This is a genomic window from Streptomyces sp. Qhu_M48, assembly GCF_051305195.1.
Lineage (GTDB): Bacteria > Actinomycetota > Actinomycetes > Streptomycetales > Streptomycetaceae > Streptomyces.
The window spans coordinates 7991852-8046984 of record NZ_CP195432.1 but is presented as its reverse complement, the minus strand read 5'-3'; the positions used below and the strand labels follow the sequence as shown (position 1 = coordinate 8046984).

Here is a 55133-nt window from a genome sequence, read left to right as displayed (position 1 = left end):
GAGTGGGCCGGCAACCGCGTCGAGGACGCGGGCAACTGGACCGCCGACCGGCTGGACGACGTCGGCTGGGAGTCCGGCGCCGACTGGGTGCGCGAGCAGTCGCGCTCACTGGCCAACCGGATGGGCGCCGAGGTCGACGAGATGGACCTCGGACAGACCGAGGACAAGACCAAGCTCATCTACGGCAGTCCCTCCAAGCTGCGCTCGACCGCCTCCCATCTCCGCGACCTCCAGAACTCCTTCGACAAGGTGGGCAAGGGGCTCAAGGGCCTCGACTCCTCCACCGTCAAGGGCGAGGCGGCCGACGCGTTCCGGGAGAAGGTGGCGGTCGAGCCGCCCAAGTGGTTCAAGGGCGCGGACGCCTTCGGCAAGGCCGCCGACGCCCTGACCGGCTTCGCCTCGACCGTCGAGTGGGCCCAGGGGCAGGCCCAGACGGCCATCGACAAGTGGAAGGCGGGCACCCAGGCGTCCAAGGACGCGGCCGACGCGCACAACAAGCGGGTCGACGACTACAACAAGGCCGTCGACGGCTACAACGCCCAGCCGGCCGACAAGCGGAACCCGGCCTCCCTGCCGCCCAGGCCGGGCGCCTTCACCGACCCCGGCAAGGCGCAGATGGAGGAGGCGCAGGAGCTCCTCGCCGAGGCCCGCACGCAGCGCAACACGGCCGCCGAGACCGCCCGCACCGCGATCCGGGCGGCCCGGGACGCGGCCCCGCCCAAGCCCTCGTACGCCGAGCAGGCCATGGACGGCATCGAGGAGATGCAGGTGATGCAGACGCACTTCGGCGGCGGCATCGTCAAGGGCACGGCAGGACTGCTCAGCTTCGTCCGGAGCGTCAACCCCACCGACCCGTACAACATCACCCACCCCGCCGAGTACCTCACCCAGCTCAACAGCCTCGCCGCCGGACTCGTACAGGTCGCCAACGACCCCATGGGCGCGGGCAAGCAGATGCTCGACAACTTCATGAAGGACCCGGCGGAGGGGTTCGGGCGGCTCGTCCCCGACCTGCTGCTCACCGCGGCCACCGGCGGCGGTGGCGCGGCCGTCAAGGGCGTGCGGGTCGCGGCGGAGGCGGCGGACCTCGCCAACGACGCCAACCGGGCCCGCAGGCTGATCGACGACGCCCCCGACGGCACCCACAACCGGCCCGACGCGGAGCGCCCGGTCGGCGAGACCGACCCGGTGGACCTGGCCTCGGGCCGGATGTTCCTGCCGCAGACCGACCTGCTGCTGCCCGGCGCGCTGCCGCTGGCCTTCACCCGGCGCACCGAGTCGGGTTACACGCTGGGCCGGTTCTTCGGCCCGTCCTGGTCCTCGACCGTGGACGAGCGACTGACGGTCGACGCGCGCGGCGTCGTCCACGTCACCGACGACGGCCGCCTGCTGCCGTATCCGCACCCGGTGCCCGGCATCCCCACCCTTCCCGAGTCGGGCACCGCGCGGCGGCTCCTGGTCCGCGAGGACGACGGCGACTACACGCTCACCGATCCGGCGACCGGCCTGGTCCGCAGGTTCACCGCACCGGCCGGCGCCGAACCGGGCGGGGACGGGGTGGCCTGGCTCATCCGCGTCCACGACCGCAACGGCCACGCCGTGACGGTGGACCGCGCCGAGGACGGCACGCCGCTCGCCCTCGTCGACTCGGCGGGGCGACACGTGGTCGTCGACACCGAGGACGGCCGGGTGACCCGCCTCGCCCTGCGCCTCCCCGAGGGCGCCACCGGGAGCACGACCTCCCGCCCCGGCGCCACCCAGGACATCGTCCGTTACGGCTACACCGACGGCGACCTGACCGCCGTCACCAAGCCGTCCGGGGCCACCCTCGCCTTCGCGTACGACGACCGGCACCGGGTGATCACCTGGACCGACTCCAACGGCCGCCGCTACGACTACGTCTACGACGAGCGGGACCGGGTCGTCGGCGAGGGCGGCGGGGCCGGTCATCTCCAGCTCACCCTCGCGTACGGCCTCCCCGACCCGGCCACGGGCCACCGCACCACCACCCTGACCACCTCCGACGGTCGTGTGACCCGCCACCTCGTCGACGGCGCCTCCCGCCTCCTGGCCGCGACCGATCCGCTCGGCCACACCACCCGCTTCACCCACGACCGGCACGGCAACCTGCTCACCCGCACCGACCCGCTCGGCCGGACCACCACCTTCACCTACGACGCCGAAGGCCGGCTGCTCACCGTCGTCCGCCCCGACGGCGGCCGCGTCGCCGTCCGGCGCGACGCCCGCGGGTTCCCGGTCGAGTTCACGGACGCGGACGGCACGCGCGTCCGTCAGGAGTACGACGAGCGAGGCAACCTGACGGCGGTCACCGACGGCGCGGGGCACACCACCCGCTACGTCTACGACGCACAGGGCCACCCGTTGTCCCGTACGACCGGGACCGGCGCCGTCACCACGTACCGCAGCGACGCGGCCGGGCTGCCGCTGGCGGTCACCGACCCGCTCGGGGCCACCACCCGCTACGCACGCGACGCCTTCGGCCGCCTGGTCCGCGTCACGAACGCGCTCGGTGACGTCACCACCCTGGAGTGGGACGCCGACGGCGAACTGGCCCGCCGCACCCACCCGGACGGCTCCGCCGAGACGTGGACGTACGACGGCGAGGGCAACTGCACGTCCCACACCGACCGGGCGGGTCTCACCAGCCGCTTCGAGTACACCGACTTCGACCTCCTGGCCGCCCGCACCGGACCGGACGGGGCCCGCCACACCTTCGGGCACGACGCCTCGCTGCGACTCACCGAGGTCACCGATCCGCGCGGCCTGACCTGGTCGTACACCTACGACGGGGCGGGCCGGACCGTCGCCGAGACCGACTTCGACGGCCGGACCGTCACCTACGCCCGCGACGCGGCCGGGCAGGTGGTCGCCCGGACCGACGCGGCCGGCGGAACGATCGAGTACGAGCGCGACGCGCTCGGCCGGGTCGTCCGGAAGGAGACGTCCGGCGGCGCCGTCACCACCTACTCCTACGACCGGGCCGGGCGGATCGTCCACGCGGCCGGGCCGGACGGCGAGCTCGTCCGGCAGTACGACCGTCGCGGCGACCTGAAGGCGGAGATCGTCGACGGCCGGCTGCTCTCCTTCGCCTACGACCCGGCCGGCCGCCGCGCCCGCCGCACCACGCCCACGGGGCACGTGACCACCTACGACCACGACGCGACCGGCCGCCTCACCGCGCTGAACAGCGGAACCCGCCGGATCGGCTTCGCCCACGACCCGGTCGGACGCGAGGTGCGCCGGTCCTTCGACGGCCCGGAAGGTCCGGACGGCCCCGGCGGCGCCCTGACGCTCGACTCCGTCTGGGACGAGGCCGGCCGGCTGACGGCCCAGCTCCTGACCGCCGGCGCCCGCACCGTCAACCGGCGCGCCTACACCTACCGCGCCGACGGATGCCTCACCGCGCTCGACGACGCCCTGCGCGGCTCCTTCCGCTACGGCCTCGACACCGCGGGGCGGGTCACCACGGTGACGGCCGCCGGCTGGACCGAGGCGTACGCCTACGACGCGGTCGGCGCCCAGACCTCCGCCTCGTGGCCCGCGGAGCACGCCGGCCACGAGGCGACCGGCCCGCGCGCCTACGAGGGCACCGCCGTCACCCGCGCCGGATCCGTGCGGTACGAGTACGACGCCGCCGGCCGGATCACGCTGCGCCGCAGGACGAGGCTGTCCCGGAAGCCCGACACCTGGCGCTACGACTGGGACGCCGAGGACCGGCTCACCGCCGTCACCACCCCCGACGGGACGCGCTGGCGCTACCGGTACGACCCGCTGGGCCGCCGCACCGCGAAACAGCGCCTGGCGGAGGACGGCACCACGGTCGTCGAGGAGGTGCGGTTCACCTGGGACGGCTGGACCCTGTGCGAGCAGACCGCCATCGCCCCCGGAATCCCCAGGCCGGTCGCCCTCACCTGGGACCACCGCGGCGTACGACCGCTGGCGCAGACGGAACGGGTGCTCGCGGCGGACGCCTCCCAGGAGGTGTACGACGAGCGCTTCTTCGCCATCGCCACCGACCTCGTCGGCACCCCCACCGAGCTCGTCTCCGAGTCCGGCGGCGTCGCGTGGCTCACCCGCGCCACGGTGTGGGGCACCACCACCTGGGCCAGGAACGGCACCGCGTACACCCCGCTGCGCTTTCCCGGGCAGTACTACGACTCCGAGTCCGGCCTGCACTACAACCTGCACCGTCACTACGACCCCGAGACCGCCCGCTACCTGACGCAGGACCCGCTCGGACTCGCACCCGGCCCCGACCCCTCGGCCTATGTGCACAACCCGCACACCTGGGCCGACCCGCTGGGCCTGGCCCCCTACGACCCGTTGCGCGAGGGGTACACGTCGTCGCCGGGGTTCGAGAGGGACCCCTACCACCCGGACGTCGTCGAACAGCGCATCAAGGACGACCGCGAGCGCTACGGCATCAAAGATCCCGACGCCAAGGGCATGATCGGGGAGAACGGAACCCAGATCACCAGCAAGACGCTGTGGAACCAGGGGCCGTACCGGATCGACGTGGAGAACCCGAACCCGGGCCAACGGCCGGGGCAGCTGCACTTCCAGGACCAGAGCAACAAGGGCGCGAAGTACCAGTTCGACTTCGAGTCCGGCAAGTTCGAGGGCCTCCCGGCGAGCATCGAGAGGGCCGTGGGCGACAACCCCCGCTTCATCGCGGGCATCAGGAAGGGTCTCGCCGCACTCGGCGAAGGGTAGACGTGCGCACCAACCAGTGGATGAGGAAGCTCCTGACGGAGGTGGATCTGACGGGTCTGTCCTCGTCGGACGTCCCCCCCGTGTTCCAGGAGGTGGCCGAGCGCGGCTGGTCGGTGACGGGGAGCGGTGCGCGGGTGCTGACCGACCTCCGCCCCGACCCGGACGGCTCCCACTTCGACCGCCTGGCGGAGGAGACCACGGTCAACGGCCGCGGGATGACGGACTACGACCTCCCCACCGACCCGGCCGCCGCCGACACCCGCGCGAAGGTGCTGCTGCGCCGCTGCCTGGCGTACGCCGGCGACTGCCTGCGGGCGGCGGGGGAGCAGTTCGGCGACGACGCGGTGCGGGCCTACGTGTCGCTGTCGCTGGGCGGCCTGGACGACGACCTCCTCACCGCCCAGGTCACGTTCTGCACCCCGCTGCCGGACACCCCGCCCTACATCGCCGACCTCGAAGAGGTCCAGGGCGCCGCCGTGGCGGAACTCTCCCTGGGGGACTGCCCGGTCGGGGGGTGACGCGGGACCCGGTCGGGGGGTGACGCGGAACCTGGCCGCGGTGACCGGGCGGGCGCGGGGAGGGGGTCCCGCGGGCTGGAACCGCCTGGTCGGGACCCGTCGTCCGGGCTCGGTGCGGAGTAGGCTGAAGGTACCGGGAGTCACTCGAACACCCGCTCCCACGCGGACGTCGTTTCCGGCGATCAAGACACCGGGCCGCCCCGGGCGGCCCGGGGACAGGTCCGCGATCATGACCTCCGCCCTCGCTCCTCCGCTCTCGGCGCGTCTGTCGCTGACACCGAGGACCACGCTCTCCGGCCTGCTGGACGGCGCGTGGTGGCCCCGTTCACGCGAACTCGAAGCCGAACTTCCCGCTCTGTGCGAGGCGTTGGAAGGGCGCTACGGGCGCATCACGCGCGTCACCGTGAATCCCACGCGCTGGCCCGTCGTCCCGCACAAGGTGCCCGTCACCGGGCACACCCTGCACGTCGGCTGGTTCACGGAACAGGATCCCGACAAGATGATCCTGCTCTCCTACGCGGTCGGCCGCTGCGACCTGCTCGTGATACCGCCCGAGACCCAACCCGCCTCCGCGGCACGGCTGATGGCCGCCGCCACCCTCCCCGGCGGTGTTCTGGCCGCCGGTGCCCTGCTGTCCGACGAGGCCGTGGCCGGCCGCCGCACGCGGGACGCCCGCGGCGGTGAGGACGCCTGGGAGACCGATGGCGGGTCCGCCCGGCCGCCCCTCCGGCACCCGGTCGTCGGCGCGCGGATGATCCCGATGCCCGGGAGGCGGCGGAGGTGAGTCCACCCCGCCGTCCCTCCGCTCCGCCGCCCCTCCGACCGGAGGGGCGGCGGAGCGTTCCCGTCTGATTCGTCAGGAATCGAGAAGCGGCGGTGCTCCGGCCCAACTAGCTTGTGGGCATGGACATCACCATTCACACCACCGTCCTCCCGCACGACGACCCCGACGCCTCCCTCGCCTTCTACCGCGACACCCTCGGCTTCGAGGTCCGCAGCGACGTCGGGCAGGGCAGGACCCGGTGGATCACCGTCGGACCCGTCGGGCAGCCCGGTACGTCGATCCTGCTCGCGCCGCCCGGGGCCGACCCGGGGATCACCGAGGCCGAGCGGCGCACCATCGCCGAGATGATGGCCAAGGGCACGTACGGCTGGATCCTGCTCGCCACCCCCGACCTCGACGGCACCTTCGAGAAGGTGCAGGCCGGGGACGCCGAGGTCGTCCAGGAGCCGACGCGGCAGCCGTACGGCGTGCGCGACTGCGCCTTCCGCGACCCCGCGGGGAACCTCGTCCGCTTCCAGGAGCTCCGCTGAAGGGATCGCCCCCATGTGTCATCCTGCGTGGATGAGCGCACTGACCGAGGCGCACCGCCTGAGTGATCTCGCGCGGTTGCGCCGCGTCCGCGACCGGATCGACCGGGAGTACGCACAGCCGCTGGACGTCGAGGCGCTCGCCCGCGGCGTGAACATGTCGGCCGGGCACCTCAGTCGCCAGTTCCGGCAGGCCTACGGCGAGTCGCCGTACTCCTACCTCATGACGCGGCGCATCGAGCGGGCCATGGCCCTGCTCCAGCGGGGCGACCTCAGCGTCACGGACGTCTGCTTCACCGTCGGCTGCTCCTCGCTCGGCACCTTCAGCACCCGTTTCGCCGAGCTCGTCGGCGTGCCTCCCAGCGTCTACCGGCGCCAGGTCGCGGACGGCGAGGCCGGCCTGCCGTCGTGCGTGGCGAAGCAGGTCACCCGACCGGTCAGGAATCGAGAAGCACCGGTACCCGCCCCGCGCCTAGCGTGAATCCCATGAACGCCATCGCAGCAGTCACCCTGGAGGTGGCCGACCTTCCGGCCGCCGACCGCTTCTACTCCGCCTCCGGCCTCGGCGCCCATGTCCGCCTCCGCGCGACGGACGCCCCGGCCACCGGCTTCCGCGGGTTCTCGCTCTCGCTCACGGTGTCCCAGCCGGCCGACGTGCGGCACCTGCTCGACGCCGCCCTCGACGCCGGCGCCACCTCACTCAAGCCGGCGTCGAAGTCCTTCTGGGGCTACGGCGGCGTCGTGCGGGCCCCGGACGGCACCATCTGGAAGGTCGCCACCTCCCAGAAGAAGGACACCGGCCCGGTCACCGGCCGCGTCGACGCGTTCGTCCTCCTCCTCGGGGCGTCGGACGTCGCCGAGACCAGGAAGTTCTACGTCGAGCGGGGCCTCACCGTCGCGAAGAGCTTCGGCCGCAAGTACGTCGAGTTCGCCGCGGCCCCGGAGAGCCCCGTCAGGCTCGCCCTGTACGGGCGCCGCGCCCTCGCCAAGGACGTGGGCGTCCCCGTCGACGGCGAGGGGTCCCACCGGCTCGTGCTCGGCGGCGAGGGCGGCGGTTCCTTCACCGACCCGGACGGGTTCGCCTGGGAAGCCGCTTCCGTCGCCGTCACCCCCTGATCCGGCCGCTCCTCCTGCCGGACCCAGCCCTGATCCGGCCGCCCTTCCCGGATCCAGCCCCAGCCCCGCCCCAGCCCCGCTCCATCCCCAGCCCCGCCTCCAGCCCGTCCGAGAGGAACTCCGCCATGTCGAGCACCCGGTCGTCCGCCAAGAGCAGCGCCACCAGCGGCGAGAAGTACGACGGTTTCACCGAGGAGGAGCGGGACGCGATGAAGGAGCGCGCCCAGGAGCTCAAGAAGACCACGCGTCGCGGGTCGCGGTCGGCCAAGGCCGACGGGGAGACCGAGGTGCGCGCGAAGATCGCCGAGATGCCGGACGCCGACCGCGTCCTCGCCGAGCGGATCCACGAGCTCGTGAAGGAGCACGCCCCGGGCCTGGCCCCCAAGACCTGGTACGGGATGCCCGCGTACGCCAAGGAGGGCAAGGTCGTCTGCTTCTTCCAGAGCGCGCAGAAGTTCAAGACGCGGTACGCCACCCTCGGCTTCAGCGACCTGGCGCGACTCGACGAGGGCTCCATGTGGGCGACCAGCTACGGCCTGACGGAGCTCACCTCCGACGACGAGGCCCGGATCGCCGCGCTCATCGTGAAGGCGGCCGGCTGACGGTCGGTACGGAGTGACCCAAGGGGCGGCGTGGGCAGGGGTGTTGGGCGTGGCGGTCCGGACGGGCCCGGCGCGTCGCCCCGGCCCGCCGCGCCCCTGTCCGCAGGGACGTCGCCGCCGGGGCCCCGCGAAGCTTCGCCCCGCGCAGGCGAATATCCGAGATCGCCGAGGGAGAATTCGAAGCGACGCGAGGTGAAAATTTGTCATGTAAACACATGGGATGGCTGCGCGCGAAATCTTTCACCCGGCGCTCCTCCCCCCATCGTGCTAGTGTCGATATCAGTTGCAGTTGTGGGTCCCGAACGTACGAGTGCCCTACCGGTTTATCCGGCTGTGGGCACCCTTTTTCATTTCCGGGCTTTTTCCGGGCGGGGCGATCATCGCAGCGAGACGGAGCACGCAAGGTGTGGGCTCCGGGCATTGCCCCGAAGGAGAATTTGGCATGGCGACTGGCACCGTGAAGTGGTTCAACTCGGAAAAGGGCTTCGGCTTCATCGAGCAGGACGGTGGCGGCCCCGACGTCTTCGCCCACTACTCGAACATCGCCGCCCAGGGCTTCCGTGAGCTGCAGGAAGGCCAGAAGGTGAGCTTCGACATCGCGCAGGGCCAGAAGGGCCCGACCGCCGAGAACATCGTCCCCGCCTGAAACCAGGCGCTGACGCTTAGCACGAGCTGACGAGCTGAGGCCCGCACCTTTGGGGTGGGGGCCTCAGTTTTTTGTACCTCTTGGTACCGAGCACCTCTTAGCACCAAGCACCTCTCATCGGCTGCGGAAAATCTGCCCGGCCTCCTTCTGGACCCTCTCCCCTGGACCACTCTCCGCAGGAGTCACCATGCGCTGTGTCATCGCCCGCTTCCCGTTCGAGCTGACCAAGGCCGGTGTCCTCGAATCGATGAAGGGCGTCAAGCCCGAGCCGGCCGTCGGTGACGTCGTCACCATCGGCCGTCGTCAGTACCCGGTGAAGCAGGTGGGCGAGGTCGTCACCCGCCAGGACCGCCGTGACTTCAGCGCCGGTGAGGTCGTCCGCGCCATGACCCGCCTCGGCTTCACCTGCACCACCGTCTCCGCCGACGAGCCCTCCGGGACGACCTTCTGACGGACCCGGGGCGGGCCCGGCCCGCCCCGAACGTGGCTCACCGCCCCGCACGTGGCTCACCGCCCCGCGCGGGCGGACGCGCCGCGACGCGCCCGGGCTCAGTGGTCGGAGTAGCTGAAGTCGCCCACCGTCCAAGCGCTCACGTCCTCGAGGGCGACCCGGTACATCCCGCCGGTCTCCGGGATGCCCACCGTGCCCTGGAGGATCCGGGCGAGATGGAAGTGCAGGTGGGTGGGTGGCCCCTCCTTCCGTGCGGAGGGGCTGAAGACGCCGGAGAACTCGCCCAGCCGGGGGGAGTCCGTCAGGACCTCCGACACGCGCTGTCTCCACAGGGCTTCCGGGGCCAGTCGGCCGGTGAGGACCACACCCGCCGCGACCACCGTGAGGGACATCTGATTGCTCTGCCCGGACTCCACCGTGGCGGCAATGTCAACGAGCAGCTCGTCAGGCTTCGACATGGAAGTCGATTCTAGGCGGCACCCCTCCCCGGGCGCCCCCTCCGGTGGCCGCCGTCCCCTGGTACCTCCCGCGGGCCGCCGCCCGTGGCCGCCGCCGGGCCCGGGCCGCGCCCGGCCCCGTACCCGCTACAGCGGTGCCGTGTCGTCCGCCGGGAACGCCGGGCCGTGGCCCGGGACGATCACGTCGGCCGTGGCGAGGACCCGCAGGCGCGAGTCCTTCAGGACGGTGTGGTCCGGGGCCACCGGGTCCTCCACCGGGCCGTTCGGCCGCCACCAGAGGTCACCCACGAAGGCGACGACGCCCGCGTCGGTTCCGGCCAGGAGGGTGATGTCCTCGGGGCTGTGGCCGGGGGTACGGATCAGCCGCAGCGACGGGGCCAGCTCGTGGCCCTCCGCGTCGCGGTCGGTCCACTGGTCGTTCTCGTAGATCGCCTTGTGGTCGTGGACGCGGGCCCGGCCGAAGAGGCCGACGTTCATGGTGTTGTCGGGGTGGTGGTGGCTGAGCACAACGTCGGTGATGTCGTCGGGACCGAGGCCGAGTCCGGCGAGCGGGCCGAGGATCCGGTCGCGGCTCGCCACCATGCCGGGGTCGACGATCACGTGCCGGTCGCCGTCCCGCACGTAGGAGACGGTGGCGGCGACCCCGGGGCCCGTGGAGAGCGTGTAGCCGGTGGTCAGGATCGTGTAGGTGGCGGTGCGGGCGCTCGGTGCGTCGTCGTGGTGTGTCATGCCCTCAAGTCTTCTGTGGGGCGGGCGTCTTCACGAGTGGCCGTGCTGCCACTGATCGCGGGAATCGTGCCAGGGCTTCGTCCGCGCCCCCGGCCCGCGTGCCAGACTCGCCCCCATGCCGCCCTTCGTCACCGTCGCCGCCTACGCCCCGCACGGGGTCGGCATGCTCGGCGCCGGCATCGTCTCCGAGGTGTTCGACGCGCGCGGCGGAGGTCTGCCGCTCTTCGACTTCGCGCTCTGCACCGACCGGCCGGGAAACGTCCGCACCGACGTCGGGCTGCCCCTCGTGGTCGAGCACGGTCTGGACCGGCTGGCCACGGCGGATCTGGTGATCGCCCTGCCCTGGGCGGAGTTCCGCACGCCGCCGGCGCCCGCCGTGCTCTCCGCGCTCACCTCCGCTCACGCGCGCGGGGCGCTGGTCGCGGCCCACTGCGTCGGCGCCTTCGCGCTCGCCGCGGCCGGGCTGCTCGACGGGCGGCGCGCCACCACCCACTGGCGGTTCGCCGGTCTCCTCGCCGAACGCCACCCGGACGTCACCGTCGAACCCGACGCCCTCTACGTCGACCAGGGCCCGATCGTCACGGGCGCCGGCGCCGCCGCGGGCTTCGACCTGTGCCTGCATCTCCTGCGCCGGGAGTACGGGGCCACCACCGCCAACGCCATCGCCCGGGACCTGGTGCTCCCCTCCCACCGCGACGGCGGCCAAGCCCAGTACCTCGTGACCCCCGTACCGGAGGACAGTCGGGACGAGCGGCTGACCGACGCCCTGGACTGGGCCCGGGCCAACCTCCACGAGCCGCTGCCCGTAGCGGAGTTGGCCCGCCGGGCGCTGATGAGCCGCCGTTCCTTCGCCCGCCGTTTCGCGGCCTCCACCGGCACCACCCCGCACGCCTGGCTGCTCTCCCTGCGTCTCGGCCGGGCCGAGGAGCTCCTGGAGACCACGGACCTCCCGGTCGAGGAGATCGCCCGCGCGGTCGGCTTCGGGAGCGCGGCGGTGCTCCGCGCCCAGTTCGTACGCCGCCGGGGTGTCCCGCCCCGGTCGTACCGCCGTTCCTTCACCCGTACGCCCACCGTCGCACCCTGAACCCGTCCGGGGATCCGGGGCGTCCGGGGTCAGACGAGGGCCGCGGCCGTCAGGGCCAGGGCCGATCCGGCGAAGACCACGGTGTGGGTGGCCATGGCGTGCTCCTTGGCGGTCGGGGCGGTTCCGTCGGCCGCCACCCGCACGTGGTTCAAGTGGCGACCGGCCGGCCTCCCTCGGTCCGCGCGCCCCGGTCCCCCGTACGGGCCCCGCCCGCTTGCGGGGGGCCCGGTCCCGGTCGAGCTTGGGGTGATCGTGCGACCACCGGGAGGGCCCATGAGCAGCATCGACACACCGGCCGACGTGCCGAAACCGCGGGCCGGTGTGGCGCGGCCCGCCGCGCCCGCCATGACCTGGCTGACGCTCGCCCTGATGACGACCGCGTCGGTCGCGAGCCTGCGGGCCGCGCCCACGATGGCCGTCTACGGGCTCGCCTGCGTCTTCCTCTACATCGTCCCGGCGATCCTGTTCCTGCTGCCGACCGCCCTCGTCTCGGCCGAACTCGCCTCGGGCTGGAGCGGTGGCGTGTACCGGTGGGTGAGCGAAGGCCTGTCGAAGCCGCTCGGCTTCCTCGCCGTGTGGTGCCAGTTCGCGATGACGATCTTCTACTACCCGAGCCTGCTCGCGTTCGTCGCCTCGACCATCGCGTACATCATCGACCCGGCCCTCGCCAGCAACGGGCCGTACACCGCCATCGTCATCATGGTCCTGTACTGGACCGGTGTCTGGATCTCCTCGCGCGGCACCACGGCCCTCGCCGGACTGGCGAGTTGGGGCCTGATCATCGGCACCCTGATCCCCGGCACCGTGCTCGTCGTGCTGGGCATGGTCTTCCTCGGCGAGGGCAATCCGTCGGCCGCGCCGATGGACGCGGCGAACCTCTTCCCGCAGTGGACCGGCCTCGCCAGCCTCGTCCTGATCGTCAATAACTTCCTGTCGTACTCCGGCATGGAGATGAACGCGGTGCACGTCTCCTCGCTCAAGAACCCGGCGAAGGAGTACCCCAAGTCGATGTTCCTCGCGATGGGTCTGGTGCTGATGATCTTCATCCTGCCCGCGCTCGCGATCAGCTGGGTCGTCCCGTCCGACCAGCTCAGCCTCACCGCCGGCGTGATGCAGGCCTTCGACGCCTTCTTCGCGTACTTCCACATCGGCTGGCTCACCCCGATCGCGGCCGTCGCCCTGGTCGCCGCATCCCTCGGCGGCATGCTCACCTGGCTCGCCGGGCCGTCCAAGGGCCTGCTGCTGATCTCCCGCGAGGAGGGCTACCTGCCGCCCTTCCTGCAGAAGCTCAACAAGCACGGCATCCAGCAGAACATCCTGGTCACCCAGGGTGTCGTCACCACCGTCATCGCCCTGATGTACGCCCTGATCCCGAACGTCTCCAGCGCCTACTGGATCTTCTCGGTCATCACCACGCAGGTGTACCTCATCGTCTACCTGCTGATGTTCCTCGCCGCGATGCGGCTGCGGAAGACCCAGCCCGACCACCCGCGCGGCTACCGCGCCCCCGCGCTCGGCGTCCTGTGCGTCGTCGGCCTGCTCTCCTCGCTCGCCGCGCTCGCCATCGGCTTCGTACCGTCCTCGCAGTTCGGCGGCGGCAGCGTCTGGGTGTACGTCGGCATCGTCGGCGGCGGACTGCTGCTGCTCGGCGTGCTCATCCCCTGGCTCTTCCTCAAGCTCCGCAAGCCGAGCTGGAAGACGGCAGCCCCCGCCGGTCCCGCCACCGCGTCGACCACGGAAGGGGGCGCGTCATGAGCCCCACCCGCTTCGCCTCCGAGCACAAGGTCGTCTACTGGGGATCGATCCTGATCCTCATCGCCCTCGCCGTCACCGGGCTGATCCGCTACGAGAGCGTGACGAGGAACAACGAGACGCTCTCCAAGGCCACGCAGCTCCAGGAGGAGCTGGTCCGGGCCGGCTACCCCTCCCCCGACACCGACACCGTCGAACGGCTGCTCGGCACGGACGGCGGACAGGTCTGCGAGGAGCCGGGCAACGCCCTGAAGACGGCGCTGTGGAAGATCCAGCAGTCCAACGGCGCCGCCGGCCCCGGCCAGCGGCCCGTCATCTCCGACACCAGGGCCGTCGAGGCCGAGCGGATCGTGCTCCAGGTCTACTGCCCGGAGGAGCTCCCCGAGTTCGAGGACGAGCTGGAGGAGCTCAAGACCGACGGCACCGTGCGCCGTTGAGGGAGGGGCCCGACGGGACGGACCCCGGCACCACCGGGCCCTCCGGCGACGGACCCGACGCCCTGCACGGCTTCCTCCGTGACCTCACCCGGTTCATGCTGCGGTACAGCGGCGAGGGCGCCGAAGGCATCGACCGGATCGTCCGCGGGCTCGCCCGGGCCTACGGAGGGCGCGCCGAGACCGTCCTCGTCGCGGACGGGGCCGTGCTCTCGGTGACCGCCGGGGGCCGCACCCTCACCTCGACCGTCTCGGCCTTCCCCGACCTCCCCCGGCTCGACCGGGCCGTCGCCCTCAAGACGTTCGTCGAACGCCTGCGGGACGAACGGCCCGACCTGTCCGAGGCCGCGGCCGGGCTGCGGCGGATCGAGGCGCTGCCCGCCACGGTGCCGCGCGCGGCCCGGCTGATCGGCATCGTGCTGTTCTCCCTCGGCTTCGCGCCCGCCGTCCAGCCGACCTGGTACGAGATCGGCTCCACCGCCCTGCTCGCCACCCTGGTCGCGACGCTGACCGTCCTGTCGGAGCGGCGCCCGCGCCTCGCCCGCGTCCTGCCCCTGCTGGCCGCCACCCTGGTCTCCCTGGTGACCCTGGGCCTGCTCCAGCCGGGCCACGTCCACGGCGGCCCGGTGCTCATCATGCTTCCGGCGCTGTTCTTCCTCGTGCCCGGCGACCTGCTCAGCGCGGCCACCGCCGAGCTCGTCGGCGGCTTCCTCTCGACCGGCGCCGTCCGCCTCGTCTACGCCCTGGTCCTGCTCCTCCAGCTGTACGTGGGCGTGCTGATCGGTGTCGCCGTCACGTCCACCCCGACCAGCGCGCTCTTCGACGGCGCGCAGGACACGGAGTTGTCCCGGTGGGTGCTCGTCGGGAGCTGGGCGGTGTTCACGGTGGGCCTGATCCTGGCGTTCGGGGTGCCGTGGCGGATCGCGGGCTGGGTGACGGCGCTCGTGTACCTGGCGCTCGGCGTCCAGGCGGCGGGCACGGCGCTGATCGGCGAGGTCGCCGGCACCTTCGTCGCGGCGATGGCGCTCGCCGTCGCGGCGGACCTGTTCTCCCGGCCGGCCGGACGTCCGCCCCGTCTCGTCCTCTTCCTCGGGGGCTTCTTCACCCTGACCGCCGGGTCCCTGGGCCTGCGGGCGCTCACCTCCCTCGCCGGCGGGCACGTCCTGCACGGCTTCCACGACCTCATGGACTTCGTCACGGTGGTCACGACGATCGCGGTCGGGCTCCTCGCGGGTGCGGCGCTCGTACCGGCCCGGGTGGAACGGGAGTTCCCGTCCGACCGCCTAGGGACTGGGGACTAGGGGGAACTCGGCGGGCCCACCGGACCCACGGGGCCCTGCCGCCCCTGCGGGGTGGTCGTCGGGTCGTCCTCCGCCAGGAACGCCGCCACCGCCAGGGCGAAGAGGAGGCCGAGGGCGAGGCCCAGAACGACCCAGCCCGTGGGATGCGGCCAGAAGACGCACGCCGCGGCCGCCGCCGCCACCAGGATCCAGGTGATCCAGGTGCGGTAGCGGCTCACGAAGGGGCCCACCGGGCCGGTGCGCAGCCCCGCGCGGTCGGCGGTGGAGCGGGCGGCGCCGATGCCGGAGTCCCAGATGCCCCGCGCCAGGACGGCGGGACGGCTGGGGCCGGAGAGCCAGGCGGCGAGGGCGACGAGGACGCCCAGGGTCGCGAACACCCGCACCGAGGTACGGAGGTAGCGGACCAGGGTGTCGTAGACGGTGCCCGCCGCGGCCGGGGACACCCCGTCCGGGAGGGCGTTGAGATAGACCGTACGGAAGACGGTGAGCGCGACGCCGAGGACGATGGCCGCCACCGCGACGCCGAGCGCGGCGGCGACCAGGGTCCGGCGTCGGCGCACCGCGAGCAGGACACCACCGGCGACGAGGAGCACGGCGATCACCGGCAGCCACACGCCCATCGTCTGGAGCAGGGCGAAGCCCGTCTTCGCCTTCCCGATGTCTTCGGCCTCCAGGATCGTGAAGTCGGTGTGGATCTCGGGGATGTTGCTCGCCACGGTGAGCCCCGAGTCGACGAGCCGCTCCTTCACCCGCTCGATCACGGGTGCCAGGTCGAGGGTGACGGTATTGGTGCCGATCTTCACGGCCCCGTCGTCGTCGCCGGTCAGAGCCCGGTCGAGCGAGGTGTGGATCGCCCGGTTGGCGTCGGTCCAGATCGTCTCGAACGCCGAGGAGGCGACCACGTCCTGCGTCCGGTCGCGGACGAAGCTGGCGACGGCGCTCTCCAGGGAGCCGCCCAGCTTGCCGAGCGCCTTCTCCACCAGGGGCCGCTGGTCGGGCGCGACCCCCTCCAGGAGGGCGGGCAGGTCGAGGTGGTCCATGACGGCGGTCGTCACCCGGTCGGCGACGGCGGCCTGGACGTCCGGGTCGGAGGCGAGCGGGGCGACCGTCTTCACGTACCGGTCGGTGTCGCCGACGATGTCGGCCGTCCAGGAGGCGACGAGTCCGAGGGGGAGCAGGACGCAGCCGAGGACGATGAGCACGGCGGAGCAGAAGGAGCGGAGCCGGTGCCGGGGTGGCCGGGCGGTGGCCCGGTCCGTCTCCAGGGCGGCCACCCGGGCCCGGAGCACCGCGAGCTCGTCGGAGCCGCCGGGAGCACCGCCCGGAGCACCGATGGGAGCGTCTCCGGCGGCAGGGCGGGGAGCCTCTCCGGGGCCGGGGCCGGGGCCGATACCGGGGCCGGGCCCGGGGCCGGGGCCTCGGGGGGTGCCACCGGCACCGCGGGCGCCCTCGGAGCCCCCGGGCTCGGAAGCATCCACGTCCTTGGCGTCGTCCACGGCACCCACTCCTCCCACAAAGGGACATGTCGGGGCAATTCTGGGCCGGGTCGGCGCTTCTGTCGCCCTGGGCAGGGCATCGGGGCGTACGCGATCATGCCGTCATGAAGCTGCGCTGCGCCGTACTCGACGACTACCAGGGCGTCGCCCTCTCCTCCGCCGACTGGAGCCCGCTCGCCGACCGCGTCGACGTGCGCGTCCTGCGCGAGCACCTCACCGACCGGGACGCGCTCGTCGCCGCCGTCGAGGAGTGCGAGATCCTCGTCGTCATGCGGGAACGGACCCCCGTCGACGCCGGGCTCCTCGCCCGGCTCCCCCGGCTCCGGCTCCTGATCACCTCCGGGATGCGCAACGCCTCCGTCGACGTCGCCGCCGCACGCGCGCGCGGTGTCACCGTCTGCGGCACCGGCAGCGCCTCCGAGCCGCCCACCGAACTCACCTGGGCGCTTCTCCTCGGCCTCGCCCGGCACGTACCGGCCGAGGCCCGCGCCCTGCGCGAGGGCGGGCCCTGGCAGTCCACCGTCGGCGCCGACCTGGCCGGCCGGACGCTGGGGCTCGTCGGCCTCGGCAAGATCGGGGCCCGGGTGGCCCGGATCGGCCTCGCCTTCGGGATGGACGTGCGGGCGTGGAGCCCGAACCTGACGGAGGAGAGGGCGTCCGAGCACGGCGTACGGCTCGCGAAGGGCAAGAGGGAGCTATGCGCGGAGAGCGACTTCGTCTCGCTCCACATGGTGCTCTCGGACCGCACGCGGGGGCTGGTGGGGGAGCCCGAGCTGCGGGCGATGCGCCCGGACGCGTACCTCGTCAACACCTCCCGGGCGGGTCTCGTGGACGGCGGGGCGCTGCTGCGGGCGCTGCGCGAGGGGTGGATCGCGGGGGCGGGTCTGGACGTCTTCGAGACCGAGCCGCTGCCGCTGGACGACCCCCTGCGGTCCCTGCCGAACGTGCTCGCGCTGCCCCACCTCGGGTATGTGACGGCGTCGAACTACGGGCGGTACTTCGGGGAGGCGGTGGAGGACATCGAGGCCTTCCTGAAGGGCGCGCCGGTACGCGAGCTGGCCTGACCCCCGAGGGGGACCGGCCGTCCGACGGGGACGGCCGTCCGAGAGGGGCGCCGTCCGAGGGGGTGGCGCCCGAGGGGGCCGCCGTCCGAGGGGGTCGCCGTCCGATGGGGCGGTGTCCCACGGGCGCGGTGGGCGCTACCCCAGGCTCGTGCGGGCCAGTTCCACGAACTCCTGGTCCGTGAGGCCCAGTTCGCGGGCGTCCGACGCCGCCTCCCGGAGACGGGAGACGAGGCGGGCGCGGTCGGGGGCGGTGGCGCCGGGGACGATGAGCGCGCCGCGGCCCCGGCGGAGTTCGATCAGACCCTCCTCGCGGAGCCGCTGGTAGCCGCGGAGGACGGTGTGGACGTTGACGCCGAGGGATTCGGCGAGTTCGCGGGCGGCCGGAAGGCGTTCGCCGGGCGCGGCGGAGCCGTCGGCGAGGGCGCCCCGGACACAGGCGGCGATCTGGTCGCCGAGGGGCACGGCGGAGGCCGGGTCGACACGGAAGAGCACGGTCAGACCTTCCCATGCCGTTCGGCGAGCGTGTTGAGAAGGGCGGCGGCGGTGCGCGCGTCGGGGACGGTGACCGCGAACTCGCGCCCGTTGTCCCGTCGTACGACGAGGGTCTCGCCGGTGTGGACGACCACGCCCGTCCGGTGGGCCCGGACCCGGTAGCCCCAGCCGCCGAAGTCGTCGAGGACGGCGGCGGTGTCGAGTTCGCGGACGTCCGCGCCCGCGATCTCGTCGAGCGGGACCCGGACGCGGGGCCGGGGGACCAACGCGGGCCGTACGGTGACGCCGCGCCGGTCGACGGTGACCCGGACCCGGGCGAGCGCGAGCCCCGGCACCCCGACGACGAGCCCGAGCAGGGCGATCAGGGCGTGGGGCCAGGGGGCGAGGAGCAGGCCCGCGGGGACGGCGGCGAGGGCGAGGACCGCGAGGACGGTGAGCGGCCGGGAACCGGTGGCGCGGGACCAGCCGGCGACCTCGCTCGCGCCGAGCGCGAGCCGGGGGATCTCGGTCGCACCGGCGGTGTCGGCCGGGGTGCCGGTCGCGTCCTCGGCCGGTACGAGCCGGGTCAGCGCCCATCCCGCGAGGGCGAGCACGGCGGCCGCGGCGGCGCCCACGGCGAGGTTGGTGAGCGGGGAGACGACCTGGGCCGGGTCGGTGGCGTCGAGGTTGTCCCGGACGAGCAGGGCGAGCAGCGCTCCGGTGAAGCCGGCCGTCGCCCACGCGCCCCAGAGGGCCGTGCGGCGGACGAGGACCGTCCAGCCGGCGCCGAGTCCGAGGAGCAGGCCGACGCCGACGAGGGTGAAGGCGGTGCGTCCGGTGAAGCCGTCGGCGCGGCCGCCGTCGTCCGGGCCGAAGTGGGTGGCGAGGGTGTCGGGGATCCGGTCGTGCCAGAGGGCGAGCAGCAGCAGGTGGCTGGCGAGCACGAGGACGAAGGGGAGCGCGGCGAGGGCGCGGAGACGGGGTGTGGCCCGGTTCATGAAGACCTCCATTGTTCGCATCAGGATAGAACAAGTTGTTTGTACTTCGCTAGAACAACTCGACTTCTCTCCGGAATGCGGACCGCGCTCGACGCCTGTCGACTGGGCCACATGCGTATGAATGGGGAGAGATTCATGCACTGTCGGCCCGCCGCCACCTTCGCCACCGCCCGCACCGGCGACGGCGTGGGGGTCGCGGGCGGCGCGCCCGGCGCCAGGATCATGCCGGTCCGGGTGCTCGGCGCGGACGGCAGCGGCAGCGACGCGAACAAGGGGCGCCGTCGTGGCCGCGCTCCTGCACCGCCAGGGCCTCGACCCGGCCGCCATCACACGGACGATCCGCGACTCGGCCGCCAACCCGCGGAACCTCGCCGAGCTCGGCCTCGGAAACGTCGACGCGGCGGCGGCCGTGACGGCCGCCGCCGCGTCGCACTGACCGGCCAGGACGGCGGTCGTCAGGCCCCGAGCTCCGAGCTCCGGGCTCCGGGAGGCCTGGTCGGCGGTCCGGTCGGTCGGTCGGTCGGTTGGTTGGTCGGTCGGTCGGTCGGTCGGTCGGTCGGTTGGTCAGTCTGTCGGCGAGCGTCAGTCGCGCTGGTCGTCCAGCGTGGCGCGCAGGGCCTCGGCGAACTCCGCCGGGGCGCCCTGCTGGCCGAACTCGCCGCCCAGGAAGCCGCCGTGGTGGCTCGGGAAGACGGCGAGCGGGGTGCCGAGCTGCTCGGCGACGGCGGCCGCCGCCCGGGCGGCGAACGTGCCCTCGGACTCCTTCCCCGCGGCGGCGACGATCCGGGTCGGCGCGGCCCGCAGGGCGGTGAAGTCGGGGCGGTAGGAGGTGCATCCGCGCATGTTCTGCCCGAGCAGCGGGTCGTCGCGCGAGCCGTCGTCCTCGGTCGGCAGACCGAACGCAGCCGGGGAAGGGGCGGGCTCCTCGGCCCAGTTCGCCGGGAAGGGGCCCGTCCGGCTCGTCACCGCGATGAACTTGGCCATCCCGGCCCCCCAGCCGTCCCGCAGATAGGTCTCACGGACGTCCGCGCACACCCCGAGGGCCGCCTCCCGGTCGGGGACGACCTGGGCCGTCGGCGGCTCGTGCGCGACGAGGGTGTGCACCAGGTCGCCGCGCCGGGCCACCAGGGCCAGGGCGTTGACGGCGCCGCCGCTGCTCGCGAAGACGTCCACGGGGCCGGAGCCGAGCGCCTCGATCAGCCGGACCAGGTCGTCGGCGTGCTCGTCGGGGAAGGACTCGGCGGCGCCGTCGGTGCGCTCACTGCGACCCACCCCCCGCGGGTCGTACGTCACGACGGTCCGGTCGGCGAAGTGGGAGGCGAGGGTGGTGAAGCCGCTGGCGTCCATGGGGGAGCCGATCAGCAGCAGGGGACGGTCATCGGTCCCGGTGCCCGCGCGCACGTCGTAGCGCAGGCGCGCGCCGGCGGTGTCCAGGGTCCGGGTGTCGGTCTCGGCCATGGTGATCTCCTCGGTGGTGGGCCTGTCAGGGGTTAGACCCCCGGCCCCACCGGAACTCATCGGTCCCGCGCCCACCGGGCGGAGATTCCCACTCGGCCCCGCGCCCACCCGGCGGAGACTCCTACTCGGCTCCGCAGTCGTGGTCGGCGGGGTCCACCACGACCCGGTCGAGCAGACCGCGCAGCACCGTCTGTTCGGCCTCGGTCAGGTCGCCGAAGAGTTCGCGCTCCGCCGCGCTCACCGCCGCGTCGACGCGGCGCAGGGCCGCCGCTCCGGCCTCCGTGATCTCCACGATGTGGCGGCGCCGGTCGGCCGGGTCGCGTCGCCGCTCGGCGAGCCCTTCCGACTCCAACTCGTTCAGTACCGCGACGAGTTGGCTGGGATCGATCTCCATCGTGGCGGCCAGGTCTCGCTGACTCATGGACCGGGGGGCGAGCTGCATCAGCGTCATCGCGTTCCTCGGATGCAGTCCGGCGACGCCCAGGGCGGCGCGGATGCGCGCACCGGTGAGTTCCCCGCGGAAGGAGAGGAGGAAGCCGAGGCGGTCGGTCGGGAGAGCTGCCATGTCATCCACCGTAGCAGCGGCCCTATTGTGGAGCGAGGAAAACCGTTGATACAGTTCAACGATTGAGACTCTCGGACCATTGGAGTGGATCCATGTTCATCGGCTATGCCGTCGTCGCCGCGCTGCTCGCTTTCGCGCTCTCGGCCTCCGCCTTCCTGACCTTCAGCCGCAACCCGCAGGTCGTCGGCAGCATGACCAAGCTGGACGTGCCGGAGTCCTGGCTGCCGAGACTGGCGGCACTGAAGGCCGCGGGCGCGGTCGGCCTGCTCGCGGGACTCGCCGTACCGGCCCTCGGCGGGGCGGCGGCGATCGGCGTGATCCTCTACTTCATCGGCGCCGCCATCACCCATCTCCGGGCGAAGGACTACGAGATGGCCCCGGTCGTGGTCCTCACCCTGCTCGCGATAGCCGCCCTCGTCCTGCGCACGGCCTCCGCCTGAACGGGACCCCGTTCGAGACCTCCGTTCGAGACCTCCGCTCGGGAGTCCCACGCACATAGCGAGACGAAACGTCTTGCGGCGGAGCCGACCGTGCCGTACCTTCGACCAAACGAGACGAGACGTCTCGTCGCGATCCTGGAGTCGACGTAACGGAGGCCGCCTTTGTTCCGTGTCCAACTCACCGATGTCAGCAAGCGCTACGACGATCGCCACGTCCACCACAGAACCGTCCTCGACCGGGTCTCCCTCACCGTCCGCCCCGGCGAACGCCTCGGCGTCGTCGGCGACAACGGCTCCGGCAAGTCCACCCTCCTGCGACTCCTCGCCGGCCTGGAGGCCCCCGACAACGGCACGGTGACCGTCGACTCCCCCGGCGGCCTCGGCCACCTCGCGCAGACCCTCGACCTCCCGCCGGCCTCCACCGTCGGCGACGCGATCGACCACGCGCTCGCGGAGATACGGGAGCTGGAGCGGGCCATCCGCGCGGCCGAGGCGGCCCTCGCCGAGACCGGTGACCTCGCCGGGTACGCGGAGCTGCTCGCCGCCAACGAGGCCCGGGGCGGCGGCGGGGCCGACCGGCGCGTCGAGACCACGCTCCGTCGGCTCGGCGAACCCGGCCCGCTCGACCGCGACCGCGCCCTCGGCACCCTCTCCGGCGGACAGCGCTCCCGGCTCGCGCTCGCCGCCGTGCTCGCGGCCGAACCCGAACTGCTGCTGCTCGACGAACCGACCAACGACCTCGACGACCAGGCCGTGGCCTGGCTGGAGGAGCGGCTGCGCGCCCACCGGGGCACGGTCGTCACCGTCTCCCACGACCGGACCTTCCTCGACCTGGTCACCACCGCCGTCCTGGAGGTCGACGAGGACCGCCACACCGTCCGCCGCTACGGCGACGGCTACGCGGGCTACCTCACCGGGCGCGCCGCCGAACGGGCCCGCCGGCAGCGGGAACACGAGAAGTGGAGGGCCGAACTCGCCCGGTACCGGGCCCTGGCGGACACGAACATCGACCGTTTCTCGGCCATCCCGCGCAAGGCCCCGGCCTCGTTCAGCGGGGCGGGCGCCTTCCGGGCCCGGTCACGGGCGCACGGGGCGATGAGCCGGATCAGGGCCGCCCGCGAGCGGCTCGCCCGGCTCACCACGGACCCGGTGCCCGCGCCCCCGGAGCCGCTCCGCTTCAGCGCCGCACTCAGGGGCGAGGGCGCACGCGTCGACCTGGCCGACCTGCGGGTGGACGGCCGGCTGCGCCTCGACGCCCTCCACCTGGACCCGGGCGAACGGCTCCTGGTCACCGGGCCGAACGGGGCCGGGAAGACCACGCTCCTGAAGGTCCTCGCGGGCGAACTCGCCCCGGACGAGGGCTCCGTGGGTGTCCCGGCCCGGGTCGGACTGCTCCGTCAGGAAACGGCCCCGCCCACCGACCCCCGTACGGTCGGCGAGGCCTTCGGAGCGGAGCGCACGGACGAACTGCTCGCCCTGGGTCTCTTCTCCGCCGGGGACCTGACGACCCCGGTCCGGTACCTGTCGACAGGACAGCGCCGGAGACTGGAACTGGCGCGGCTCGTCACCGAGCCCGCCGATCTCCTCCTCCTCGACGAGCCGACCAACCATCTGGCCCCGGCGCTCGTGGAGGAGATCGAGGCCGCGCTCGCGCTGTACCCGGGCACGCTGGTCGTGGTCACCCACGACCGGCGCCTCCGGGAGGGCTTCCGGGGCCGCCGCCTGGAACTGGCACCGGCCCCCGCCGCCCTCGTGAGGAACTAGGGGGTGTCTCAGTCCTCCCCCTCCAGGTCGCCCTCGGTCTCCAGGAACACCTGGCGCAGGGCGGCCAGCGTCTCCGGGTCCGGCTTCTCCCACATCCCGCGCGACTCGGCTTCGAGGAGACGCTCCGCGATGCCGTGCAGGGCCCAGGGGTTGGCCTCCTTCAGGAAGGCCTGGTTATCCGGGTCGAGGACGTACTCCTGCGTCAGCTTGTCGTACATCCAGTCGGCGACGACGCCCGTCGTGGCGTCGTAGCCGAAGAGGTAGTCGACGGTCGCCGCCAGTTCGAAGGCGCCCTTGTAGCCGTGGCGGCGCATCGCCTCGATCCAGCGCGGGTTGACCACGCGGGCGCGGAAGACCCGGGAGGTCTCCTCGACGAGGGTGCGGGTGCGGACGGTCTCGGGGCGGGTGGAGTCGCCGATGTACGCCTCGGGGGCGGTGCCCTTGAGCGCGCGGACGGTCGCCACCATGCCGCCGTGGTACTGGAAGTAGTCGTCGGAGTCGGCGATGTCGTGCTCGCGGGTGTCCGTGTTCTTCGCGGCGACGGCGATCCGCTTGTACGCGGTCTCCATCTCGGCGCGCGCCGGGCGTCCTTCGAGCCCGCGCCCGTACGCGTAACCGCCCCACACCGTGTACACCTCGGCGAGGTCGGCGTCCGTGCGCCAGTCGCGCGAGTCGATCAGCTGGAGGATGCCCGCGCCGTACGTGCCGGGCCGGGAGCCGAAGATCCGGGTGGTGGCGCGCCGCTCGTCGCCGTGTTCGGCGAAGTCGGCCTGCGCGTGCGCCCGTACGTAGTTGTCCGAGGCGGGCTCGTCCAGGCCGGCGACCAGCCGTACGGCGTCGTCGAGGAGCCCGATGACGTGCGGGAACGCGTCCCGGAAGAAGCCCGAGATGCGCAGCGTGACGTCGACGCGCGGGCGGCCGAGCTCGGCGAGCGGGATCGGCTCCAGGCCGTTCACGCGGCGCGAGGCCTCGTCCCACAGGGGGCGGACGCCGAGCAGGGCGAGGGCCTCGGCGACGTCGTCACCGGCGGTGCGCATGGCGCTGGTGCCCCACAGGGAGAGGCCCACGGACGTCGGCCACTCGCCGTTGTCGGTGCGGTAGCGCTCCAGGAGGGAGTCGGCGAGCGCCTGTCCGGTCTCCCAGGCGAGCCGGGAGGGCACGGCCTTCGGGTCGACGGAGTAGAAGTTCCGGCCGGTCGGCAGGACGTTGACGAGGCCGCGCAGCGGCGAACCGGACGGGCCGGCCGGGACGAAGCCGCCGTTCAGGGCGTGCACGGCGTGCGTCAGCTCGTCGGTGGTGGCGGCCAGCCGCGGCACGACCTGCTCGCAGGCGAACCGCAGGACGGCGTGTACGTCGGGGCCGTACGCGGCGGCCACGGTCGCGACGGCGTCCACGGACCACTCCGCCGCCTCCATCGCCTCGACCAGCTCGCGGGCCTTCGCCTCCGCCTCGTCGGCGGTGGTGCGGGTGGCGGCCGACTCGTCGAGACCGAGGGCCTCGCGCAGACCGGGGAGCGCCTGCGTGCCGCCCCAGATCTGGCGGGCGCGCAGGATGGAGAGGACCAGGTTGACCCGGGCCTCGCCCTCCGGGGCGCCGCCGAGGACGTGCAGACCGTCACGGATCTGGGCGTCCTTGACCTCGCACAGCCAGCCGTCGACGTGCAGCAGGAAGTCGTCGAAGCCGTCGTCCTCCGGGCGCTGCTGGAGACCGAGGTCGTGGTCGAGCTTGGCGGCCTGGATCAGCGTCCAGATCTGGGCGCGGATCGCGGGCAGCTTCGCCGGGTCCATGGAGGAGATCTGCGCGTACTCGTCGAGGAGCTGCTCCAGGCGCGCGATGTCGCCGTAGGAGTCGGCGCGGGCCATGGGCGGCACGAGGTGGTCGACGAGGGTCGCGTGGACGCGCCGCTTGGCCTGCGTGCCCTCGCCCGGGTCGTTGACGAGGAACGGGTAGATCAGCGGGATGTCGCCGAGGGCCGCGTCGGGGCCGCAGGAGGCGGACAGGCCGGCGTTCTTGCCGGGCAGCCACTCCAGGTTGCCGTGCTTGCCCAGGTGGACCATGGCGTCGGCGCCGAAGCCGCCGTCCTCGGCGCGGGCGGCGATCCAGCGGTAGGCGGCGAGGTAGTGGTGGGACGGCGGGAGATCGGGGTCGTGGTAGATCGCGATCGGGTTCTCGCCGAAGCCGCGCGGCGGCTGGATGAGGATCAGGAGGTTCCCGCGGCGGAGGGCCGCGAGGACGATGTCGCCTTCTGGGTCGCCCTCGGCGGTACGGGAGCGGTCGAGGAACATCTCGCCGGGCGCCGGGCCCCAGTGCTCCTCGACGTGGGTGCGGAGCTCCTCGGGCAGGGTCGCGTACCAGCGCTTGTAGTCGGCCGCCGGGACGCGGACCGGGTTGCGGGCGAGCTGCTCCTCGGTGAGCCAGTCCTGGTCGTGCCCGCCGGCCTCGATGAGGGCGTAGATCAGCTCGTCGCCGTCGCCGGAGACCAGTCCGGGCAGCTCCTCGACGGGCCCGAAGTCGTACCCCTCCGCGCGGAGGCGGCGGAGGAGGGAGACGGCGGAGGCGGGGGTGTCGAGGCCGACGGCGTTGCCGATGCGGGAGTGCTTCGTGGGGTACGCGGAGAGGACGAGCGCCAGCTTCTTCTCGGCGTTCGGGATGTGTCGGAGGCGGGCGTGCCGTACGGCGATCCCGGCGACCCGGGCCGCGCGCTCGGCGTCGGCGACGTACGCGGGCAGGCCGTCCTCGTCGATCTCCTTGAAGGAGAAGGGGACGGTGATCAGGCGGCCGTCGAACTCCGGCACGGCGACCTGGCTGGCGGCGTCCAGCGGGGAGAGGCCCTCGTCGTTCTCCTCCCAGGCGGCGCGCGAGCCGGTCAGGCAGAGCGCCTGGAGGATGGGCACGTCGAGCGCGGCGAGCGCGCCCGCGTCCCAGGCCTCCTCGTCGCCGCCGGCCTGCGCCTCGGCGGGCTTGGTGCCGCCCGCGGCGAGGACGGTGGTGACGATCGCGTCGGCGGTGCGCAGGCGGTCGAGCAGCTCCGGCTCGGGGGCGCGCAGGGACGCCACGTACAGCGGGAGCGGCTGCGCCCCGGCGTCCTCGATCGCCGCGCAGAGGGCGTCGACGAAGCCGGTGTTCCCGCTCATGTGGTGGGCGCGGTAGTAGAGCACGGCGACGGTCGGGCCGGTCGTCGTGCGGGCGGCGCGCTCCAGGGGGCCCCAGGTGGGGGCGGCGGCCGGGGGCTCGAAGCCGTGGCCGGTGAGGAGGGCGGTGTCGGAGAGGAAGCGGGCCAGCTGCTCCAGGTTCCCGGGGCCGCCGTGCGCGAGGTAGGCGTGTGCCTCGGTGGCGACGCCGATGGGGACGGTGGACGCCTCCATCAGCTGCGCGTCGGGGGCCTGTTCGCCGCTGAGGACGACCACGGGCTTTCCGGCGGCGCGGACCGCTTCGAGGCCGTCCTCCCAGGAGCGGAGGCCGCCGAGGAGACGGACGACGACGAGTTCGGCGTCGTCGAGGAGGCCGGGCAGTTCGGCGAGGGGGAGACGGGCGGGGTTGGCGAAGCGGTACTCCACCGGGCCGCCGGCCGCGCGGGCGCTGAGCAGGTCGGTGTCGGAGTGCGACAGCAGCAGAAGCATGGCGAGCGCAGGCCTTCCTCGGGGTTGTCCGCGCCCCGGGTGGTCGTATGGATGGCGGGAGTTCCTGACTCACCGGTCCGGGATCGCGCGAACGCGCGGCCCGGGCCGGCTCACAGTGGCGGGACCGCGCCGGATTCTCACCGGGCTTCCTCCCCGGGGTCCTGGGACCCCATGCCGTCTGCATAGTAGATCGTGAGGTCGGCGGGCCGGGGCGGGCGGGAGGGTCGGCCGGATCACACTGCCCGCCGGATCGTCCTCCGGGCCGGGGCGAGCGGGAGGGTCCGCCGGACCACGCTGCCCGCCGGATCGTCCTCCGGGCCGGGCCGGGGCGCGGAGTCGGCCGGATCACACCCGGTGGGTGCCCGGTTCCCCGTCGGTATGCTCGCCGCCATGCCGCCGACCCCGCCCCCGACACCCGACCCGGGCGAACCTCGCATTCGGGACCGTGGCGACGCGTGTCCCGGGGCGCTGCGCCTGCACTCCGCCGACGACGGCCGCCTCGCCCGACTCCGCCTGCCCGCAGGTCGTTTGACGTCGCGTCAGGTCGAGGTCCTGGCGGCTGCGGCGGAGAGTCTCGGCGACGGACGGCTCAGCGTCACCTCGCGCGGCAACGCGGAGCTGCGCGGCCTCGCGGACGACTGCGGGGCGGAGCTGGCCGCACTCCTCTCCGGGGCGGGCCTGCTGCCCTCCCCCGCGCACGAGCGCGTCCGCAACATCGTGGCCTCCCCGGCCGCGGGCCTGGACGGACTCGGCGCCGCCGACGTGCAGTTGTGGGCCCGTGCTCTCGACGACCTGCTGTGTTCCGCGCCCTGGGCGGCGGCGCTCTCCGGCCGGTTCCTCTTCGTCCTCGACGACGGCCGGGGCGATGTGGCCGGCCTCGGCGGCGATGTGACCTTGGTCGCAGAAGAGGGCGGCACGGCCCTGCTCCGGGTCGGCTCCCAGTGCCTCAGGGTCCGCGCCGCCGACGCCCCCGCCGCCGCGCTCGCCGCCGCCCGCGCCTTCCTCACCGCCGCCGAAACCGCCGGAACGGGGGCCTGGCGGGTCCGGGAGCTGCCCGAGGGCCACCACCCGGACCTCGGCGGGCTCGTCGGACCCGGCGGACCCACCGGGCTCGGCGATCCCGGCCACCCCGGCGCCGGACCCGTCCCCGTACCGCCGCTGCCCCAGGCCCCGCCCCTCGCGCCCGGGCCGCTCGGCGTCCGCGCCCTGCACGTCCTCGCGCCGCTCGGCCGGCTGACCGCCGCCCAGCTGCGGGCCCTGCTGCCCGCCGACGAAATCCGGTTCACGCCCTGGCGCGGAGCGGTCGTCGTCGGAGCGGACCACGACCGGCTGCCCGGACTCGCGGCCCACGGGCTGATCACCCGGCCCGACGCACCCGGCGTCGGCGTCACCGCCTGCACCGGGCTGCCCGGCTGCGCCAAGTCCCTCGCCGACGTGCGCGCCGACGCCGCCCGCGCCCCGGCGGGGCTCCTGGCCTTCCACTACTCCGGGTGCGAGCGGCGCTGCGGACACCCGCACGGCGTCTGGGCCGGCGCCGTCGCCACCGGCGCCGACACCTACCTGGTGGACGGCGTCCCCGTCCCCCGTACCTCCCTGGCCGAAGCGGTCGCGGCGGCTCGCGCCCCGTCAGCCCACACGACACCCACGAGATGAGCGAGAGCACCACGATGTTCGACTACGAGAAGGACGGGGCGGAGATCTACCGCCGTTCCTTTGCCACGATCCGCGCCGAGGCGGATCTGGCGGGCCTGCCCGCCGACATCGCCCAGGTGGCGGTCCGGATGATCCACGCCTGCGGCATGACCGACCTCGTCCAGGACATCGCGTACTCCCCCGGGGTCGTCGCGAGCGCCCGCGCCGCCCTCCGGGCCGGTGCGCCGATCCTCTGCGACGCGCAGATGGTCGCCAGCGGTGTCACCCGCAAGCGGCTGCCCGCCGACAACGAGGTGATCTGCGCGCTCTCCGACCCGTCGGTGCCGGGCCTCGCCGCCGAGCTGGGCACCACCCGCTCCGCCGCCGCCCTCGAACTGTGGCGGGACCGCCTCGAAGGCTCCGTCGTCGCCATCGGCAACGCGCCCACCGCCCTCTTCCACCTCCTGGAGATGGTCGCGAAGGGCGGGCCCCGCCCGGCCGCCGTCCTCGGCATACCGGTCGGCTTCATCGGCGCCGCCGAGTCCAAGGACGCCCTGGCCGCCCAGGACCTCGGCCTCGACTACCTCGTCGTACGGGGCCGGCGCGGCGGCAGCGCGATGACGGCCGCCGCGATCAACGCGATCGCCCACGAAGCGGAGATCCAGGCATGAGCACCCCGCAGAGCGAGAACCCGGCCAAGGGCAGGCTGTACGGGGTCGGGCTCGGCCCCGGCGACCCGGACCTGATGACGGTGGCCGCCGTGAAGGCCATCGCCGCCGCCGACGTCGTCGCGTACCACTCGGCCCGCCACGGCCGCTCCATCGCCCGCTCCATCGCCGCCGAGCACCTCCGCGAGGACCACATCGAGGAGCGGCTGATGTACCCGCTCACGGTGGAGACCACGGACCACCCCGGCGGCTACCGGGGCGCCCTGAACGACTTCTACGAGGAGGCCGCCGCCCGCCTCGCCGCGCACCTCGACGCGGGCCGCACGGTCGCCGTCCTCGCCGAGGGCGACCCGCTGTTCTACGGCTCGTACCAGCACATGCACAAGCGGCTCGCGCACCGCTACGACACGACCGTCCTCCCCGGCGTCACCTCGGTCTCCGCCGCCGCGGCGCGGCTCGGCGAGCCGCTGTGCGAGGCGGAGGAGGTCCTCACGATCATCCCCGGCACCCTGCCGGAGGACGAGCTGACGGCCCGGCTCGCGGGCACCGACTCGGCGGTCGTGATGAAGCTCGGCCGCACCTTCCCCACCGTGAGGCGGGCCCTGGAACGGGCCGGCCGCCTGGAGGACGCCCGCTACGTGGAGCGCGCGTTCATGGCGGGCGAGCGGACCGGCGACCTCGCGGACGTCGACCCCGAGTCCGTCCCGTACTTCTCCGTCGCCGTCCTGCCCTCCCGGATCGACCAGGAGCCTCCCGTACGGGAGACGGGCGAGGTCGTCGTCGTCGGCACCGGCCCGGCGGGCGCCCCCTGGCTCACCCCCGAGTCGCGCGGCGCGCTCGTCAACGCCGACGTCCTCGTCGGCTACACCACCTACCTGGACCGGGTTCCGGTGCTGCGCCCCGGCCAGATCCGGCACGGCTCCGACAACAAGGTGGAGTCCGAGCGCGCGGAGTTCGCCCTCGACCTGGCCCGCCGCGGCCACAAGGTCGCGGTCGTCTCCGGCGGCGACCCCGGCGTCTTCGCGATGGCCACCGCCGTCCTGGAGGTCGCCTGCGAACCGGACTACGCCACCGTGCCCGTACGGGTCCTCCCCGGGGTGACCGCCGCCAACGCGGCCGCCGCCGCCGCGGGCGCCCCGCTCGGCCACGACTACGCGACGATCTCGCTATCCGACCGGCTCAAGCCCTGGGACGTCATCGAGGCCCGGCTGCGCGCCGCGGCCGCCGCCGACCTGGTCCTCGCCCTGTACAACCCGGGGTCGAGGTCCCGCACCCACCAGGTGGCCGCCGCACGCGACCTCCTCCTCGGCCTGCGCTCCCCGGAGACCCCGGTCGTCGTCGCCCGTGACGTGGGCGGCCCCGAGCAGTCGGTCCGGATCGTGACCCTGAAGACCCTGGAGCCCTCCGAGGTCGACATGCGCACCCTGCTCCTCATCGGCTCCTCGCAGACGCGGGCGGTCGAGCGGGCGGACGGCCGGACGATCACCTGGACGCCGCGCCGGTACGGCTGACGGGCCGGGACGGACCGGCTGACGGGCCGGGGGGGCACGGGCGCGGGGCCCTACGAGCCGCTCCGGGTGAAGGTGCCCAGGCCCTCCTGGTCCAGGTACTCGACCCGGACGGTCTTCCCGTCCGGGGAGAACGTGACGCCGGTGAGGCCCACGGCGTTCTCCCCGCGCGTCGGGAAGCTGAACGTGTCGCCCGCGTAGTGCGTCAGCCGGTACGACTGGGGCTCCGGCCCCAGTCGCAGGACCAGGCCGCCGCCCTCCTCGACCACCGTCAGCCGGCCGTAGTAGGCGTTGGCGTACGTGCCGGTGTACGCGCCGGCGTCCTTCGCGGGGGCGGCGTCGGCCGGGGGCTTCGCGTAGTCCGTCCCGGACCGGCCCGCGTCCGCCTCCTGCGCGTAGATCGCGTCGAGGAGCGGCAGCCAGTCCCTGCTCGGCTTCCCGTCCTGCGCGGTGTCGAAGAAGTCGAGGGCGACGGCGTCCGCGACACCGGCCGGAGCCCCGTTGGTGAGGACGACGATCCCGAGCTGCTCGCCCGGCAGCATCGTGACGTTGGTGTGCGCGCCGAGCGCGAAGGCACCGGTGTGCGAGAGGCGCAGCCGCCCCTCGTCGTCGTACGAAACGTTCCAGCCGAGGCCGTAGAAGCCGGTCCGGCCCGCCGGTGAGCGCGCCGGGTTCGCGACGGACTCGGGGTGGTGGGTGAGGTTCAGGGCGTCCTCGGCGACGATCCGCCTCCCGTCGAGCTCGCCGCCGGCGAGCTGCAGCCGCAGCCAGACCGCCATGTCACGGGCCGAGGAACTCACCCCGCCGGCGGGGGACTGGGCGTCCGGATCCCGTACGAACCGGGGCTTCCAGGACCCGTCGGCCTCCTTGACGTGGCCCACGGCCCGGTCGGGGTTCGAGACGAAGTCCTCGAAGGCGGAGCTGGTGTCGTTCATGCCGGCGGGCTTGTAGAGGGTGTCCTCGGCGAGCTGCTCCCAGGGCACGCCCTTCTCGGCGGCGACCGCCTCCGCGGCCGCCGTCAGACCGAAGTTGGTGTAGGCGTAGCTCGCGCGGAACGGGGCGAGGGGCTCGTACCGCAGGCGGGACAGGATGTACTCCTGGTCGAAGCCGAGGTCCTCCAGGAGGTCGCCCGCGTGGTCGGGCAGGCCGCTGCGGTGCGAGAACAGGTCGGCGACCGTCACGTGGGACGTCACCCACGGGTCCTTGAGCCGGAACCCGGGTACCTCGGGGGCGACGGGCCGCTGCCAGCCCTCCAGCCCGACGGCCCCGGCGACGACGGTGGAGGCGATCGGCTTCGACACGGAGGCCAGCTGGAAGACGGTGTCGGCGTCGACCCGGGCCTCCTTGCCCACCTCACGTACCCCGTACCCCTGGATGTGGACGACCTTGCCCTCGTACACGACGGCGACGGAGACCCCGGGCACCCCGGTCCGCTTCATCAGGTCGGCGACGCTCCCGTCGAGCCGCCCGACGGCCCGGTCCACGTCGGCCCGGTCGAGCAGGGGCGGCGGTTGGGCGGGGGGCGGCTCGGGGGCGGAGGTCGGGGTGGGCGCCGTCGGAGCGGGTGTCGGAGTCGGGCTCGGGGCGGTCCCGGCGAGCGAGCCCGCCCCCAGCACGGACACGATCCCCGCGGTGACCAGCCATCGGACGGTAACCACGCTTCCATTGAACGCCTGCCGGAACCGGCTGTCGCGCGGGAGGGCCCGTCGGCGGAACCCGTGGGAGGAGCCGACGCCGGGACCCGGCGGCGCGCAGCCGGTCCGCACGGCGGAACCCGCTGGTCCACGGCCGGAACCGGCCGGTAGAGTCCGCTTCCGGCGGTGGCCCGGCCCCACCCCGCACCGCCCCGGCCCCCACGCGTCACCCGTCCCCGCAGGTCCGGAAAGGGCCCTCTCTCTGTGATGACTCGTACCCGGCTGAGCGCGCTGGCCACCACGGCCGCCCTCGCCGCATCCGGCGGTCTGCTGACCGCCACCCCGGCCTCCGCGGCCGTCACCTGCGCGTCCCCCGTGTGGAAGGCGGAGTACTTCGCCAACTCCACCTTCAGCGGCACGCCCAAGCTGACCTCGTGCGACTCGGCGATCGCCGAGAACTACGGCACCGGCGACCCGGCAGGCGGCCGCCTGCCCAAGGACAACTTCTCCGTCCGCTGGTCCGTCACCCGCGACTTCGGCTCCGGCGGCCCGTTCACGCTCGCCGCCGAGGCGCAGGACGGCATCCGCGTCCACGTCGACGGCGTGCGCAGGATCGACCTCTGGAAGAACGTCTCCACGACGCAGAAGAAGTCCGTCAACGTCACCGTCCCGGCCGGACGCCACACCATCACGGTGTACTACGCGGCCTGGACGGGCGCGGCGAACGTCAAGTTCGCCTACACGCCCGTCACATCGGCCACCACCGACAAGGTCCGCCCGCTGGCGCCGACCGGTGCGACCGCCGCGTACGACCGGACCCTGAACAAGACCACCCTGAAGTGGGCCGCCAACAAGGAGATGGACCTCGCCGGTTACCGCCTCTACCGGCGGCTGCCCACCACCTCCTGGGCGAAGGTCAGCGGCGCGACCGCCCTGATCACCGGCACCTCGTACGTGAACTCCCCGCCGCCCACCGGCGAAACGTTCCTCTACGAGCTCCGCGCCGTCGACAGGGCCGGCAACGAGTCCTGGGGCGGCGCCGACGTCACCGTCGCCACGCCGGACCGCACGGCTCCGGGCGCGCCCACGGCCCTGACCGCCGCCGAGAACGTCACCTCGGGTGCCACCCTCACCTGGACCGCCCCCGCCGCCAAGGACGTGACCGCCTACCGCGTCTACGTCGACGACGTCCTCTTCGACACGGTCACCGGCACGAGGTACACCCAGGCCTGGGTCGACCCCGGCACCACGTACCGGTACACCGTCAAGGCCGTGGACCGGACGGGCAACGTGTCCGCCGCCGCCACGACCTCGCTCACGACCAGGGGGGACCTCGTCGCCCCCGCACCGGTCACGGGCCTCAGGGCGACCCCGCGCGAGGACGGCGTGTTCCTGGAGTGGACGCCCAACCCCGAAGACGACATCAAGCTGTACAAGGTCTACAAGGCCGAGTGGTACGACGACGGCGAGGGCGGATCGGGCTGGCTCGCGCACTCCGTCGACCTCCTCACCAAGGACGCGACCTCCTACCTCCACGGCAGCGCGGCCGACGGCGAGACCGTGCTCTACGGCGTGCTCGCGATCGACCGGTGGAACAACGTCATCGAGGCGACGGACCCGCGCGTGAACTGGGTCGAGGTCACCGAACTCGGCGCCCCGAGCGAGGGCTGACCCTCACCCCCGCAGCACCGCGGCGGCGGCCTCCTCCGGGGTCGCCGCCGTGTGCACGCCCTCCGGGACCGGCGGGCGGCGGACCACCACGACCGGGATGCCCGCCTCGCGGGCCGCGGTCAGTTTCGGGGCCGTCGCCGCGCCGCCGCTGTCCTTCGTCACGAGGACGTCGATCCGGTGGCGGGCCAGGATCTCCCGTTCGCCGTCGAGCGTGAAGGGCCCCCGGTCGAGGAGGAGCTCCACGCGGGCCGGCACCGGGGCCTCGGGGGCGTCCACCGAGCGGACCAGGAACCACTCCGGGCGGTCCGCGAAGACCGCGAGGCCCATCCGGCCGGTCGTGAGGAACACACGGTCGCCGACACCGTCCAGGGCCTCGGCGGCCTCCTCCAGGGACCCCACCTCGCGCCAGTCGTCCCCGGCCACCGGGACCCAGCCGGGACGGCGCAGCGCGAGAAGGGGAACATGGGCGGTGGCGGCCGCACGGGCCGCGTGGAAACTGATCCGCTCGGCGAAGGGATGCGTGGCGTCGATGACCGCGTCCACGGCGTGCCCGCCGATCCACTCCACGAGCCCGTCGACCCCGCCGAACCCGCCGATCCGGACCTCGCCCTCGGGCAGCCGGGGGCTCGCCACCCGCCCCGCCAGGGAGCTGGTGACCCGGACCTCGCCGTGCAGCAGCCCTGCGAGCGCGCGGGCCTCGGCGGTCCCCCCGAGAATGAGTACGTGCACAGGAGCCCCTTCGTGACTACAGGCGGCGGGCGTGAGGCCCAACTCAAGCACACCGGTCTCCGCCCGGGCTGGACGACCGGTGCCTGTGCGACGGCGGCGACGACCGCCGCGTACACGGCCCTCCTGACCGGTGACTTCCCCGACCCGGTGACGATCACCCTGCCGAAGGGGCAGACGCCGTCGTTCGCGCTCACCGCGGAGGAGCTCACCGACGGCGCGGCCACGGCGGCGGTGACGAAGGACGCGGGCGACGATCCGGACGTCACGCACGGGGCGGTGATCCGCTCGACGGTACGGCTCCTCCCGCCGGGCTCCGGCGTGGTCTTCCGGGCCGGCGAGGGCGTCGGCACGGTCACCCTGCCGGGCCTCCCCCTGGAGGTCGGCGAGCCGGCCATCAACCCGGTGCCCCGGCAGCTGATGCGGGAGCACGTGGCGCGGGTCGCCGCCCGGCACGGCGGCGGGGGCGACGTGGAGATCACCGTCTCCGTCGACCACGGCGCCGAGATCGCCCGTTCCACCTGGAACCCCCGGATCGGCATCCTGGGCGGCCTGTCGATCCTCGGCACGACGGGGATCGTCGTCCCCTACTCGTGCTCGGCGTGGATCGACTCGATCCGCCGGGGCGTGGACGTGGCCCGGGCGGGCGGCCTCACGCACGTGGCGGGCTGCACCGGCTCCACCTCGGAGAGGACGGTGGCGAGCCTCTACGACCTGCCGGAGATCGCCCTCCTCGACATGGGCGACTTCGCGGGCGCGGTCCTCAAGTACGTCCGGCGTCACCCGGTCGACCGCCTCACGATCTGCGGCGGTTTCGCGAAGCTCTCCAAGCTGGCGGCGGGCCATCTGGACCTCCACTCGGCCCGTTCCCAGGTCGACAAGGCCTTCCTGGCGGACCTGGCCCGCTCGGGGGGCGCTTCGGAGGCCCTGGCGGCGGAGATCACCGGGGCGAACACGGGCCTGGCCGCCCTCCGCCTCTGCGAGGCGGCCGGCGTCCCCCTCGGCGACCTCGTCGCGGCCCGCGCCCGCGACGAGGCCCTGGCGGTCCTCAGGGGCGCCCCGGTGGCGGTGGACGTCGTCTGCGTCGACCGGGCGGGCACGGTGGTGGGCCGGTCGGAGACGGCGGGACCGGGCGCGGGGACGAAGGCGTAGGTCCCGCGACAGCGGCCGGACCCGTCCGGCGCCGCACCCCACCCAACGCCGCACCCCACCCGGCACCGGGCGTTAATCCTCGCGACAGCGACCCGCGCCTCCCCGCACAATGCCGGGATGGCCGACTTCTCCCACAAGCCCACCCTCACCGGCGAGCGCGTCATCCTGCGCCCCGTCACCGAGGCCGACGTGCCCGCGCTGCTGCCGATGTTCGAGGACCCGGAGAACGCCCGCCTCACGGGCATGCACACCGAGTTCGACGAGCCGGCCCTGCGCACCTGGTACGGGTCGCGGGGCAGCCGGGACGACCGGCTCGACCTCGCCGTGGTGGAGCGGGCCACGGGCGCCGTCGTCGGGGAGGCCGTCCTCACCGAGTGGGACGAGGCCAACGAGAGCTGCGCCTTCCGGATCTGCTTCGCCCCGGCCGGGATCGGACGGGGCCTCGGCACGGAGGCGACCCGGCTGATCGTCGGGCACGCCTTCGAGGGACTGGGGCTCCACCGTGTCTGGCTGGAGGTGTACGCCTTCAACCCGCGCGCCCGCCGCGCCTACGAGAAGGCCGGTTTCACGGCCGAGGGCGTCCTGCGCGGGGCGCTGCTCTGGGAGGGCGAGCGGGTGGACGCGACGGTGATGTCGATCCTGGCCCCGGAGTGGCCGACGGCCTGAGCCGGGCGCCCGGACACCGGCCGACGAGCCGGCGGACGGCGGCGGCCGTCAGGCCGTCGGGTAGCCGATCTCCCGGGTGTCCACGACGAGGTCCGCGAGGGTCAGCTCCGGGTTGAGGGCCGTGACGACCTCCGTCGTCAGGGGGCGCAGGGCGAGGACGTGCCGGACGGCTTCGAGGTCGACCGGGCGCTCGTAGTAGTCCGCGGCCCACTCCGCGTACGCCTCGGGCGAGCGGTCGGTGAGCAGGTGGAGGAAGCGGCCGGAACCGTCCGGGTCCTCCCGGTCCTCCAGGCCGGTGAACTCGACCGGGCCCGTCTGCCAGGCCGTGTCCGCGGGCTCGCGCCACAGGCAGGCGGTGGTGACGTGGACGCCGTCCTCGTCCGTGAACGCGGGCTCCGTCAGGTACTCCCGGAAGGCCTCCGGGACCCCGTCGAGCACCCCGGGCCAGGTCTGCCCGTCCGCGACGGGCCCGAAGGGGCTCAGCGGCGACTCGTGATCGAAGACGCGCGCGAAGGCTCCCGCGGGGGAGAGGACGATCGTGTACTCGCCGCCCTGGCCGTCCTTCATGGACGCCAGCTGTTCGGTCTCCGACCAGTGCGCGTCGAAGGAGTAGTACCGGCTCTCCCACTCCGGGCTCAGGACGGCCTCCACCATCGCGAGCCCCCGGCTGTGGTCGCGCAGTTCCTCGATGCCCGGCAGCGCCCGGGCCACGTCGTAGACGGTCATGGGTCCATGAGACCGCACCGGCGCCGACGGCCGACATGCGGCCCCCGGGACCCGAACCTAGGCTTGCCAGGGCACACCCCCGAGCGAGAGGGAGTCCCATGGCGAAGCGCGGAAACAAGCGTCGGGCCCGCAAGAAGAAGAACGCGAACCACGGCAAGCGGCCGAACGCCTGACGACGAAGGCCTGACGGCGAACGCCTGATGCCGTAGGCCTGATGGCGAAGATCTGACGGCGAAGGCCTGACGATGTGCGCCGGGGCCCCGGGGATCGGACTCCCCGGGGCCCCGGCGCGTGCGCCCCCGCCTCAGCAGGTATGGCGGTCGCGCGCCGGGTCGTACAGGTGGCTGTCGCGGAACTCCGAGGCCGCGAGGGTGCGGCCCACCAGGATGACGGCCGTCTTCGTGATGCCCGCCGCCTTCGTCTGCGCGGCGATGTCGTCGAGGGTGCCCCTCAGCACGACCTCGTCGGGGCGGCTGGCCATGGCCACGACGGCGGCCGGGCAGTCCGCGCCGTAGTGGGGGACGAGTTCGGCGACGACCCGGTCGACGTAGCGGGCGGCCAGGTGGAGGACGAGCAGGGCGCCGCTGCGGCCCAGGGTGGCGAGGTCCTCGCCCTCGGGCATGGGCGTCGCCTGCTGCGCGATCCGGGTGAGGATGACGGTCTGGCCGACCGTGGGGACGGTCAGCTCCCGCTTGAGGGCGGCCGCGGCCGCCGCGAAGGCGGGGACGCCGGGCACGACCTCGTACGGGATGCCGTACGCGTCGAGCCGCCGCATCTGCTCCGCGACCGCGCTGAAGACGGACGGGTCGCCCGAGTGCAGCCGGGCCACGTCCTGGCCGGCCTCGTGGGCGCGGACGATCTCGGCGACGATCTGGTCCAGGTCGAGGCGGGCCGTGTCGACGAGGCGGGTGTCCGGCCCGCATTCGGCGAGCAGCTCGCGCGGGACGAGGGAGCCCGCGTACAGGCAGACCCCGCAGGCCGCGAGCGTCCGCGCGCCCCGCAGGGTGATCAGGTCGGCCGCGCCCGGGCCCGCACCGATGAAGTAGACGGTCATCCCTCTTCAGAACCTTTCGTTACGGACCACTGCGTGACCGGCATCGCCTGGCGCCAGCCGGTGAAGCCGCCGACGGGGACGGCGGTGGCGACGGCGAGCCGGACCAGTTCGCCGCCGTGGCGGCGGTAGCGGTCGGCGAGCAGCGCCTCGGACTCCAGCGTCACGGTGTTGGCGACGAGCCGGCCGCCGGCGGGGAGCGCGTCCCAGCAGGCGTCGAGGAGGCCGGGGGCGGTGAGGCCGCCGCCGATGAAGATCGCGTCGGGGGCGGGGAGGGCCGCGAGGGCCGCCGGGGCCGGGCCGGTGACCACGCGCAGGCCGGGGACGCCGAGGGCGTCGGCGTTGCGCCCGATGCGCGCCGCCCGTTCCGGGGACCGCTCGACGGCGATCGCCCGGCAGGAGCGGTGGCTGCGCATCCATTCGACGGAGATGGAGCCGGAGCCGCCGCCGACGTCCCAGAGGAGTTCGCCGGGGGCGGGGGCGAGGGCGGCGAGGGTGGCGGCGCGCACGTACCGCTTGGTGAGCTGCCCGTCGTGTTCGTACGCCTCGTCGGGCAGTCCGGGCACGGCGCCGAGCCGGAGGGTGTCCGGGTCGCGTACGCAGTCGAGCGCGAGGACGTGGAGCGCGTCGGTCCGCTCGTGGGGCCAGTCGGCGGCGGTCGCGTCGAGGATCCGCTCGCGCGCGCCGCCGAGCTGCTCCAGGACCCGGACGCGGGTGCCGCCCCAGCCGGTCGCGCGGAGGCGGGCGGCGACGTCGGCGGGGGTATCCGGGCCTTCGCCGAGGACGAGGAGCCGGCGTCCGGGGTGGAGCGCGGCGGAGAGCGCGGCGAGCGGCCGGGCGACGAGGGAGACCGTCTCGACGGTCTCCAGGGGCCAGCCGAGCCGGGCGCAGGCGTAGGAGACGGAGGACGGGTGCGGGTGGATCCGGAGGCGGTCGGCGCCGACGGTCTCGGCGAGGGTGCGGCCGATGCCGTAGAAGGACGGGTCGCCGCTGGCGAGGACGGCGATCTCCCGGCCGCGGTGGGCGGCGAGCAGTCCGGGGACGGCGGGGCGGAGCGGGGAGGGCCAGGTGATCCGCTCGCCGGGGCAGTCGTCCGAGGGGAGCAGGTCGAGCTGGCGGGGGGCGCCGACGAGGACCTCGGCGGCGCGCAGGACGCGGCGGGAGCTTTCGGGGAGCCCGTCCCAGCCGTCCGCGCCGATTCCGACGACCGCTATCGCACCGTTCACGTCGGCGACTTTACGGGAGGGCTCCCGGGGGCCCCCGGGAGCCCTCCGGAGCCCCGGGCTCGCACGGCCTCCGGGCCGGCGCCCCGGGCTGTTCCCGGGCAGGGGCCCGGGCGCCTCCTGGGCCCGGCTCGGGCGGTCCGGCCGTCCGTGGGGGCCCGGCGTACGGGCGGGAATAGGGCAGGGGGGTGCGCCGTTGGAGCAGATAGTTTACGATTCAACCAACAGCCCCCGAGGCGAGAGGTGAGCACGATGCAGTTCGGGATCTTCACCGTCGGTGACGTGACGACCGACCCCACCACCGGCCGTACCCCCACCGAGCACGAGCGGATCAAGAACACCGTCGCGATCGCGCTCAAGGCCGAGGAGGTCGGGCTCGACGTCTTCGCGACCGGCGAGCACCACAACCCGCCCTTCGTGCCGTCCTCGCCGACCACCCTCCTCGGGCACATCGCCGCCCGCACGGAGAACCTGATCCTCTCCACGTCCACGACGCTGATCACCACCAACGACCCGGTGAAGATCGCCGAGGACTACGCGACCCTCCAGCACCTCGCCGACGGCCGCGTGGACCTGATGATGGGCCGCGGCAACACCGGCCCGGTCTACCCGTGGTTCGGCCAGGACATCCGGCAGGGCATCCCGCTCGCCATCGAGCACTACGCGCTCCTCCACAAGCTGTGGAGGGAGGACGTGGTCGACTGGGAGGGGAAGTTCCGCTCCGCCCTCCAGGGCTTCACCTCCACCCCGCGCCCGCTCGACGGCGTCCCGCCGTTCGTCTGGCACGGCTCCATCCGCTCCCCCGAGATCGCCGAGCAGGCGGCCTACTACGGGGACGGCTTCTTCGCGAACCACATCTTCTGGCCCAAGCAGCACACCGAGAAGATGGTCCGCCTCTACCGCCAGCGGTACGCCCACTACGGCCACGGCACCCCCGAGCAGGCCGTCGTCGGCCTCGGCGGCCAGGTGTTCATGCGCAAGAACTCGCAGGACGCGGTACGGGAGTTCCGCCCGTACTTCGACAACGCGCCGGTCTACGGCCACGGCCCGACCCTGGAGGAGTTCTCCCGGGAGACGCCGCTGACCGTCGGCTCGCCGCAGGAGGTCATCGAGCGCACCCTGTCCTTCCGCGACTACGTGGGCGACTACCAGCGGCAGTTGTTCCTCGTCGACCACGCGGGACTGCCCCTCAAGACCGTCCTGGAGCAGCTCGACATCCTCGGCGAGGAGGTCGTCCCGGTGCTGCGCAAGGAGTTCGAGAACCTGCGCCCGGCCCACGTCCCCACCGCGCCCCCGCTGCACCCCGCCGTCCTCTCCCGGACCGCCACGACCACGAAGGAGTCGTAAGCCATGCGGACCCTGAAGCTGGTCGCCGTCTCCGCCGGCCTCAGCTCCCCCTCCTCCACCCGGCTGCTCGCCGACCGGCTCCTCCAGGCCGCCCGGTACCGGCTGGCCGAGCAGGAGTACGCCGTCGACGTCCAGGTCGTCGAAGTGCGCGACCTCGCCGTCGACATCGCCAACAACTTCGTCACCGGCTTCCCCTCCGGGCGGCTCCAGGAGGCGATCGACGCGGTGACCGGCGCGGACGGGGTCATCGCGGTGACCCCCGTCTTCACCGCCTCGTACAGCGGGCTCTTCAAGTCGTTCTTCGACCTGATCGACCCGGCCGCGCTGACCGGCACCCCGGTCCTGATCGGGGCGACCGGGGGCACCGCCCGGCACTCGCTCGTCCTCGACCACGCCCTGCGGCCGCTCTTCGCCTACCTGCGGGCCCTCGTCGTCCCCACCGCCGTCTACGCGGCCTCGGAGGACTGGGGCTCGGGCGGCGACGCGTACACGGACGGGCTGCCCTCCCGGATCACCCGGGCGGGCAGCGAGTTCGCCGACACGGTCGCGGCCCGGCCGTCCCGGCGGGTGGACGACGACGAGATCGTCCCGTTCGAGCGCCAACTGGCCGATCTCCGCCTGGATTGAAGCCCCCTCCGGCTCGGTCGGCGGGCACCACGTCCGCTCAGTCGGCGGGCACCACGTCCGCGACCACGCACGCCACGTTGTCCGGGCCGCCCAGGTCCCGCGCCAGCGCGACCAGGGCCCCGGCCGCGTCGTCCGGGGTGGCGCCCGCGGCGAGCGCACGGCGGATGTCCTCGGCCGGCGCGACCGCGGAAAGCCCGTCCGTGCACAGCAGATAGCGGTCCCCCGGCCGCGCCTCGTGCACGCCGAGCTCCGGTTCGGGCGGCACGTCCCCGCCGTCCAGGGCCTTGAGCAACAGCGCCCGGTCGGGGCGGTCGGCGGCCTCGGCCGGGTCCAGTTCACCCGCGTCGACCAGCGCCTGGACGACGGTGTGGTCGCGGGTGAGCCGCACGAGCGTGCCGTCCCGCAGCAGGTACGCCCGCGAGTCGCCCACGTGCGCGAGGGCGAGACGGCCGCCCGTCCACAGGGCCGCGGTCAGCGTCGTGCCCGACTCCGGCAGGCCGGCCACCGCGCCGTCGGCGCCGTACACCCCGTCCTCCAAGGCGTTGAGCATGTCCCCGGCGCGCGCCGACGGGGCCGGCGGCGGTACGGACCGCAGCGCGGCGATCGCGGCCCGCGCGGCCCGCTCCCCCTCGGGGCCGTACCCGTCGGCGACGGCCAGCAGGTGCGGGCCCGCGTGGGCCGCGTCCTGCTGGGCGGCGCGGACCAGGCCGCGGTCCAGGCGTACCGCGGTCCGCAGCGCGAAGGAGGGTGTCGTGGTCATCTCGATGGGTCCCTTCAACCGGTCCACCAGGGAGGCCGCCAGGTCGCGCCGCGCCGCCGTCTCCGACTCGATCCGCGCCCAGTGGGCGCGGATCGCGCGGGACGCGGCCGCCGGGTCCGACGCGTAGAGCGCGCAGACCCGGCCCACCTCGGCGAGGGGCATGTCGATCCGCCGCAGCCAGGCGATCAGCCGCGCACGTTCGACCTGGTCGCGGGCGTAGTACCGGTAGCCGGTGTACGGGTCGACGCGGGCGGGCGGCAGCAGACCGAGCTCGTCGTAGCGGCGCAGCGCCTTGGCGGAGAGCCGGGACGCGCGGGCGAAGTCCCCGATGGTCAGCAGGGGCACGGGCGTGGGCACGGACCCCGGCGTGGGCCTCGGCGTGGACACGGACTCGGCGTCGCGCACGGCTCTCTCTCCTCCCTGTGCCGGGCCGTCCGCCCGGCACGGCCGATGGTGGACCTTCCCCGCGAGGGAAGGTCAAACGGGCGGACCGGCACGGGAACCGGCCCCGCGCACGCCGTCGCCGGGCGCACGACACGGACGGACGGCCCCGCGTACGCCGTGCGTGCCGCCGTCGCCCGGAGCATGATGCCCTCATGGACATCAAGCTGGAACTGATCGGCGTGCCCGTCACCGACATCGACCGGGCCAAGGCCTTCTACGAGCGGGTGGGATTCCACGCCGACCACGACATCCCGGTCAGCGACGGCATCCGCTTCGTCCAGATGACCCCGCCCGGCTCGGCCTGTTCGATCGCCTTCGGCAAGGGGATCACGGAGATGGCCCCGGGCTCCCTCGACAACATGCAGGTCGTCGTCGCGGACATCGAGGAGGCCCACGCCGACCTCACCGGCCGCGGCATCGAGGTGAGCGCGATCGACGACCAGCCGTGGGGGTCGTTCGTCTACTTCGCCGACCCGGACGGCAACCGCTGGTCGGTGCAGCAGACCACCCCGCGGGGCCGGTGACCGCACGCGGCGCTACTTGCGGTTGTAGAGCCGCATCGTGACCGCCCCGAAGACGACGACGAGGACGACCGACCACCCGAGGGTCCAGGCGATGTCGGCGGCCGGCCAGCTGCCCGCCATCAGCTCCCGTACCGCCGTCGCCAGGTGGGTCACCGGGCTGTTGTTGACGAAGGCCTGGAGCCACCCCGGCATCGTCTTCGGGTCGACGAAGACGTTCGACAGGAACGTCAGCGGGAAGATCACCATCATCGAGACGCCCATGACGGACTTCTCGCTGCGCAGCAACAGGCCGAACATGGTCCAGATCCACGAGAACGCGAACGAGAACACCAGCAGCAGCGCGACCCCGAGCAGGACGCCCACGATCCCCCCGTCCGGCCGGTAGCCGATGATCATGCCGACCGTCAGCATCACGGCCGAGGCGATCACATAGCGGACGATGTCGCCGAGGAGATAGCCGACCATCGGCGCGGGCCGCCAGATCGGCAGGGTCCGGAAGCGGTCGAAGACACCCTTCTCGATGTCGGTGTTCACCGAGATCCCCGTGTACATCGTGATCATCACGACGCTCATCACGAGGATGCCGGGCAGCAGGAACTGGATGTAGGCGGAGACCGAGCCGGCCAGCGCACCCCCGAAGAGGTACGTGTACATCAGCACCATCATGATCGGGAAGGCCGTCACGTCGAACAGCTGCTCCGGCACGTGCTTGATCTTCAGCATCGCCCGCCAGCCGAAGGTCATCGAGGCGGAGAGCGCGCTGGGACGCGGGGGGCGGGAGTGTCCGACGAGGAGCGCGGCCAGCTCCTCCGCCCGTGGGGCCTCGAATTCGACGGCCTCGGCCGTCCGCGTGTCCTTGCCGGTGGAGACGGTGGTCATGCCGCCGTTCCTTTCCTGTCCGTCAGTGCCAGGAACACCTCGTCCAGGCTGGGCTGGCCGAGGGCGAAGTTGTCGACCGTGATCCCGGCCCGCGCCAGCTCCGCGAGCGCCCGCGCGGCCTGCTCGGAGGCGCCGAGGTCCGTCCCGTGGCCGTTGACGGTGGCGGTGAGCGCCACCGGGTCGGGGTCGAGCTGGACGGTGGCGCGCAGGGCCTCGGCCAGGACCCGTTCGGCCTGCGGACGCTGCTCCGGGTCCCGGAGCCGTACGTGCACCGAGCCGGAGCCGACGGAGGCCTTCAGCTCGCCCTTCGTGCCCTCCGCGATCACCTTCCCGTGGTCGATGACGGCGATGCGGGAGGCCAGTTGGTCGGCCTCGTCGAGGTACTGGGTGGTCAGCAGGACGGTGGTGCCCTGGGCGACCACCGCGCGGACGATGTCCCAGACCTGGTTGCGGCTGCGCGGGTCGAGGCCGGTGGTCGGCTCGTCGAGGAAGAGCAGGTCGGGGGTGTTGAGGATGGACGCGGCGATGTCGATACGCCGCCGCATGCCGCCCGAGTAGTTCTTGACCTGCTTCTCGGCGGCCTCCGCGAGCCCGAACGCGGTGAGCAGCTGGGCGGAGCGCTCGCGGGCGGCGGGCCGGGCGTGGCCGAGCAGCCGGGCGAGGAGGACCAGGTTCTCGGTGCCGGTCAGGTCCTCGTCGACGGAGGCGTACTGACCGGTGAGGCTGACGCGCCCGCGTACGGTGTCGGCGTCCTCGACGACGTCCTTGCCGAAGACGCGGGCCCGTCCTCCGTCGGGACGCAGGAGCGTGGCGAGCACCTTGACGGCGGTCGTCTTGCCGGCGCCGTTGGGTCCGAGGACCCCGTAGACGGTGCCGGCGGGAACGCGCAGGTCGATGCCGTCGACGGCGCGGTTGGTTCCGAAGACCTTGACCAGGCCTTCGGTCTCGATGGCGAGGTCGGTCATACCGTGGGTCCTCCGGGAGAAGACGGCGCTTCTCCCAGTCTCCGTCGCCCCGCCCCGTCCCGCCAGGGGGAAACGTCTCTTCCCCGCGGGGCCCGCCGGCGGCCCCGCGCGCCCGGCGGCGGGCCTGCGGGGCCGGCGGTCGCCTGCCGGCGCCGCCGCCGTGGCGAGCGCCGCCGGAGCGGGGACGGCGGGGGCCGTCAGTACGGCGCGGGCCGTCCGGCGGCGTCCTCGTGGGTGTAGAAGATGTAGTAGGCGGCGGCGACGTTGACGGCGCCGAAGGCCAGTCCGAGGCCGCTCGACGACAGGATGCTGGCCCCCGACAGGCTGAACAGGAAGCCGACCGCGGTGCCCGAGAGGGCACCCCAGGCGACCGCCCGCAGTTCGCGGGGGAGGGCGCGTCCGTGCCGGTGGAGGGTGTGGATCCCCACGGCGAGGACGATGGCCGAGACGAGGCCGACCCACAGCTGCCCGAGGGTGGTGGGGCCGCCCTGGCGCGCCACGGTCGCCGCGTAGAGGCCGTACAGGACGCCGACGACGATCGGCACCGCCCAGCCGTGCGTACTGAACTGGCGCCTCGTGGGCACCGCTGCGTGTGCGGCCATGGCAGGAGCTCCTTGTCTCTCGCCCCCCTGCTGCGTCCCGCACCCTCCAGGGCACACCCGCGACCGGTGCCCCGCAAGTGGATCAGGCGTCGGCGAACCAGCGGCCCTGTTCCGCCGCCTGATCCCCGTACGAGCCGCGTGTCCCGCCGGGGACCGGTGCCCCGCCCTTCCCGGGGCGGGGTACCTCGCGTTCAGCCGTCCTCGGCCGCCAGCGCCGCGAGGCGTCCGAGTGCCTCGTCGAGCACCGCGTGCGGGGGAGAGGCGAGACCGATCCGGATCGCGTCCGGGGCCGTGCCCGGGCCCACCGCGAAGGCGCTCCCGGGAGTGACCGCCACGCCCGCGCGGGCGGAGGCGGCGGCCGTGAAGGTCTCCGCCCGCCAGCGCGCGGGCAGCTCCCACCAGCAGTAGTACGCGTACGGCGAGCTCCGCACGGCGTGTCCGGCGAGCCGCCGCCGCACCAGGGCGTGCCGGGCCTCCGTGTCCGCGCGCTTGGCGGCGACCGCCTCGGCGACCGTCCCGTCGCCGGTCCAGCGGGTGGCGGCCGCGAGCGCGAGGCCGCCCGCCGTCCAGGCGCCGGAGCGCAGGGCCTCCGCCACCGTCGTACGCAGCCGTCCGGGCACCACCAGGTAGCCGACGGTCAGTCCGGGGGCGAGCCGTTTGGAGAGGCTGTCGACCAGGAGGACCCGCTCGGGGGCGTGGGCGGCGAGCGGGGCGGGCGCGTCCGGTACGAGGAAGGCCCAGGTGGTGTCCTCGACGGCCGTGAGGTCCAGCCTCCTGAGCAGTTCGGCCAGTTCGGCCCGGCGCTGCCGGCCGGCGGTCGAGGAGAGCGGGTTGTGGAGGGTGGGCTGGAGGTAGACGGCGGCCAGCGGCGCCGCCCGGTGGGCCGCCGCGAGCGCCTCGGGCCGTATCCCCTCGGTGTCGAGGGCGAGCGGGACGAGCCGGATGCCGAGCCGCTCGGCCACCGCCTTGACCAGGGGGTACGTGAGCGCCTCGACGCCCAGCCGGCCGCCGGGCGGGACGAGGGCGGAGAGCGCGGCGGCGATGGCCTGCCGGCCGTTCCCGGCGAAGAGCACGCTCTCGGGGTCGGGCGTCCAGCCGGGCCGGGCGAGGACGGCCGCCGCCGCGTCGCGGGCCTCCGGGGTGCCGGTGGCGGCGGCGGGCCGGGAGACGGCCTCGGCCAGCACGTCGGGCCGGGCGAGGGCGGCGAGCGCCCGGGCCATCAGCTCCGACTGCCCTTCGGGGACGGGGTAGTTGAGCTGGAGGTCGACGGGGGCGGCCCCGGTCGCCTCGGCGAGCGCGGGTCCCGGCAGCGGGGGTGCGGCCCGGACGAAGGTGCCGCGCCCTACCTCCCCGACGACCAGGCCCCGGCGGGCGAGTTCGCCGTAGACGCGGATGGCGGTCGAGTTCGCGATGGCGTGACGGCGGGCGAAGACCCGCTGCGGCGGCAGCCGGTCGCCGGGCCGCAGCCGCCCGTCGCGTACGGCCGCCTCGACCCGGTCGGCGATCCTCCGGTACTCCTCCACGACATCCCCCTCCGCACCGCGCCACGACCGCACCGCCCCACGATCGCACCGCGCCACGACCGCACCGCCCCGCGATCGCGGCGGCCCTTGATCGCACCCCGATCGCACCGCCCCACACCCCACGCCCACGCCCCCCCGATCGCACCGCCCCCACGATTGCACCGAGAGCAAAGATCTTATTGCACCGAGCAGTTGTGGCTGCCTAGCCTGCGGACATGCACGTCACCCGCACCCCCGACGCCGAGATCCACTACGTGGACAAGGGCGAGGGCCCCGCCCTCCTCCTCGTCCACGGCCACCCCTTCGACCACACCATGTGGCAGCCCCAGATCGACCGCTTCTCCCGCACCCACCGGGTGATCGCCCCCGACCTGCGCGGCTACGGCGCCACACCGCTCGGCGCGCACCCGGACTCCACCGGTCTCGGCGTCTTCGCCGAGGACCTCGTCGCCCTCCTCGACGACCTGCGCGTCGAGCGGTGCGTCCTCGCCGGCCTCTCCATGGGCGGCCAGATCGCCATGGAGCTCTACCGCCGCCACCCCGGGCGGATCCGGGGCCTCGTCCTCGCCGACACCTTCCCCGCCGCCGAGACCGACGAGGGCAAGGCCGCCCGCAACGCCATGGCCGACCGGCTCCTCGCCGAGGGGATGCGGGGGTACGCCGACGAGGTACTGGACCTGATGGTGGCCCCGTACAACACCCACGCCGCCCCCCACGTCCACCGCATGATGCGCTCCACCGACCCGGTCGGCGCGGCCGCCGCCCTGCGCGGCCGGGCCGAACGCCCCGACTACCGGGAGACGCTCACGACGGTGCCGTTCCCCGCGCTCGTCGTCGTCGGCCGGGACGACACGTACACCCCGGTCTCCGACGCGGAGGAGATGTGCGCGCTGCTCCCCCACGCCACGCTCGCCGTGATCGAACGGGCCGCGCACCTGCCCAACCTGGAACGCCCCGAGGAGTTCGACGCGGCACTGGAGAGCTACCTCGGCTCACTCGTTCGGCCCCGCTGAACGGTCGGAAACGCCCGAACGCTCCGACGATGGGGCCATGAGCCAGAACACCGCACCTCCCCGCAAGCAGAGTTCCTCCACCGGCGCCTGGGCCGCCGGAGGCACCCTCTTCGCCGGCGTCCTCATGCTGGTCACCGGCTTCATGGACATCTTCCAGGGCATCGCAGGCATCGCCGAGGACGACGTCTACACCCGCGTCGGCGACTACGTGTTCAAGTTCAACCTGACCACGTGGGGCTGGATCCACCTGATCCTCGGCGTCGTCCTCGTGATCGTCGGATACGGCGTCCTCAAGGGCGCGGAGTGGGGCCGGGTCGCCGGTATCGCCCTCGCCTCCCTCAACCTCCTGTTCCAGTTCCTCTTCCTGCCGTACCAGCCGTGGTGGGCGCTGTTCTCGATGGCCATCTCGGTCTTCGTGATCTGGGCGCTGGCGACGGACGAGGCGTACGGCCCGAACGAGAGGTACTAGGGGGAGGCATGCGACGCACCACGGTGGCGGCCCTCACCCTCGCCGCCACGACGGCCCTCACCCTCACCGGCTGCGACACCGTCAAGGAGACGGCGGGCGGCATCGTCTCCACCGCCACGGCGGCCGTCGCCTCGGCCGCCGAGGAGAAGATGAGCGAGATCAAGGACGGGGTGAACGCCACCGGCGACGTCACCGCCGGAGCGACCGGCACCGACGGGGACCGCACGGTCGCCGAGATCACGGCCACCAACCCGAAGGACGCGAACGCCGACTACACGATCCTGGTCACCTTCCGGGACGCGGACGGCAACTTCCTCGACTCGGTCGTCCTGAGCATCGACGGGGTGGCACCGGGAGCGTCCAAGACCGGTACGGCGCGCAGCACTCGGACGCTCTCGGGCGAACCGAAGGCCGAGATCGGGCAGGCCCTGCGACACTGACGGGGTGGACCGAGTCCTGGCCGCCGAGCCCGCAGCCGAACCCGTGAAGAGCCCTGCCCCGACACCCCCCGAGCCGCCCCTCCGGCCCAGGCACCGCGTCACCGCCTGGGCCGCGGGGCTGCTGCTGCTGGGCCCGGCCCTGCTCACGGCCTGCCGCCTCCTCGGCACGGACGCGGTCACGCCCGTCCCGCAGCTGCTCTCCCTGCTGCCCTGGTGCGCGGTCCCCGCCGCGCTCGGGCTGCTCCTGGCGGCCGTGGCCCGGCGGCGGGCCCTCGGGGCCGTCGCCGCCGTGGTCCTCGCGGCCACCCTCTGGACGGCGCTGCCGTACGGTCCGGACAGCACCGGCGCGCACGGCCCGGTGGTGGCCCGGCTCAGGGTCCTCGCCTCGAACGTCGAGTTCGGCGAGGCCACCGGGGCGCTCGTCACCACGATCCGGCGGGAACGGCCCCAGCTCGTCTTCGTGTCGGAGTGCGACCGCGCCTGCGGACGGACCCTCACCACCGCCTTCGCCGACGAACTCCCCCACTACGCGTCCGTCGAGGCGGACGGCTCGGCCGGCTCCGTCATCCTCAGCGCGTACCCGCTCCGCGACTGGCGGATGCTCCCCTCGGCCATGGGCATGCCCGGCGCGACCGCCGAGATCGGCGGGCGGTCCGTACGCCTCCAGCTAGCCCACCCGCTGCCGCCGCTGCCCGGCCAGGTCCACCTGTGGAAGCGGGAACTCGGCCTGGTCGAGGACGCCGCCGCCCACGAAGGCCCCCTCCTGATCGCCGGCGACTTCAACGCCTCCCAGGACCACGCCGCCTTCCGCTCCGTCCTCGACGCGGGCGACCTCCACGACGCGGCCCGGCTCACGGGCGCGAGCCGTACCCCCACCTGGCCCATGGAGGGCCCCGTCCCCCCGTACGTCCAGATCGACCACGTCCTGGTCAGCGAGGACTTCACGGCCGGCAACACCCGCTTCCCCGACCTCCCCGGCACGGACCACCGGGCCGTCGTCACCGATCTCGACCTGCACACCGGGCGCTGATCGGCCACGCTTGAGGACATGGACAACGAGGAGATCCTGGACGACATCGGTGCCCTCGTCGAGGAGGAACGCGCCCTGAGACAGCGCACGGGCGGCCTCCTCCCCGAGGAACGCGCCCGCCTGGCCGACCTGGAGGTCCGCCTGGACCAGTGCTGGGACCTGCTGCGGCAGCGCCGGGCGAAGGCCGAATACGGCGAGGACCCGGACACGGCGGCCCTGCGCCCGGCCGCGGAGGTCGAGTCCTACCGCAACTAGGGGTTCCTCGTCGATGACGCCGCGAGCCCGGCCCGATCGACAAGGCCCCCCAGCGCCGCGACGAGGCCGGAGGCGGGCCGCCACCCGGACCACCGCGGCGCCGACGCCGCCGAGCACCCCACTCGGCCACGTACGTTTGACCCCATGGCGCGCCCACACCCCACCCGCCTCGCCCCGCCCGCCTGGCTCACCGCCGGGTTCAAGCCCGCGGCCGTGCCCATTCCCTGGGCCGCCGTCGCGCGGGCCTCGGTCGCGCTGTCCGCGCCGCTCGCCGTCGGACTGGCCGCCGGGCAACCCGCGTACGGAGCGCTCGTCTCCATGGGCGCGCTCTCCGGGGTCATCAGTGACACCGCCGACGCCTACCGCATGCGGGTCTACAACATCGCCGTGCCCCAGCTCTTCGGCGCCGTCGGCGTCACCCTCGGCACCCTCGTCTTCGGGCAGGGCTGGCTCGCCGTCGCCGTTCTGACGCTGGTCGCGCTGGTCTCCGGGATGATCTCCTCGATCGGGGCCGTCGCGTCCGTCTCCGGTCTCCTCCTGCTCCTCAACGCCGTCGTCGGCGCCGGTCTCCCGATGCCCGATCCCTGGTGGAAGGCGCCTCTCCTCCTCACCCTGGGCGGGCTGTTCGTCCTCCTGCTCTCCCTGCTCGGCTGGCCGCTGCGGCGCGCCGCACCCGAGCGTTCCGCCGTCGCCGCGACCTACCGGGCCGTCGCCGACCTGTACGAGGCGACGGGCGGCTCCGGGTACGACGAGAAGCGGCAGGCCGTGACCGCCTCCCTCAACCAGTCCTACGACCTGATCCTGGCCCGCCGGGCCCGCCAGCACGGCCGCGCGCCCTCCCTGGTCCGGCTGCTCGCCCAGCTGAACGTCGTCATCCCGCTGGTCGAGGCCGCCCCCGCCGGCCACCTGCGGGCCCAGCTCTACGGCCCGCTGTCCCCGACGATCCCGGCGACCGTGCGCGAGCTGGCCGACGCCGTCGAGGAGGGCCGCACCGGGACACCCGTACTCGATCTTCCGACCCCCGAGCGGCCGGCCGAGAAGGCCGTCGACCACGCCCTGCGGTACGCGGCCGCCGTCGTCCACAAGACCGAGCCCGACGCCTCCAACGTGGACGACCGGCTCGGCCGCCCCGCCGCGCTGCGGGTCCGCGTCCGCCGGGCCACCCGCGCCGTCCTGTTCTCCGAGGCGTCCTGGCGGTACGGGCTGCGGCTCGCGCTCTGCATCGGCCTCGCGCAGGCGCTGGTCTCGCTGATCGCCGTACCCCGCTCGTACTGGGTCGCGCTGACCGTCACGTTCGTGATGAAGCCCGACTTCGGTTCGGTCTTCTCCCGGGCCGTGCTCCGCGCCTTCGGCACCGCCGCCGGCCTCGTCCTCGCCGCCCTCGTCCTGGCCGAGGTGCCGCGCGGCTGGTGGGACGTGCCCGTGATGTGCGTCCTCGCGGCCCTCATCCCGGCCTTCTCCGCGAAGGGCTACGCCTTCCAGACCGCGGCCATCACCCCGGTGATCCTGCTGCTCTCCGACACCCTCAACCAGCAGGGCTTCGACCTGGTCATGCCCCGCCTGTACGACTCGCTCATCGGCTGCGGGATCGCGCTGATCGCCGGGTACCTGCTCTGGCCGGAGTCCTGGCACGCCCGGATCGGGGACCGGCTCGCGGACGCCGTCGCCGACACCGCCGCCTATGTGACCTGCGCCTTCGGCGGGGCCGAGGGGGCCGGCGGTGACCAGGGGGCGCGGCTGCGGGCCCGGCGGAAGCTCTACCGCGATCTGTCGACCGTACGCTCCGAGTTCCAGCGTGCCCTGACCGAACCGCCGCCCACCGGCGTCCGCGCCGCCGCCTGGTGGCCGCTCGTCGTCGCCGTCGAACGGATCGTGGACGCGACGACGGCTGCCCGGATCCGGGTCGATCACGGCGCCCCGGTCCCCGATCCCGCCGAGGTGGGCCCCGTGGAGCGGGAGTTGCGCGAACTCGCGGACGGACTGCGGGACACCGACACCCTCGTGGAGGTCCGCACGGAGCTCCCCGGCGACGAGAACGGAGTCCTGGAACCGCTCCGTCAGGAGGTCCGCGCGGCCCGCGCCATTGCCGGTCCCGACCTGCGGTAAACCCTCTCCCGGGGGCGTACGGGAGGACTTACCGGCGGTCACGGAGCGGAACCCTCCCCACCGCCGTTACCCGAAGCCACCCGGGCGACTACGATGCGCTCGATCTCACCGTGATCCGCGCCCGCCGCCGTCGGCAACCGGCCCGGCGGACGGGCCACTTCGCCCTGCCTCACCCCCCGCGCCCCGAGGACCCGCCCATGCGCACCACGACGAACAGAGGGCTCCAGCCCAATGTCCTCGGCACCTTCGACACGATCGTGATGGCCGTCGCCGGCAGCGCCCCCGCCTACTCGATGGCCGCGACCACCGCCGTCCTCTTCGGCGCCGTCGGCTACGGGGGGCCCGCCGCCCTGCTCTACTGCGCGATACCGATGTTCGGCATCGTCCTCGCCTACGCCCGCCTCGGGCGGATCGACGTCAACGCCGGTGCCGGCTACTCCTGGGTGGGCCGCACCCTCCACCCGTTCCTCGGCTTCCTCTCCGGCTGGGCCCTGGTCTTCGCCGCCACCGTCTTCATGGTGGCCGGCTCGCTGCCCGCCGGTTCCCTCACGCTCGCCCTGATCGACCCGGACCTCGCCGAGAGCACCCCGCTCGCCGCGGCCGTCGGCGCCGGCTGGTTCCTGATCATGCTGCTGGTCGTCCTGGGCGGCGCCCGGCTCACCGTGCGGGCCCAGCTGATCATGTCGGGCGTCGAGATGGTGATCCTCCTCGGCTTCATCCTGGCCGCCGTGGCCCACCGGGGACGGGCCACCGCCTTCGACTGGTCGTGGTTCGGCCTCGCCCGGTTCGACGGGCCGGAGGGCTTCGCGGCCGGCGCGCTGATCGCCGCGTTCTACTACTGGGGCTGGGACGTCACCAGCAACCTCAGCGAGGAGACCCGCGACAGCCGCCGCACCGCCGGACTCGCCGCGCTCGTCGGCGTCGCCTTCGTCCTCCTCCTCTTCGTGGCCGTCACCGTCGTCGTGAACGTCCTGCTGAGCGCCGAGGAGATCCGTACCGCGGGGCCCAACGTCCTCGCCGTCATCGGCCAGGAGATCTGGCCGGGCGTCGGCGGCCGGCTCCTCGTCGTCGCGGTCCTGCTGTCCACCGTCGCCACCCTGGAGACCACCCTCCTCCAGGTCACCCGCTCGCTCTTCGCGATGGGCCGCGACCGGACCCTGCCGGCCGCGCTGGGCACCGTGCACCTCCGCTGGAACACCCCGTGGGTCGCGATCGTCACCGTCGGCGGCGCCGCCCTGCTGATGTTCGCGGCCGCCGCGGCCGCCGGCTCGGTCCAGCAGATCCTCCGGGACGCCGTCTCCGCGATCGGACTGCAGATCGCGTTCTACTACGGCCTCGCGGGCATCGCCGCCGTCGTCGCGTACAAGTCGGTCCTCTTCCGCTCCGTACGGAACCTGTTGCTCGGCGGCCTCTGGCCGCTGCTCGGCTCCGCCTTCATGCTCTGGGCGTTCGTCGAGTCGCTCGGCGAACTCTCCACCACCGCCCTCACCATCGGCCTCGGCGGACTGCTCCTCGGCGTGGTCCCGCTCCTCGTGTACTGGCGCAAGGGCAGCGACTACTACCGTCCGGCCCGCCTGGACGCGGTCCGCGCGATGGCGGCCGCGGAGGGCTCGGCCCCGGCCACGCACGCGCGTACCGGCCCCCGGGACAAGAGCTACGCGACGGACTTCTGAGACCCGGACTTCCGGGCCCGGACCGCTGAGACGGACCGCTGGGGCCGGACCTCCGGGCCGGACCTCCGGGACCGGTAAGGGCCGGCGTCCGGGACCCGGCGGAACACCCCCCCACGCCCACGACTTCTGACGGCAGCCGAACCCGAAGGAGGCCCCCGATGGCCGTACGCCGCCGCTCCGCGCGCTCGGCGCGTCCGGAACGCTTCGTGCCCGACTTCGACCCGGACTTCGGGGACCGCGCGCTGACCGAGGCGCGCCACGACATCGTCATCGGCCGCTGGCAGGGCGTACGGGACCTGCTCGCCGCCACCGGAGACCACTGGGAGCGCCGCACCCACCGGCTGCGGCTCCTCTCGCACGCCGCCGCCGGCAGCTCCACCGTGGAGACCTGGCGGGCCGCCGAACCGGGCAACCCCGACGCGGCCGTCCTGCGGGCGGCCACCGAGGTGGTCCGGGTCTTCGACGCGGCCATCGCCGCCGGTCGGGGCGCCGCCGTCGAACGGGGCCGGATCGACGCCGCCGTCGACGCCTGCCGGAGCGCCGCCGACGCCGCACCCGCCGACCCCATGCCGTGGGTGTCGCTGCTCTCGGTGGCCCGGCTGTACGAGGGCGGGGTGCCGCGCCGGGAACTGCGCCACTGGTTCGACGAGTTGCGGCGCCGGGACCCGTACAACACGGAGGGCCACATCCAGGTGCTGCGCTACTGGTCGGCGCGGTGGCACGGCACGCACGGCAGCATGTACGACTTCGCCCGCGACGCGGCGGGCGTGGCACCGCCCGGCTCCCCGCTGCCGGTGCTCGTCCAGG

General features: G+C 73.7%; 54 protein-coding genes and 1 riboswitch (2 of these 55 running past the window's edge). Of the genes, 35 read left to right on the top strand and 19 right to left on the bottom strand.

Translation table 11 applies throughout. The features are described from left to right. From ACRRSS_RS36330 to ACRRSS_RS36290, 9 genes are all read left to right on the top strand, one after another. Positions 1-4734, top strand: the 3' portion of a protein-coding gene (locus ACRRSS_RS36330) for a putative T7SS-secreted protein (protein WP_435975193.1). The gene continues 69 nt to the left of window position 1, outside the view; 4734 of the gene's 4803 nt are visible here — the last part of the coding sequence; its start codon lies off the left edge, out of view; its stop codon occupies positions 4732-4734. A 2-nt stretch (positions 4735-4736) separates the two neighbouring features. After that, positions 4737-5252 (top strand): hypothetical protein, encoded by a 516-nt coding sequence (locus ACRRSS_RS36325; RefSeq protein WP_435975192.1) that lies wholly within the window; start codon positions 4737-4739, stop codon positions 5250-5252. 229 nt (positions 5253-5481) lie between these two features. Beyond that, positions 5482-6036 carry a DUF5994 family protein gene (locus ACRRSS_RS36320; RefSeq protein ID WP_435975191.1) on the top strand — a complete coding sequence of 185 codons (555 nt, stop codon included), beginning with the start codon at positions 5482-5484 and terminating at the stop codon, positions 6034-6036. Positions 6037-6155: 119 nt separating this feature from the next. Beyond that, complete coding sequence (locus tag ACRRSS_RS36315) at positions 6156-6566, top strand: VOC family protein (protein WP_435975190.1); 411 nt, start codon at positions 6156-6158, stop codon at positions 6564-6566. A gap of 31 nt (positions 6567-6597) precedes the next feature. Beyond that, positions 6598-7044 (top strand): helix-turn-helix transcriptional regulator, encoded by a 447-nt coding sequence (locus tag ACRRSS_RS36310; RefSeq protein WP_435975189.1) that lies wholly within the window; start codon positions 6598-6600, stop codon positions 7042-7044. A gap of 5 nt (positions 7045-7049) precedes the next feature. Beyond that, positions 7050-7679 carry a glyoxalase gene (locus ACRRSS_RS36305; RefSeq protein WP_435975188.1) on the top strand — a complete coding sequence of 210 codons (630 nt, stop codon included), beginning with the start codon at positions 7050-7052 and terminating at the stop codon, positions 7677-7679. A gap of 125 nt (positions 7680-7804) precedes the next feature. After that, a complete protein-coding gene (locus ACRRSS_RS36300; protein ID WP_435975187.1) occupies positions 7805-8281 on the top strand; it encodes an iron chaperone in 477 nt (158 codons plus the stop codon). Between the two features lie 442 nt (positions 8282-8723). Continuing rightward, positions 8724-8927, top strand: a complete 204-nt coding sequence (locus ACRRSS_RS36295; protein WP_030210008.1) for a cold-shock protein — start codon at positions 8724-8726, stop codon at positions 8925-8927. A 187-nt stretch (positions 8928-9114) separates the two neighbouring features. Continuing rightward, positions 9115-9378 (top strand): SCO5918 family protein, encoded by a 264-nt coding sequence (locus ACRRSS_RS36290; RefSeq protein ID WP_351895073.1) that lies wholly within the window; start codon positions 9115-9117, stop codon positions 9376-9378. Between the two features lie 98 nt (positions 9379-9476). On the opposite strand, the gene ACRRSS_RS36285 is transcribed toward ACRRSS_RS36290, so the two are convergent. Beyond that, the gene (locus ACRRSS_RS36285) at positions 9477-9836 is read right to left on the bottom strand and encodes a hypothetical protein (RefSeq protein ID WP_435975186.1); all 360 of its coding nucleotides are present in this window, start codon (positions 9834-9836) and stop codon (positions 9477-9479) included. A gap of 126 nt (positions 9837-9962) precedes the next feature. Beyond that, the gene (locus ACRRSS_RS36280) at positions 9963-10565 is read right to left on the bottom strand and encodes an MBL fold metallo-hydrolase (protein ID WP_435975185.1); all 603 of its coding nucleotides are present in this window, start codon (positions 10563-10565) and stop codon (positions 9963-9965) included. Between the two features lie 115 nt (positions 10566-10680). Between ACRRSS_RS36280 and ACRRSS_RS36275 the strand changes: the two genes are divergently transcribed. Next, entirely contained in the window at positions 10681-11649 is a 969-nt protein-coding gene (locus tag ACRRSS_RS36275) for a GlxA family transcriptional regulator (protein ID WP_435975184.1), read from the top strand. A 29-nt stretch (positions 11650-11678) separates the two neighbouring features. Here the strand turns inward: ACRRSS_RS36275 and ACRRSS_RS36270 are convergent, their stop codons facing one another. Further along, a complete protein-coding gene (locus ACRRSS_RS36270; protein WP_435975183.1) occupies positions 11679-11801 on the bottom strand; it encodes a hypothetical protein in 123 nt (40 codons plus the stop codon). A 121-nt stretch (positions 11802-11922) separates the two neighbouring features. On the opposite strand from ACRRSS_RS36270, the gene ACRRSS_RS36265 reads away from it, so the two are divergent. From ACRRSS_RS36265 to ACRRSS_RS36255, 3 genes are read left to right on the top strand one after another with little or no spacing between them, the layout of a single operon-like run. Beyond that, positions 11923-13404, top strand: a complete 1482-nt coding sequence (locus tag ACRRSS_RS36265; RefSeq protein ID WP_435975182.1) for an APC family permease — start codon at positions 11923-11925, stop codon at positions 13402-13404. Beyond that, positions 13401-13838: a hypothetical protein gene (locus tag ACRRSS_RS36260; RefSeq protein WP_435975181.1), complete on the top strand. Its 438-nt coding sequence runs from the start codon at positions 13401-13403 to the stop codon at positions 13836-13838. The genes ACRRSS_RS36265 and ACRRSS_RS36260 overlap by 4 nt, the downstream gene beginning before the upstream one ends. Continuing rightward, the gene (locus ACRRSS_RS36255; protein ID WP_435975180.1) at positions 13835-15136 is read left to right on the top strand and encodes a threonine/serine ThrE exporter family protein; all 1302 of its coding nucleotides are present in this window, start codon (positions 13835-13837) and stop codon (positions 15134-15136) included. Before ACRRSS_RS36260 ends, ACRRSS_RS36255 begins: the two co-directional genes overlap by 4 nt. Here the strand turns inward: ACRRSS_RS36255 and ACRRSS_RS36250 are convergent. Further along, positions 15133-16632 carry a hypothetical protein gene (locus ACRRSS_RS36250; protein WP_435975179.1) on the bottom strand — a complete coding sequence of 500 codons (1500 nt, stop codon included), beginning with the start codon at positions 16630-16632 and terminating at the stop codon, positions 15133-15135. The genes ACRRSS_RS36255 and ACRRSS_RS36250 overlap by 4 nt on opposite strands. A 104-nt stretch (positions 16633-16736) precedes the next feature. Here ACRRSS_RS36250 and ACRRSS_RS36245 point away from each other — a divergent pair, with 104 nt between their 5' ends. After that, complete coding sequence (locus ACRRSS_RS36245) at positions 16737-17696, top strand: D-2-hydroxyacid dehydrogenase family protein (RefSeq protein ID WP_435975178.1); 960 nt, start codon at positions 16737-16739, stop codon at positions 17694-17696. Between the two features lie 135 nt (positions 17697-17831). Here the strand turns inward: ACRRSS_RS36245 and ACRRSS_RS36240 are convergent, their stop codons facing one another. After that, complete coding sequence (locus ACRRSS_RS36240) at positions 17832-18188, bottom strand: GntR family transcriptional regulator (protein WP_435975177.1); 357 nt, start codon at positions 18186-18188, stop codon at positions 17832-17834. A 2-nt stretch (positions 18189-18190) separates the two neighbouring features. Next, positions 18191-19165, bottom strand: a complete 975-nt coding sequence (locus ACRRSS_RS36235; protein WP_435975176.1) for a hypothetical protein — start codon at positions 19163-19165, stop codon at positions 18191-18193. 283 nt (positions 19166-19448) lie between these two features. On the opposite strand from ACRRSS_RS36235, the gene ACRRSS_RS36230 reads away from it, so the two are divergent. Further along, positions 19449-19601, top strand: coding sequence for a hypothetical protein (locus tag ACRRSS_RS36230; protein ID WP_435975175.1), 153 nt, complete (start codon positions 19449-19451; stop codon positions 19599-19601). Between the two features lie 146 nt (positions 19602-19747). Here the strand turns inward: ACRRSS_RS36230 and ACRRSS_RS36225 are convergent, their stop codons facing one another. Together ACRRSS_RS36225 and ACRRSS_RS36220 are read right to left on the bottom strand one after the other, a co-directional pair. Beyond that, the gene (locus tag ACRRSS_RS36225; RefSeq protein ID WP_435975174.1) at positions 19748-20623 is read right to left on the bottom strand and encodes an alpha/beta fold hydrolase; all 876 of its coding nucleotides are present in this window, start codon (positions 20621-20623) and stop codon (positions 19748-19750) included. Between the two features lie 121 nt (positions 20624-20744). Then, on the bottom strand, positions 20745-21188 hold the full coding sequence (locus ACRRSS_RS36220) for a MarR family winged helix-turn-helix transcriptional regulator (RefSeq protein WP_435975173.1): 444 nt from the start codon (positions 21186-21188) through the stop codon (positions 20745-20747). Positions 21189-21280: 92 nt separating this feature from the next. On the opposite strand from ACRRSS_RS36220, the gene ACRRSS_RS36215 reads away from it, so the two are divergent. Together ACRRSS_RS36215 and abc-f are read left to right on the top strand one after the other, a co-directional pair. Beyond that, positions 21281-21628: a DoxX family protein gene (locus ACRRSS_RS36215; RefSeq protein ID WP_435975172.1), complete on the top strand. Its 348-nt coding sequence runs from the start codon at positions 21281-21283 to the stop codon at positions 21626-21628. A gap of 162 nt (positions 21629-21790) precedes the next feature. Continuing rightward, positions 21791-23392: a ribosomal protection-like ABC-F family protein gene (gene abc-f / locus ACRRSS_RS36210; RefSeq protein WP_435975171.1), complete on the top strand. Its 1602-nt coding sequence runs from the start codon at positions 21791-21793 to the stop codon at positions 23390-23392. Between the two features lie 8 nt (positions 23393-23400). Here abc-f and cobN read toward each other — a convergent pair whose 3' ends face one another. Continuing rightward, positions 23401-27012: a cobaltochelatase subunit CobN gene (cobN, locus tag ACRRSS_RS36205; RefSeq protein ID WP_435975170.1), complete on the bottom strand. Its 3612-nt coding sequence runs from the start codon at positions 27010-27012 to the stop codon at positions 23401-23403. Between the two features lie 39 nt (positions 27013-27051). Continuing rightward, a riboswitch (cobalamin riboswitch) is annotated at positions 27052-27203 on the bottom strand. Between the two features lie 199 nt (positions 27204-27402). Here cobN and ACRRSS_RS36200 point away from each other — a divergent pair. From ACRRSS_RS36200 to ACRRSS_RS36190, 3 genes are read left to right on the top strand one after another with little or no spacing between them, the layout of a single operon-like run. Continuing rightward, positions 27403-28665: a cobalamin biosynthesis protein CobG gene (locus ACRRSS_RS36200; RefSeq protein WP_435975169.1), complete on the top strand. Its 1263-nt coding sequence runs from the start codon at positions 27403-27405 to the stop codon at positions 28663-28665. Next, the gene (locus tag ACRRSS_RS36195) at positions 28662-29315 is read left to right on the top strand and encodes a precorrin-8X methylmutase (protein ID WP_435975168.1); all 654 of its coding nucleotides are present in this window, start codon (positions 28662-28664) and stop codon (positions 29313-29315) included. The genes ACRRSS_RS36200 and ACRRSS_RS36195 overlap by 4 nt, the downstream gene beginning before the upstream one ends. Next, positions 29312-30823 (top strand): precorrin-2 C(20)-methyltransferase, encoded by a 1512-nt coding sequence (locus ACRRSS_RS36190; RefSeq protein ID WP_435975167.1) that lies wholly within the window; start codon positions 29312-29314, stop codon positions 30821-30823. Before ACRRSS_RS36195 ends, ACRRSS_RS36190 begins: the two co-directional genes overlap by 4 nt. A gap of 50 nt (positions 30824-30873) precedes the next feature. Here ACRRSS_RS36190 and ACRRSS_RS36185 read toward each other — a convergent pair whose 3' ends face one another. Continuing rightward, entirely contained in the window at positions 30874-32478 is a 1605-nt protein-coding gene (locus tag ACRRSS_RS36185; RefSeq protein ID WP_435975166.1) for a serine hydrolase, read from the bottom strand. A 243-nt stretch (positions 32479-32721) separates the two neighbouring features. On the opposite strand from ACRRSS_RS36185, the gene ACRRSS_RS36180 reads away from it, so the two are divergent. Further along, positions 32722-34125, top strand: a complete 1404-nt coding sequence (locus ACRRSS_RS36180) for a fibronectin type III domain-containing protein (protein WP_435975517.1) — start codon at positions 32722-32724, stop codon at positions 34123-34125. Between the two features lie 3 nt (positions 34126-34128). Here the strand turns inward: ACRRSS_RS36180 and ACRRSS_RS36175 are convergent, their stop codons facing one another. Then, entirely contained in the window at positions 34129-34854 is a 726-nt protein-coding gene (locus ACRRSS_RS36175) for a cobalt-precorrin-6A reductase (RefSeq protein ID WP_435975165.1), read from the bottom strand. 12 nt (positions 34855-34866) lie between these two features. On the opposite strand from ACRRSS_RS36175, the gene ACRRSS_RS36170 reads away from it, so the two are divergent. Then, entirely contained in the window at positions 34867-36003 is a 1137-nt protein-coding gene (locus tag ACRRSS_RS36170) for a cobalt-precorrin-5B (C(1))-methyltransferase (protein WP_435975164.1), read from the top strand. Positions 36004-36120: 117 nt separating this feature from the next. Then, positions 36121-36669, top strand: a complete 549-nt coding sequence (locus ACRRSS_RS36165; RefSeq protein ID WP_435975163.1) for a GNAT family N-acetyltransferase — start codon at positions 36121-36123, stop codon at positions 36667-36669. A 48-nt stretch (positions 36670-36717) separates the two neighbouring features. Here ACRRSS_RS36165 and ACRRSS_RS36160 read toward each other — a convergent pair whose 3' ends face one another. Further along, positions 36718-37395 carry a hypothetical protein gene (locus ACRRSS_RS36160; protein WP_435975162.1) on the bottom strand — a complete coding sequence of 226 codons (678 nt, stop codon included), beginning with the start codon at positions 37393-37395 and terminating at the stop codon, positions 36718-36720. Between the two features lie 98 nt (positions 37396-37493). On the opposite strand from ACRRSS_RS36160, the gene ACRRSS_RS36155 reads away from it, so the two are divergent. Next, positions 37494-37568 carry a 50S ribosomal protein bL37 gene (locus ACRRSS_RS36155; protein ID WP_015034725.1) on the top strand — a complete coding sequence of 25 codons (75 nt, stop codon included), beginning with the start codon at positions 37494-37496 and terminating at the stop codon, positions 37566-37568. 131 nt (positions 37569-37699) lie between these two features. On the opposite strand, the gene cobM is transcribed toward ACRRSS_RS36155, so the two are convergent. Next, the gene (cobM, locus tag ACRRSS_RS36150) at positions 37700-38449 is read right to left on the bottom strand and encodes a precorrin-4 C(11)-methyltransferase (RefSeq protein WP_435975161.1); all 750 of its coding nucleotides are present in this window, start codon (positions 38447-38449) and stop codon (positions 37700-37702) included. Further along, positions 38446-39672 (bottom strand): precorrin-6y C5,15-methyltransferase (decarboxylating) subunit CbiE, encoded by a 1227-nt coding sequence (gene cbiE / locus ACRRSS_RS36145; protein ID WP_435975160.1) that lies wholly within the window; start codon positions 39670-39672, stop codon positions 38446-38448. The genes cobM and cbiE overlap by 4 nt, the downstream gene beginning before the upstream one ends. Positions 39673-39921: 249 nt before the next feature. On the opposite strand from cbiE, the gene ACRRSS_RS36140 reads away from it, so the two are divergent. Then, positions 39922-41016 carry an LLM class flavin-dependent oxidoreductase gene (locus ACRRSS_RS36140; RefSeq protein ID WP_435975159.1) on the top strand — a complete coding sequence of 365 codons (1095 nt, stop codon included), beginning with the start codon at positions 39922-39924 and terminating at the stop codon, positions 41014-41016. 3 nt (positions 41017-41019) lie between these two features. Next, positions 41020-41643 (top strand): FMN reductase, encoded by a 624-nt coding sequence (locus ACRRSS_RS36135; RefSeq protein ID WP_435975158.1) that lies wholly within the window; start codon positions 41020-41022, stop codon positions 41641-41643. Between the two features lie 37 nt (positions 41644-41680). On the opposite strand, the gene ACRRSS_RS36130 is transcribed toward ACRRSS_RS36135, so the two are convergent. After that, positions 41681-42748 (bottom strand): MerR family transcriptional regulator, encoded by a 1068-nt coding sequence (locus ACRRSS_RS36130; protein WP_435975516.1) that lies wholly within the window; start codon positions 42746-42748, stop codon positions 41681-41683. A 251-nt stretch (positions 42749-42999) separates the two neighbouring features. Between ACRRSS_RS36130 and ACRRSS_RS36125 the strand changes: the two genes are divergently transcribed. After that, on the top strand, positions 43000-43371 hold the full coding sequence (locus tag ACRRSS_RS36125) for a VOC family protein (RefSeq protein ID WP_435975157.1): 372 nt from the start codon (positions 43000-43002) through the stop codon (positions 43369-43371). A gap of 12 nt (positions 43372-43383) precedes the next feature. On the opposite strand, the gene ACRRSS_RS36120 is transcribed toward ACRRSS_RS36125, so the two are convergent. The 4 genes from ACRRSS_RS36120 to ACRRSS_RS36105 form a co-directional block, all read right to left on the bottom strand. Then, positions 43384-44250: an ABC transporter permease gene (locus ACRRSS_RS36120; RefSeq protein ID WP_435975156.1), complete on the bottom strand. Its 867-nt coding sequence runs from the start codon at positions 44248-44250 to the stop codon at positions 43384-43386. Then, entirely contained in the window at positions 44247-45215 is a 969-nt protein-coding gene (locus ACRRSS_RS36115; RefSeq protein WP_435975155.1) for an ATP-binding cassette domain-containing protein, read from the bottom strand. Before ACRRSS_RS36115 ends, ACRRSS_RS36120 begins: the two co-directional genes overlap by 4 nt. Positions 45216-45412: 197 nt before the next feature. Then, the gene (locus ACRRSS_RS36110; protein WP_435975154.1) at positions 45413-45817 is read right to left on the bottom strand and encodes a hypothetical protein; all 405 of its coding nucleotides are present in this window, start codon (positions 45815-45817) and stop codon (positions 45413-45415) included. A gap of 191 nt (positions 45818-46008) precedes the next feature. Further along, the gene (locus ACRRSS_RS36105; RefSeq protein ID WP_435975153.1) at positions 46009-47340 is read right to left on the bottom strand and encodes a PLP-dependent aminotransferase family protein; all 1332 of its coding nucleotides are present in this window, start codon (positions 47338-47340) and stop codon (positions 46009-46011) included. Between the two features lie 215 nt (positions 47341-47555). On the opposite strand from ACRRSS_RS36105, the gene ACRRSS_RS36100 reads away from it, so the two are divergent. The 8 genes from ACRRSS_RS36100 to ACRRSS_RS36065 all read left to right on the top strand — a co-directional run. Continuing rightward, positions 47556-48353 (top strand): alpha/beta fold hydrolase, encoded by a 798-nt coding sequence (locus ACRRSS_RS36100; protein WP_435975152.1) that lies wholly within the window; start codon positions 47556-47558, stop codon positions 48351-48353. A 37-nt stretch (positions 48354-48390) separates the two neighbouring features. Next, positions 48391-48822, top strand: coding sequence for a DUF7144 family membrane protein (locus ACRRSS_RS36095; RefSeq protein WP_435975151.1), 432 nt, complete (start codon positions 48391-48393; stop codon positions 48820-48822). A gap of 8 nt (positions 48823-48830) precedes the next feature. Continuing rightward, on the top strand, positions 48831-49262 hold the full coding sequence (locus ACRRSS_RS36090; protein WP_435975150.1) for a hypothetical protein: 432 nt from the start codon (positions 48831-48833) through the stop codon (positions 49260-49262). A gap of 4 nt (positions 49263-49266) precedes the next feature. Next, positions 49267-50292 carry an endonuclease/exonuclease/phosphatase family protein gene (locus ACRRSS_RS36085; RefSeq protein WP_435975149.1) on the top strand — a complete coding sequence of 342 codons (1026 nt, stop codon included), beginning with the start codon at positions 49267-49269 and terminating at the stop codon, positions 50290-50292. Positions 50293-50310: 18 nt separating this feature from the next. Further along, a complete protein-coding gene (locus ACRRSS_RS36080; RefSeq protein ID WP_435975148.1) occupies positions 50311-50547 on the top strand; it encodes a DUF2630 family protein in 237 nt (78 codons plus the stop codon). A 144-nt stretch (positions 50548-50691) separates the two neighbouring features. Next, complete coding sequence (locus ACRRSS_RS36075) at positions 50692-52653, top strand: FUSC family protein (RefSeq protein ID WP_435975147.1); 1962 nt, start codon at positions 50692-50694, stop codon at positions 52651-52653. Positions 52654-52850: 197 nt separating this feature from the next. Beyond that, positions 52851-54326, top strand: a complete 1476-nt coding sequence (locus ACRRSS_RS36070) for an APC family permease (protein WP_435975146.1) — start codon at positions 52851-52853, stop codon at positions 54324-54326. 158 nt (positions 54327-54484) lie between these two features. After that, positions 54485-55133 carry the 5' portion of a hypothetical protein gene (locus tag ACRRSS_RS36065; RefSeq protein ID WP_435975145.1) on the top strand. The gene runs 362 nt beyond the window's last position, so only the first 649 of its 1011 coding nucleotides appear in the window; its start codon is at positions 54485-54487; the stop codon falls past the right edge of the window.

What these genes read in the sequence shown, in the direction of transcription:
- ACRRSS_RS36320 (WP_435975191.1), top strand. Translation starts at nt 5,482, where the DNA reads ATGACCTCCGCCCTCGCTCCTCCGCTCTCGGCGCGTCTGTCGCTGACA.
- ACRRSS_RS36315 (WP_435975190.1), top strand. Translation starts at nt 6,156, where the DNA reads ATGGACATCACCATTCACACCACCGTCCTCCCGCACGACGACCCCGAC.
- ACRRSS_RS36310 (WP_435975189.1), top strand. Translation starts at nt 6,598, where the DNA reads ATGAGCGCACTGACCGAGGCGCACCGCCTGAGTGATCTCGCGCGGTTG.
- ACRRSS_RS36305 (WP_435975188.1), top strand. Translation starts at nt 7,050, where the DNA reads ATGAACGCCATCGCAGCAGTCACCCTGGAGGTGGCCGACCTTCCGGCC.
- ACRRSS_RS36300 (WP_435975187.1), top strand. Translation starts at nt 7,805, where the DNA reads ATGTCGAGCACCCGGTCGTCCGCCAAGAGCAGCGCCACCAGCGGCGAG.
- ACRRSS_RS36295 (WP_030210008.1), top strand. Translation starts at nt 8,724, where the DNA reads ATGGCGACTGGCACCGTGAAGTGGTTCAACTCGGAAAAGGGCTTCGGC.
- ACRRSS_RS36290 (WP_351895073.1), top strand. Translation starts at nt 9,115, where the DNA reads ATGCGCTGTGTCATCGCCCGCTTCCCGTTCGAGCTGACCAAGGCCGGT.
- ACRRSS_RS36285 (WP_435975186.1), bottom strand. Translation starts at nt 9,836, where the DNA reads ATGTCGAAGCCTGACGAGCTGCTCGTTGACATTGCCGCCACGGTGGAG.
- ACRRSS_RS36280 (WP_435975185.1), bottom strand. Translation starts at nt 10,565, where the DNA reads ATGACACACCACGACGACGCACCGAGCGCCCGCACCGCCACCTACACG.
- ACRRSS_RS36275 (WP_435975184.1), top strand. Translation starts at nt 10,681, where the DNA reads ATGCCGCCCTTCGTCACCGTCGCCGCCTACGCCCCGCACGGGGTCGGC.
- ACRRSS_RS36265 (WP_435975182.1), top strand. Translation starts at nt 11,923, where the DNA reads ATGAGCAGCATCGACACACCGGCCGACGTGCCGAAACCGCGGGCCGGT.
- ACRRSS_RS36260 (WP_435975181.1), top strand. Translation starts at nt 13,401, where the DNA reads ATGAGCCCCACCCGCTTCGCCTCCGAGCACAAGGTCGTCTACTGGGGA.
- ACRRSS_RS36245 (WP_435975178.1), top strand. Translation starts at nt 16,737, where the DNA reads ATGAAGCTGCGCTGCGCCGTACTCGACGACTACCAGGGCGTCGCCCTC.
- ACRRSS_RS36235 (WP_435975176.1), bottom strand. Translation starts at nt 19,165, where the DNA reads ATGAACCGGGCCACACCCCGTCTCCGCGCCCTCGCCGCGCTCCCCTTC.
- ACRRSS_RS36225 (WP_435975174.1), bottom strand. Translation starts at nt 20,623, where the DNA reads ATGGCCGAGACCGACACCCGGACCCTGGACACCGCCGGCGCGCGCCTG.
- ACRRSS_RS36220 (WP_435975173.1), bottom strand. Translation starts at nt 21,188, where the DNA reads ATGGCAGCTCTCCCGACCGACCGCCTCGGCTTCCTCCTCTCCTTCCGC.
- ACRRSS_RS36215 (WP_435975172.1), top strand. Translation starts at nt 21,281, where the DNA reads ATGTTCATCGGCTATGCCGTCGTCGCCGCGCTGCTCGCTTTCGCGCTC.
- cobN (WP_435975170.1), bottom strand. Translation starts at nt 27,012, where the DNA reads ATGCTTCTGCTGCTGTCGCACTCCGACACCGACCTGCTCAGCGCCCGC.
- ACRRSS_RS36200 (WP_435975169.1), top strand. Translation starts at nt 27,403, where the DNA reads ATGCCGCCGACCCCGCCCCCGACACCCGACCCGGGCGAACCTCGCATT.
- ACRRSS_RS36195 (WP_435975168.1), top strand. Translation starts at nt 28,662, where the DNA reads ATGAGCGAGAGCACCACGATGTTCGACTACGAGAAGGACGGGGCGGAG.
- ACRRSS_RS36190 (WP_435975167.1), top strand. Translation starts at nt 29,312, where the DNA reads ATGAGCACCCCGCAGAGCGAGAACCCGGCCAAGGGCAGGCTGTACGGG.
- ACRRSS_RS36180 (WP_435975517.1), top strand. Translation starts at nt 32,722, where the DNA reads ATGACTCGTACCCGGCTGAGCGCGCTGGCCACCACGGCCGCCCTCGCC.
- ACRRSS_RS36165 (WP_435975163.1), top strand. Translation starts at nt 36,121, where the DNA reads ATGGCCGACTTCTCCCACAAGCCCACCCTCACCGGCGAGCGCGTCATC.
- ACRRSS_RS36160 (WP_435975162.1), bottom strand. Translation starts at nt 37,395, where the DNA reads ATGACCGTCTACGACGTGGCCCGGGCGCTGCCGGGCATCGAGGAACTG.
- cobM (WP_435975161.1), bottom strand. Translation starts at nt 38,449, where the DNA reads ATGACCGTCTACTTCATCGGTGCGGGCCCGGGCGCGGCCGACCTGATC.
- ACRRSS_RS36140 (WP_435975159.1), top strand. Translation starts at nt 39,922, where the DNA reads ATGCAGTTCGGGATCTTCACCGTCGGTGACGTGACGACCGACCCCACC.
- ACRRSS_RS36135 (WP_435975158.1), top strand. Translation starts at nt 41,020, where the DNA reads ATGCGGACCCTGAAGCTGGTCGCCGTCTCCGCCGGCCTCAGCTCCCCC.
- ACRRSS_RS36125 (WP_435975157.1), top strand. Translation starts at nt 43,000, where the DNA reads ATGGACATCAAGCTGGAACTGATCGGCGTGCCCGTCACCGACATCGAC.
- ACRRSS_RS36120 (WP_435975156.1), bottom strand. Translation starts at nt 44,250, where the DNA reads ATGACCACCGTCTCCACCGGCAAGGACACGCGGACGGCCGAGGCCGTC.
- ACRRSS_RS36115 (WP_435975155.1), bottom strand. Translation starts at nt 45,215, where the DNA reads ATGACCGACCTCGCCATCGAGACCGAAGGCCTGGTCAAGGTCTTCGGA.
- ACRRSS_RS36110 (WP_435975154.1), bottom strand. Translation starts at nt 45,817, where the DNA reads ATGGCCGCACACGCAGCGGTGCCCACGAGGCGCCAGTTCAGTACGCAC.
- ACRRSS_RS36100 (WP_435975152.1), top strand. Translation starts at nt 47,556, where the DNA reads ATGCACGTCACCCGCACCCCCGACGCCGAGATCCACTACGTGGACAAG.
- ACRRSS_RS36095 (WP_435975151.1), top strand. Translation starts at nt 48,391, where the DNA reads ATGAGCCAGAACACCGCACCTCCCCGCAAGCAGAGTTCCTCCACCGGC.
- ACRRSS_RS36090 (WP_435975150.1), top strand. Translation starts at nt 48,831, where the DNA reads ATGCGACGCACCACGGTGGCGGCCCTCACCCTCGCCGCCACGACGGCC.
- ACRRSS_RS36080 (WP_435975148.1), top strand. Translation starts at nt 50,311, where the DNA reads ATGGACAACGAGGAGATCCTGGACGACATCGGTGCCCTCGTCGAGGAG.
- ACRRSS_RS36075 (WP_435975147.1), top strand. Translation starts at nt 50,692, where the DNA reads ATGGCGCGCCCACACCCCACCCGCCTCGCCCCGCCCGCCTGGCTCACC.
- ACRRSS_RS36070 (WP_435975146.1), top strand. Translation starts at nt 52,851, where the DNA reads ATGCGCACCACGACGAACAGAGGGCTCCAGCCCAATGTCCTCGGCACC.